This is a genomic window from Microbacterium sp. JB110 (genome assembly GCF_003335195.1).
Classification (GTDB): domain Bacteria; phylum Actinomycetota; class Actinomycetes; order Actinomycetales; family Microbacteriaceae; genus Microbacterium.
Genome location: NZ_QPGM01000002.1, coordinates 114214 through 167891, shown reverse-complemented (window position 1 = coordinate 167891; position 53678 = coordinate 114214). Strand labels below are relative to the sequence as shown.

61 protein-coding genes and 1 pseudogene (1 of these 62 running past the window's edge) are annotated in these 53678 nt (G+C 66.2%); 31 read left to right on the top strand and 31 right to left on the bottom strand.

Annotation, left to right across the window (positions count from 1 at the left end):
* Positions 1-18 precede the first annotated feature (18 nt).
* Entirely contained in the window at positions 19-576 is a 558-nt protein-coding gene (locus tag CIK77_RS04285; RefSeq protein WP_087056227.1) for a dihydrofolate reductase family protein, read from the top strand.
* A 130-nt stretch (positions 577-706) separates the two neighbouring features.
* Here CIK77_RS04285 and CIK77_RS04280 read toward each other — a convergent pair whose 3' ends face one another.
* The 6 genes from CIK77_RS04280 to CIK77_RS04255 all read right to left on the bottom strand — a co-directional run bounded on the left by CIK77_RS04280 (position 707) and on the right by CIK77_RS04255 (position 6791).
* The gene (locus CIK77_RS04280; RefSeq protein WP_087056342.1) at positions 707-1492 is read right to left on the bottom strand and encodes a GNAT family N-acetyltransferase; all 786 of its coding nucleotides are present in this window, start codon (positions 1490-1492) and stop codon (positions 707-709) included.
* A gap of 102 nt (positions 1493-1594) precedes the next feature.
* The gene (locus CIK77_RS04275) at positions 1595-2389 is read right to left on the bottom strand and encodes an ABC transporter permease (RefSeq protein ID WP_087056226.1); all 795 of its coding nucleotides are present in this window, start codon (positions 2387-2389) and stop codon (positions 1595-1597) included.
* Positions 2386-3171, bottom strand: a complete 786-nt coding sequence (locus CIK77_RS04270) for an ABC transporter permease (protein ID WP_087056225.1) — start codon at positions 3169-3171, stop codon at positions 2386-2388. Before CIK77_RS04270 ends, CIK77_RS04275 begins: the two co-directional genes overlap by 4 nt.
* A complete protein-coding gene (locus tag CIK77_RS04265) occupies positions 3168-3962 on the bottom strand; it encodes an ABC transporter ATP-binding protein (protein ID WP_087056224.1) in 795 nt (264 codons plus the stop codon). Before CIK77_RS04265 ends, CIK77_RS04270 begins: the two co-directional genes overlap by 4 nt.
* A gap of 16 nt (positions 3963-3978) precedes the next feature.
* Complete coding sequence (locus CIK77_RS04260; protein ID WP_087056223.1) at positions 3979-5049, bottom strand: ABC transporter substrate-binding protein; 1071 nt, start codon at positions 5047-5049, stop codon at positions 3979-3981.
* Between the two features lie 50 nt (positions 5050-5099).
* Positions 5100-6791: a thiamine pyrophosphate-binding protein gene (locus CIK77_RS04255; RefSeq protein ID WP_249268704.1), complete on the bottom strand. Its 1692-nt coding sequence runs from the start codon at positions 6789-6791 to the stop codon at positions 5100-5102.
* 90 nt (positions 6792-6881) lie between these two features.
* Here CIK77_RS04255 and CIK77_RS04250 point away from each other — a divergent pair, with 90 nt between their 5' ends.
* Positions 6882-7790 (top strand): LysR family transcriptional regulator, encoded by a 909-nt coding sequence (locus CIK77_RS04250; protein WP_087056222.1) that lies wholly within the window; start codon positions 6882-6884, stop codon positions 7788-7790.
* Positions 7791-7885: 95 nt separating this feature from the next.
* On the opposite strand, the gene CIK77_RS04245 is transcribed toward CIK77_RS04250, so the two are convergent.
* Complete coding sequence (locus CIK77_RS04245; RefSeq protein WP_087056221.1) at positions 7886-8641, bottom strand: AraC family transcriptional regulator; 756 nt, start codon at positions 8639-8641, stop codon at positions 7886-7888.
* A gap of 84 nt (positions 8642-8725) precedes the next feature.
* Here CIK77_RS04245 and CIK77_RS04240 point away from each other — a divergent pair, with 84 nt between their 5' ends.
* Positions 8726-9523: a sulfite exporter TauE/SafE family protein gene (locus CIK77_RS04240; protein WP_087056220.1), complete on the top strand. Its 798-nt coding sequence runs from the start codon at positions 8726-8728 to the stop codon at positions 9521-9523.
* A 334-nt stretch (positions 9524-9857) separates the two neighbouring features.
* Here the strand turns inward: CIK77_RS04240 and CIK77_RS04235 are convergent, their stop codons facing one another.
* Positions 9858-10829 carry an SDR family NAD(P)-dependent oxidoreductase gene (locus CIK77_RS04235; RefSeq protein WP_087056219.1) on the bottom strand — a complete coding sequence of 324 codons (972 nt, stop codon included), beginning with the start codon at positions 10827-10829 and terminating at the stop codon, positions 9858-9860.
* 43 nt (positions 10830-10872) lie between these two features.
* On the opposite strand from CIK77_RS04235, the gene CIK77_RS04230 reads away from it, so the two are divergent.
* Positions 10873-11448, top strand: coding sequence for a TetR family transcriptional regulator (locus tag CIK77_RS04230; RefSeq protein ID WP_087056218.1), 576 nt, complete (start codon positions 10873-10875; stop codon positions 11446-11448).
* A gap of 79 nt (positions 11449-11527) precedes the next feature.
* Entirely contained in the window at positions 11528-12616 is a 1089-nt protein-coding gene (locus CIK77_RS04225) for a hypothetical protein (protein WP_087056217.1), read from the top strand.
* A 148-nt stretch (positions 12617-12764) separates the two neighbouring features.
* On the opposite strand, the gene CIK77_RS04220 is transcribed toward CIK77_RS04225, so the two are convergent.
* Positions 12765-14021, bottom strand: a complete 1257-nt coding sequence (locus CIK77_RS04220; protein ID WP_087056216.1) for a PoNe immunity protein domain-containing protein — start codon at positions 14019-14021, stop codon at positions 12765-12767.
* Positions 14022-14298: 277 nt separating this feature from the next.
* A complete protein-coding gene (locus tag CIK77_RS04215; RefSeq protein ID WP_087056215.1) occupies positions 14299-14910 on the bottom strand; it encodes a TetR/AcrR family transcriptional regulator in 612 nt (203 codons plus the stop codon).
* Positions 14911-15075: 165 nt separating this feature from the next.
* On the opposite strand from CIK77_RS04215, the gene CIK77_RS04210 reads away from it, so the two are divergent.
* Positions 15076-15933: an NAD(P)H-binding protein gene (locus CIK77_RS04210; RefSeq protein WP_087056214.1), complete on the top strand. Its 858-nt coding sequence runs from the start codon at positions 15076-15078 to the stop codon at positions 15931-15933.
* A 359-nt stretch (positions 15934-16292) separates the two neighbouring features.
* A complete protein-coding gene (locus tag CIK77_RS04200; protein ID WP_140403569.1) occupies positions 16293-16661 on the top strand; it encodes a hypothetical protein in 369 nt (122 codons plus the stop codon).
* Positions 16662-16867: 206 nt separating this feature from the next.
* Here the strand turns inward: CIK77_RS04200 and CIK77_RS04195 are convergent, their stop codons facing one another.
* The 4 genes from CIK77_RS04195 to CIK77_RS04175 form a co-directional block, all read right to left on the bottom strand.
* On the bottom strand, positions 16868-18067 hold the full coding sequence (locus tag CIK77_RS04195; protein WP_140403568.1) for a hypothetical protein: 1200 nt from the start codon (positions 18065-18067) through the stop codon (positions 16868-16870).
* A 161-nt stretch (positions 18068-18228) separates the two neighbouring features.
* Positions 18229-18630 (bottom strand): ester cyclase, encoded by a 402-nt coding sequence (locus tag CIK77_RS04185; protein ID WP_087056210.1) that lies wholly within the window; start codon positions 18628-18630, stop codon positions 18229-18231.
* 304 nt (positions 18631-18934) lie between these two features.
* Entirely contained in the window at positions 18935-19378 is a 444-nt protein-coding gene (locus CIK77_RS04180; protein WP_249268703.1) for a hemerythrin domain-containing protein, read from the bottom strand.
* A 232-nt stretch (positions 19379-19610) separates the two neighbouring features.
* Entirely contained in the window at positions 19611-20135 is a 525-nt protein-coding gene (locus CIK77_RS04175; RefSeq protein WP_249268702.1) for a winged helix-turn-helix transcriptional regulator, read from the bottom strand.
* A gap of 58 nt (positions 20136-20193) precedes the next feature.
* Between CIK77_RS04175 and CIK77_RS04170 the strand changes: the two genes are divergently transcribed.
* Together CIK77_RS04170 and CIK77_RS04165 are read left to right on the top strand one after the other, a co-directional pair.
* Entirely contained in the window at positions 20194-20772 is a 579-nt protein-coding gene (locus CIK77_RS04170) for a dihydrofolate reductase family protein (RefSeq protein ID WP_087056208.1), read from the top strand.
* Positions 20773-20870: 98 nt separating this feature from the next.
* Positions 20871-21218: a VOC family protein gene (locus CIK77_RS04165; protein WP_087056207.1), complete on the top strand. Its 348-nt coding sequence runs from the start codon at positions 20871-20873 to the stop codon at positions 21216-21218.
* A gap of 209 nt (positions 21219-21427) precedes the next feature.
* On the opposite strand, the gene CIK77_RS04160 is transcribed toward CIK77_RS04165, so the two are convergent.
* Positions 21428-22378 (bottom strand): NADP-dependent oxidoreductase, encoded by a 951-nt coding sequence (locus tag CIK77_RS04160; protein ID WP_087056206.1) that lies wholly within the window; start codon positions 22376-22378, stop codon positions 21428-21430.
* A gap of 69 nt (positions 22379-22447) precedes the next feature.
* Here CIK77_RS04160 and CIK77_RS04155 point away from each other — a divergent pair, with 69 nt between their 5' ends.
* The 3 genes from CIK77_RS04155 (at position 22448) to CIK77_RS04145 (ending at position 24777) form a co-directional block, all read left to right on the top strand.
* Positions 22448-23410, top strand: coding sequence for a GlxA family transcriptional regulator (locus tag CIK77_RS04155; protein WP_087056205.1), 963 nt, complete (start codon positions 22448-22450; stop codon positions 23408-23410).
* A gap of 289 nt (positions 23411-23699) precedes the next feature.
* Positions 23700-23840, top strand: coding sequence for a PhzF family phenazine biosynthesis protein (locus CIK77_RS18290; RefSeq protein WP_114347218.1), 141 nt, complete (start codon positions 23700-23702; stop codon positions 23838-23840).
* A gap of 412 nt (positions 23841-24252) precedes the next feature.
* Complete coding sequence (locus CIK77_RS04145; RefSeq protein WP_087056204.1) at positions 24253-24777, top strand: GNAT family N-acetyltransferase; 525 nt, start codon at positions 24253-24255, stop codon at positions 24775-24777.
* Between the two features lie 127 nt (positions 24778-24904).
* On the opposite strand, the gene CIK77_RS04140 is transcribed toward CIK77_RS04145, so the two are convergent.
* Positions 24905-25879 carry a helix-turn-helix transcriptional regulator gene (locus tag CIK77_RS04140; RefSeq protein ID WP_087056203.1) on the bottom strand — a complete coding sequence of 325 codons (975 nt, stop codon included), beginning with the start codon at positions 25877-25879 and terminating at the stop codon, positions 24905-24907.
* 103 nt (positions 25880-25982) lie between these two features.
* On the opposite strand from CIK77_RS04140, the gene CIK77_RS04135 reads away from it, so the two are divergent.
* Positions 25983-26435, top strand: coding sequence for a VOC family protein (locus CIK77_RS04135; RefSeq protein WP_087056202.1), 453 nt, complete (start codon positions 25983-25985; stop codon positions 26433-26435).
* 112 nt (positions 26436-26547) lie between these two features.
* Here CIK77_RS04135 and CIK77_RS04130 read toward each other — a convergent pair whose 3' ends face one another.
* Together CIK77_RS04130 and CIK77_RS04125 are read right to left on the bottom strand one after the other, a co-directional pair.
* Entirely contained in the window at positions 26548-26973 is a 426-nt protein-coding gene (locus CIK77_RS04130) for an SMI1/KNR4 family protein (protein ID WP_087056201.1), read from the bottom strand.
* Positions 26974-27245: 272 nt separating this feature from the next.
* The gene (locus tag CIK77_RS04125; RefSeq protein ID WP_140403567.1) at positions 27246-27764 is read right to left on the bottom strand and encodes a hypothetical protein; all 519 of its coding nucleotides are present in this window, start codon (positions 27762-27764) and stop codon (positions 27246-27248) included.
* A gap of 73 nt (positions 27765-27837) precedes the next feature.
* Here CIK77_RS04125 and CIK77_RS17595 point away from each other — a divergent pair, with 73 nt between their 5' ends.
* The 4 genes from CIK77_RS17595 to CIK77_RS04100 all read left to right on the top strand — a co-directional run bounded on the left by CIK77_RS17595 (position 27838) and on the right by CIK77_RS04100 (position 30178).
* Complete coding sequence (locus tag CIK77_RS17595) at positions 27838-28014, top strand: hypothetical protein (RefSeq protein ID WP_170934233.1); 177 nt, start codon at positions 27838-27840, stop codon at positions 28012-28014.
* A gap of 147 nt (positions 28015-28161) precedes the next feature.
* Positions 28162-28569 carry an NTF2 fold immunity protein gene (locus CIK77_RS04120; RefSeq protein WP_170934232.1) on the top strand — a complete coding sequence of 136 codons (408 nt, stop codon included), beginning with the start codon at positions 28162-28164 and terminating at the stop codon, positions 28567-28569.
* On the top strand, positions 28559-29071 hold the full coding sequence (locus CIK77_RS04115; protein WP_087056198.1) for a DUF4303 domain-containing protein: 513 nt from the start codon (positions 28559-28561) through the stop codon (positions 29069-29071). Before CIK77_RS04120 ends, CIK77_RS04115 begins: the two co-directional genes overlap by 11 nt.
* 648 nt (positions 29072-29719) lie before the next feature.
* A complete protein-coding gene (locus CIK77_RS04100) occupies positions 29720-30178 on the top strand; it encodes a DUF4274 domain-containing protein (RefSeq protein ID WP_087056195.1) in 459 nt (152 codons plus the stop codon).
* A 63-nt stretch (positions 30179-30241) separates the two neighbouring features.
* Here CIK77_RS04100 and CIK77_RS04095 read toward each other — a convergent pair whose 3' ends face one another.
* Together CIK77_RS04095 and CIK77_RS04090 are read right to left on the bottom strand one after the other, a co-directional pair.
* Entirely contained in the window at positions 30242-30646 is a 405-nt protein-coding gene (locus tag CIK77_RS04095; protein WP_087056194.1) for an SMI1/KNR4 family protein, read from the bottom strand.
* A gap of 316 nt (positions 30647-30962) precedes the next feature.
* The gene (locus tag CIK77_RS04090; RefSeq protein ID WP_258861448.1) at positions 30963-31517 is read right to left on the bottom strand and encodes an Lrp/AsnC family transcriptional regulator; all 555 of its coding nucleotides are present in this window, start codon (positions 31515-31517) and stop codon (positions 30963-30965) included.
* A gap of 39 nt (positions 31518-31556) precedes the next feature.
* Between CIK77_RS04090 and CIK77_RS04085 the strand changes: the two genes are divergently transcribed.
* The 3 genes from CIK77_RS04085 (at position 31557) to CIK77_RS04075 (ending at position 34044) form a co-directional block, all read left to right on the top strand.
* The gene (locus CIK77_RS04085) at positions 31557-32195 is read left to right on the top strand and encodes a LysE family translocator (RefSeq protein WP_087056193.1); all 639 of its coding nucleotides are present in this window, start codon (positions 31557-31559) and stop codon (positions 32193-32195) included.
* 65 nt (positions 32196-32260) lie between these two features.
* The gene (locus CIK77_RS04080) at positions 32261-33190 is read left to right on the top strand and encodes a ketopantoate reductase family protein (protein WP_087056192.1); all 930 of its coding nucleotides are present in this window, start codon (positions 32261-32263) and stop codon (positions 33188-33190) included.
* On the top strand, positions 33187-34044 hold the full coding sequence (locus CIK77_RS04075) for a pyridoxal-phosphate dependent enzyme (RefSeq protein ID WP_087056191.1): 858 nt from the start codon (positions 33187-33189) through the stop codon (positions 34042-34044). The genes CIK77_RS04080 and CIK77_RS04075 overlap by 4 nt, the downstream gene beginning before the upstream one ends.
* Before the next feature lie 342 nt (positions 34045-34386).
* On the opposite strand, the pseudogene CIK77_RS18040 reads toward CIK77_RS04075, so the two are convergent.
* The 3 genes and pseudogenes from CIK77_RS18040 to CIK77_RS04060 all read right to left on the bottom strand — a co-directional run bounded on the left by CIK77_RS18040 (position 34387) and on the right by CIK77_RS04060 (position 36733).
* Positions 34387-35061: pseudogene (locus CIK77_RS18040) on the bottom strand (NAD(P)H-dependent oxidoreductase).
* 2 nt (positions 35062-35063) lie between these two features.
* Positions 35064-35615 carry a TetR/AcrR family transcriptional regulator gene (locus CIK77_RS04065; RefSeq protein ID WP_087056190.1) on the bottom strand — a complete coding sequence of 184 codons (552 nt, stop codon included), beginning with the start codon at positions 35613-35615 and terminating at the stop codon, positions 35064-35066.
* A 194-nt stretch (positions 35616-35809) separates the two neighbouring features.
* On the bottom strand, positions 35810-36733 hold the full coding sequence (locus CIK77_RS04060; protein ID WP_087056189.1) for an SDR family NAD(P)-dependent oxidoreductase: 924 nt from the start codon (positions 36731-36733) through the stop codon (positions 35810-35812).
* 154 nt (positions 36734-36887) lie between these two features.
* Between CIK77_RS04060 and CIK77_RS04055 the strand changes: the two genes are divergently transcribed.
* Positions 36888-37724 (top strand): helix-turn-helix transcriptional regulator, encoded by an 837-nt coding sequence (locus tag CIK77_RS04055; protein ID WP_212647519.1) that lies wholly within the window; start codon positions 36888-36890, stop codon positions 37722-37724.
* A 206-nt stretch (positions 37725-37930) separates the two neighbouring features.
* On the opposite strand, the gene ychF is transcribed toward CIK77_RS04055, so the two are convergent.
* Entirely contained in the window at positions 37931-39004 is a 1074-nt protein-coding gene (gene ychF / locus CIK77_RS04050; protein WP_087056187.1) for a redox-regulated ATPase YchF, read from the bottom strand.
* Positions 39005-39105: 101 nt separating this feature from the next.
* On the opposite strand from ychF, the gene CIK77_RS04045 reads away from it, so the two are divergent.
* Both CIK77_RS04045 and rmuC read left to right on the top strand, forming a co-directional pair.
* Positions 39106-39699: a 3'-5' exonuclease gene (locus CIK77_RS04045; RefSeq protein WP_087056186.1), complete on the top strand. Its 594-nt coding sequence runs from the start codon at positions 39106-39108 to the stop codon at positions 39697-39699.
* Positions 39700-39759: 60 nt separating this feature from the next.
* A complete protein-coding gene (gene rmuC / locus CIK77_RS04040) occupies positions 39760-41109 on the top strand; it encodes a DNA recombination protein RmuC (protein WP_087056185.1) in 1350 nt (449 codons plus the stop codon).
* Here the strand turns inward: rmuC and CIK77_RS04035 are convergent.
* Together CIK77_RS04035 and glpX are read right to left on the bottom strand one after the other, a co-directional pair.
* Entirely contained in the window at positions 41093-41290 is a 198-nt protein-coding gene (locus CIK77_RS04035) for a hypothetical protein (RefSeq protein ID WP_087056184.1), read from the bottom strand. The two genes, rmuC and CIK77_RS04035, sit on opposite strands and share 17 nt — an antisense overlap.
* A gap of 114 nt (positions 41291-41404) precedes the next feature.
* Positions 41405-42388 carry a class II fructose-bisphosphatase gene (gene glpX / locus CIK77_RS04030; RefSeq protein ID WP_087056183.1) on the bottom strand — a complete coding sequence of 328 codons (984 nt, stop codon included), beginning with the start codon at positions 42386-42388 and terminating at the stop codon, positions 41405-41407.
* A 179-nt stretch (positions 42389-42567) separates the two neighbouring features.
* Between glpX and fbaA the strand changes: the two genes are divergently transcribed.
* The gene (fbaA, locus tag CIK77_RS04025) at positions 42568-43596 is read left to right on the top strand and encodes a class II fructose-bisphosphate aldolase (protein ID WP_087056182.1); all 1029 of its coding nucleotides are present in this window, start codon (positions 42568-42570) and stop codon (positions 43594-43596) included.
* 69 nt (positions 43597-43665) lie between these two features.
* On the opposite strand, the gene CIK77_RS04020 is transcribed toward fbaA, so the two are convergent.
* Entirely contained in the window at positions 43666-44244 is a 579-nt protein-coding gene (locus tag CIK77_RS04020; RefSeq protein ID WP_087056181.1) for a DUF6264 family protein, read from the bottom strand.
* Positions 44241-45290: a 4-hydroxy-3-methylbut-2-enyl diphosphate reductase gene (locus CIK77_RS04015; RefSeq protein WP_087056180.1), complete on the bottom strand. Its 1050-nt coding sequence runs from the start codon at positions 45288-45290 to the stop codon at positions 44241-44243. Before CIK77_RS04015 ends, CIK77_RS04020 begins: the two co-directional genes overlap by 4 nt.
* Before the next feature lie 62 nt (positions 45291-45352).
* Here CIK77_RS04015 and xseA point away from each other — a divergent pair, with 62 nt between their 5' ends.
* From xseA to CIK77_RS03990, 5 genes are read left to right on the top strand one after another with little or no spacing between them, the layout of a single operon-like run.
* The gene (gene xseA, locus CIK77_RS04010) at positions 45353-46657 is read left to right on the top strand and encodes an exodeoxyribonuclease VII large subunit (RefSeq protein WP_087056179.1); all 1305 of its coding nucleotides are present in this window, start codon (positions 45353-45355) and stop codon (positions 46655-46657) included.
* A gap of 10 nt (positions 46658-46667) precedes the next feature.
* Positions 46668-46898 (top strand): exodeoxyribonuclease VII small subunit, encoded by a 231-nt coding sequence (locus tag CIK77_RS04005; protein ID WP_087056338.1) that lies wholly within the window; start codon positions 46668-46670, stop codon positions 46896-46898.
* Positions 46898-47539 carry a DUF4245 family protein gene (locus CIK77_RS04000; RefSeq protein WP_087056178.1) on the top strand — a complete coding sequence of 214 codons (642 nt, stop codon included), beginning with the start codon at positions 46898-46900 and terminating at the stop codon, positions 47537-47539. The genes CIK77_RS04005 and CIK77_RS04000 overlap by 1 nt, the downstream gene beginning before the upstream one ends.
* On the top strand, positions 47536-48168 hold the full coding sequence (locus CIK77_RS03995) for a carbonic anhydrase (protein WP_087056177.1): 633 nt from the start codon (positions 47536-47538) through the stop codon (positions 48166-48168). The genes CIK77_RS04000 and CIK77_RS03995 overlap by 4 nt, the downstream gene beginning before the upstream one ends.
* A 36-nt stretch (positions 48169-48204) precedes the next feature.
* Positions 48205-49599 (top strand): class II fumarate hydratase, encoded by a 1395-nt coding sequence (locus tag CIK77_RS03990; protein ID WP_087056176.1) that lies wholly within the window; start codon positions 48205-48207, stop codon positions 49597-49599.
* Between the two features lie 163 nt (positions 49600-49762).
* Here the strand turns inward: CIK77_RS03990 and CIK77_RS03985 are convergent, their stop codons facing one another.
* Positions 49763-51109, bottom strand: coding sequence for a PhoH family protein (locus CIK77_RS03985; RefSeq protein WP_249268716.1), 1347 nt, complete (start codon positions 51107-51109; stop codon positions 49763-49765).
* A gap of 318 nt (positions 51110-51427) precedes the next feature.
* Entirely contained in the window at positions 51428-52243 is an 816-nt protein-coding gene (locus tag CIK77_RS03980; protein ID WP_170934230.1) for an isoprenyl transferase, read from the bottom strand.
* A gap of 70 nt (positions 52244-52313) precedes the next feature.
* Here CIK77_RS03980 and trhA point away from each other — a divergent pair, with 70 nt between their 5' ends.
* Entirely contained in the window at positions 52314-53039 is a 726-nt protein-coding gene (gene trhA / locus CIK77_RS03975; RefSeq protein WP_087056173.1) for a PAQR family membrane homeostasis protein TrhA, read from the top strand.
* Positions 53040-53070: 31 nt separating this feature from the next.
* Here trhA and CIK77_RS03970 read toward each other — a convergent pair whose 3' ends face one another.
* A complete protein-coding gene (locus CIK77_RS03970) occupies positions 53071-53385 on the bottom strand; it encodes a hypothetical protein (RefSeq protein WP_087056172.1) in 315 nt (104 codons plus the stop codon).
* Between the two features lie 66 nt (positions 53386-53451).
* Here CIK77_RS03970 and CIK77_RS03965 point away from each other — a divergent pair, with 66 nt between their 5' ends.
* On the top strand, positions 53452-53678 hold the 5' portion of the coding sequence (locus CIK77_RS03965; protein ID WP_087056171.1) for a DUF4307 domain-containing protein. Its footprint extends 172 nt past the window's final position; only the first 227 of its 399 coding nucleotides appear in the window; the start codon lies at positions 53452-53454; its stop codon lies off the right edge, out of view.

Sequence of the window (53678 nt, the reverse complement as noted above, 5' to 3'; positions counted from 1 at the left end):
GAACACTACGATCGCCGCATGGGACTCCTGACCTTCAGCATCAATCTCACCCTGGACGGCTGCGTCGACCACACGGAGGGAATCGCCGACGACGAGACGCACGCCTACTTCACGCATCTCATGGACGACGGTGGGGCGATGCTGTGGGGGCGCGTCACCTACGAACTGATGGAGAGCTACTGGCCCGCCGTCGCCAGCGGCGAGCAGGCCGCACCACCGGCGCTGCGCGAATGGGCGACCAAGTTGGAGGCGAAGCCGAAATACGTCGTGTCGTCCACGCGCACGGAGTTCCCGTGGACCAACAGCCACCACGTCACAGGCGACCTTCGCACCAGTGTGCAGCAACTGAAGGATGCGACACCGGATGGCGTGCTCCTCGGCAGCGGCAGCCTCGCCGTCGAGCTGGACCGCCTGGATCTGATCGACGAGTACAGACTCATGGTCCATCCGAGGATCGCCGGACACGGACCGACGCTGTATCAGAAGGGGCTGCCCAGCACGCGACGACTCGAGTTGGTCTCAGCAGAGCCGCTGAGCAACGGCGCAGTCGCCATGCACTACCGACGCGCGCACTGATCGACTCGCTCAGGTCACCGGGTCGACGGTGTCCCGCCCCAGAGGCTCGGCCGCCGACATCGTGTTCGCATCGTGGCTCATGGCAGTGACTCCCCTCCCCGATCAGCTGCGCAGTCCCCGCCGCACGTTCTCAGCGTCGCCAGAGATACGGCGTGGTCGTCGACACCTTGACGAGACCGGATCGCTCGAGTATCGGACGCGAGTACTCCGTCGAATCGCTGTGCATGAGCGTCCTCCCGAGCGCAAGGGCTGAGCGGGCTCGGGCCGAGATCAAGGCCCGATAGATTCCCCTGCCCCGCCATGCCTCCAGGGTCGCACCGCCCCAGAGTCCCGCAAAGTCCGTCCCGGAGACAGGTTCAAGACGACCTGCGCTGACGATCTCTCCCCCGGCTTCCGCGATCCACAGCTCCATGCCGTCGTCCCGCGCGATCCGGCGCAGGATCGCGTTCGCGTGATACTCGGAGACCTCCTCGCCGAACGCACGATCCTGCATCGCGCACATCGCTCTGATCTCGCCTTCTTCGCGCACCTTGCGGAGTGTGACGCCGTCAGGCAGCGGCACGTCGGCGACGAGCGAGGCAGTCTCGCCGAGCATGATCGACTCGGGCTCTTCTGGCACGAACCCGCCGGCCACGAGCGCGTCGTGCAGCCCCGGCGCATCATCGTGTCCACGCGTCTTCCACTCGACACCGGCGACGGATGAGCCTGTCTCGAAGAACGTTCGAGCAGCCGCCACGAGGCGCTCGATCTGACCGGCGTCAGAGCCGCCGAGATCCCGATAGGTCACGAAGCCGCGCCCGCCCGCGAACTCCACGAGCCGCAGCGGGCCGAGCATCGTCACCGCAACGGCACTCGGCGTCTCGGCATCAGTGCGGAGCTGTTCGTCGTAGGCGCGCAGCAGTGCAGTTGCATCCATCGGCGTCACGCTACCGGACCTCGCCGCGTCGCCGAAGCCGCGCGCATCCGCGATCGCCCACGACGGCACATGCAACACGCAGCCGGAGATCGCCGATGGTCGTCACGCCGCCGTCGCGGCAGGACGACGCACCTTCGTCACACCGCGTCGCCAGGGCATCAGGACAGGCTCGAGCACACGGAAGACGAGGTTGATCAGCAGCCCGAGCACGCCCGCAAGTGCGAGACCCGCGTACATCTGATCAACCGCGAACTGCTGGCCGGCACGACGGATCATGGCTCCGATCCCCGTCTCGGCCCCGACGAACTCGGTCGCGATCAGCGTGATCAGGCAGGTCGCCATCCCCAGCCGCAGGCCGTTGAAGAGCGAGCCCGCGATCGCAGGGAACAGCAGTCGCGTCACATAGCGCCATCCCGTCGCCCCGAAGTTGCGCCCGGCCTCGACGACCTCACTGTCGATGTTGCGCACACTCGCCCGCGTGCTGATGATGATCTGGAAGAAGGCCGTCGCGAACGCCGTCAGGATGTACGCCACCTCGCCGCGCCCGACGATGATGATGAACAGCGGCAGGACCGCGATCTTCGGCAGCGGATAGAGCGTGTCGGTGACGGGGCGGATCAGCAGTTCGAACGTCTTCCACACGCCGGAGGCGATGCCGATCGCGACGCCCAGGACGGCGGCGACGGCGAACGAGATGACGAGCCGCTGGATCGTGATCGCGATGTCGTTGCCGAGTCTTCCGTCGGCGAGCTGTTCGACGGTCGTCCCGATCACGTCGCTCAGCGGCACGAAGAAGCGCTGATCGAGTACGCCGGCGCGCGTCGTGATCTCCCACAGCACGATGACGATGACGGGGATCGTCCAGGCCTGCAGGCCTCTGAGCACGGCAGGGCTCATGCGGTGCTCCTCTCCTCGGCGCGCCACGGCAGGAGTCGATCAGCGACGCTGTCGAACCCGACGGTCGACAGCAGACCCAGTACGGCGATGCACAGCAGCGCGACGTACATGTCGGTGACACGGAGAATCTGCCAGTTCTCCCACAGGAAGTTGCCGAGTCCGGAAGATGCCCCGACCATCTCGATCGCGATCACCGCGATCAGCGCGAAGCCGAGTGAGATGCGGATGCCCGTGACGATCGACGGCAGCGCGCCAGGTACGAGCACGCGGAAGAACCGTCGCGCGCCGCGGCAGTCGTAGTTGTCGGCGACCTCGAGGAGCATGCCGCTGATGCTGTGCACGCCGGCAACCGTGTAGAGGATCATCACGATCAGGGGCGTGACGAGCGCTGTCAGCAGGACCGCCGTCTCGCCGCGCCCCAGGATGAAGGTGAGGAACGGAAAGAACAGCACCCCGGGAATCGGGTACACGAAGGCGAGAACGGTGTTCACGCCGCGCTCCATCCACTGCGACGCGGTGATCGCGATGCCCACGCCGACGCCGATCGCCACCGCGAGCACGACCGTCGCTATCAGACGTCCGACAGTGATGAGAACATCTCCGCCGATGCCGTCTTCGACGTCGAAGATGATTCCCGCGCTCGCGAGGATCCGAATCGGCGGCGGGAAGAACGTCTCGGGCAGGACGCCCGTCCGTGAGAGCAGCTCCCAGAGCACCAGGAGCACGACTGGCCCCACGACGAGGGCCCATCGTTCGCGGACGAAACGGGTGACGGCATTCATTTCTCTCCCGTCATCGCCGCCTGGACCTCGTCGCGCAGATGGTTCCAGATGTCCTGGGAGAGCTTCGCGAACTTCTCGGTCCCGCGCAGCTCAGGGCCGCGATCGATCGGGAAGTCGAGCTCGATGATGTCACTGATCCGCCCCGGCCGCGCCGACATGAGCATCACGCGATCGGCGAGGAACACCGCCTCGTCGATCGCGTGGGTGATGTACATGACCGTCGGACGCGACTCCTGCCGCAGCTCCAGGATCTGCTCCTGCAGCAGCGTGCGCGTCTGCGCGTCGAGTGCGCCGAGCGGCTCATCCATGAGCAGGATCTCGGCGTCCTGCGCGAGCGCTCGCGCTATGCCGACACGCTGCTTCATCCCGCCCGACAGCTGGTGCGGGTAGAAGTCGCCGAATCGGCCGAGCCCCAACCTGTCGAGCTGCGCGTCGGCGATGTCTGCAGCTTCCTTCTTCGGCACGTCGCGGTTGCGCGGCCCGAAGGCGACGTTGTCGCGCACAGACAGCCAGGGAAACAGCGCGTGCTCCTGGAACACCATCGCCGTCTTCGGACGTCCGGGCTTCGACTGCTGGATCTCCACCTCACCGGCGGTTGCGTCCTGCAGCCCGGCGACGAGCCGCAGCAGCGTCGATTTGCCGCATCCGGATGGGCCGACGATCGCGACGAACTCCGATTCTCCGATCTCCAGTGAGATGTCGTCGAGCGCCGTCACCTCCTCGGCACCGGCGAACGTCTTCGTGACCCCGGTCAGTCGAACTTTGACGTCGGTCGCCTTCGGGTCGCTCATCCGCACTGTCCTTTCGTCAGTCGCCGAGAACGGCGTCACGCCATGAGAAGTCCCAGATCTCTTCCTCCGGGATGATCTCGTCGTAGTTGAGCGAACCCTGCTCCATGTAGAACTCCTGCAGTTCCAGAACGCGATCGAGGTCGACATGGAGCTCTCCGTCGATGTGGTGCTGGCGCGACTGCGCGACGATCTCGGGGTCGGCCCCGGTGTACTGCTCGATCAGGTCGAGCATCTCCGGGGTATCCCATCCGCCTGTGTCGAGCTCCTCGGCCGCCATCTGGTACGCCGCCATGTATCCCTCGGCCTGCTCGGGGTTCGCCTCCGCCCAGTCCGTGTTGTACAGGATGCCCGTGAACGGCATCGGCGGCTCGTCGGGTGTCTCCCATGGGCGGTATCCTGATCCGTTGTTCTCCGCCTGCGTCGGGAACGGTTCGGAGAGCACGCCGCCGACGATTCCCCCGTTCGCGAGCGCGGGCACCTGATCCGGGAACGGGATGTACTCGACTTCGACCTCGTTCACCGAGAGATTCACGCGCTCGAGTGCGAACCCGAGCACGGCCTCGGTCACGACGCCGGGGGCGTTGACCGCGAAGGTCTCCCCCGCGTAGTCCGACATGTCCTCAGCGAGATCGGCGGCCTCGTCGGACGACCCGCCGTATTCCGAGGAGAGGATGAAGTAGTCCTCCACGTAGCCGGCGTGCATAGGAGCGACATAGCGGACGGGAAGGCCCTCGGCGACGGCGTTGTACGCGGCAGAGCCGATCCCCGCGAAGCCTGCGTCGTACTGCCCCGTCGCGACGCCTGTGATCGCATCGTTGCCGCTCGTGACTTCGATCATCTCGACGTCCACGCCCGCCTCTTCGGCATATTTCTCCGCCGTCAGGAACATCGGCAGCGACGAGCCCGTCGAGAGGTAGGCGATCTGGATGGCCTCGCCGTCTCCCCCTGTGCCTTCGTCCTCGCCGCCGTTTCCCATACCGTCGCCCTCGGCGCATCCGGCGAGGACGAGTGCCGCGGCTGCGCCGGCCGCGGCGATTGCGGTCCGACGGCGGGTGGATCGTGATGCGTATTCTGCTGTGGTGTTCATGCGAAACTCCCTTGTTTCTCAGGATTCCTCATCGGTGAGGTCTGCAGTGCCTAAGCCTGATCGGGACTGTGGCCGGAAGCCATCATCCAGGACGGACGGCCGGAGATCTTCGCGTCGACGACCATCGGTCGGGCGCGATCCGACGCGATCCACGCGCGTACAGGCTCGAGGTCGTCCATCGACCGCACGACGACGCCCTCGCAGCCGTAGCCGCGTGCGATGGCCGCGATGTCGACGTCGGGGAAGCGCACGATCTCCTGCTCTCGCGGCGTCGCGTCGGGGAACAGGTGCACCTCCGCGCCGTAGGCCGCGTCGTCGTAGACGACGATCAGCATCCCGAGCCCGAGTCGCGCAGCCGTCTCGAGCTCGGCGGCCGCCATCAGGAGCGAGCCGTCGCCGACGCCGAGGACGGTCATCCGGTCGGGACGCGCGACGGCCGCCCCGATCGCGCTCGCCAGCCCCATGCCGATCGCTTGGAACGACAGAGGCAGGACGAAGCCGTCATCATCCGGAACGCGAAGATGCGCACCCGGGTAGCAGTTGACGTTCCCTCCGTCGACGACGACGGTGCGCTCCATCGGCGCAAGCGCGTCGATCTCGTTCGTCAGCTCCGCAGGGTCGACGAAACCGGGTTCGTCGACCTCCTCGAGCGGCTGGTCCTTCCAATAGCGCGATGCCGTGACCCGCTCTGCGGTCTGGGGCGTGCGGTATCCCGTTCTGGCCTGCCCGCGCGCAGCGAGCGCCTCGCGCGTCGCGCGTGCGACGGCGCCGGCGTCCCCGACGATGCCGAGGTCGACGAGCCGGTGCTTGCCGATCGCCTCCGCCCGGTCGTCGATCTGCACGAGTCGCGTCCCGTCGGTGAGGGCCCCGTCGCGCGTCGTCCAGGTGTTCAGCGCCGCGCCGAACGCCACCACGAGATCGGCCTCGCGCACGAGCGCCGCCGCTCCTTCGGTCGCGAACCCGCCCATGATGTCCAGCGCCCACTCGTCGCCTTCGAAGACACCGCGGCCGCCGCCTGACGCGATCAGGAGGGCCCCGGCCTGCGCCGCGAGCGCCCGGATCTCGTGCGAGGCGCTGCGCGAGCCGCGTCCTCCGACGATGAGGGGGCGCGCCGCCTCGCTCAGCAGCCCCGCGAGAGAATCGACATCGCCGGGCAGCACACGCGGTCGCGGCACGGAGAGCTCGGTGGCGGGCCGCGCCGCCGGGTACGCGATCCGCTCCTCCTGCACGTCCAGCGGCATCGAGAGCACGACCGTCTTCCGCTCGACCTGCGCGACCCGATATGCGCGGGCGGCGTCGGCCACCGCGGAGTCGGCGCTGTGGATGCGCATCGCCGTCGCGCCGATCGCCGTGACGGCCGCGTCCTGGTCGATGTGGAAGTTCGATGTCACGTCGCCCCGCGCCGTGTCGGCAGCAAGCACCAGAACGGGAGTGTGGCATTTCGCCGCCTCGGCAATGCCCGTCATCGCGTTCGTGAGCCCGCACCCCTGGTGCAGCGAGACGGCGGCCACGTCACCGGTGACCCGTGCATACGCATCCGCCATCGCTGCGGCGCCCATCTCGTGTCGCGCTGCCGTGAACTCCGCCCCGCCGCGCAGGAGTGCATTGGTCACTCGGAAGTTCCCGCTGCCCACGACCCCGAAGATCTGCGTCAGCCCGATCTCACTCAGTACGCCGCCGATCGCATCGGCCACTCTCATCGTCTGCGTCATCGCACCCGTGAACCCTTCGCCCGTCCTCATCGACCGTGTGCCTCTCACGCTAGAGCGGCCCTGAACGTGCGTCCAATAGATAGTTGGCATCCTCAACATGCATGGAACTAATATTCGTGGATGGAGCTCACCATCGATCTCAATCTGCTGCGCGCATTCGTCATCGTCTACCGGGCACGCAGCATCACCCGCGCAGCCGAGACCCTGCGGCTGTCGCAGCCTGCCGTCAGCCACGCGCTCAAGCGCCTGCGCGACCATTTCGACGACCCGCTGTTCGTCCGGACGCGCTCAGGCGTCGCACCGACACGCCTCGCCACCACGGTGTACGCCGAGATCAACGGCCCGCTCTCCCAGGTCGTCTCCGCGACGGAGGACCGCACGAGCTTCGATCCTGCGACATCGACAAGACGTTTCCGCATCGCACTGACCGACCTCGGCGAGGCCGGCCTCCTCCCTCGCATCCTGCTCGCGACAGGGAGCGCCGGGTCGGGCATCGAGATCGAGACTGTGCCGCTCGACATCGAGACGGTCGCGCAGGAGGTGCTCGCACGCGATATCGACGCCGCAATCAGCAGCTCGCCCGTCCGCGGCCCCGTGGCTCAAGAGGTTCTCTTCCACGACAGGTACGGCTGCCTCGTCCCGGAAGATCTCCCGGCGACGAAGGCCACCGTGAGCGTCGACGACCTGCGCTCGCTGCCCGAGGTCCGCGTCGGCCCGTCGGCCGGACACAGAACGATCACGGAGGCGGTGACGACCCTCGGCGCGGGTTTCCTCTCGGACGTGCCCCACGTCGAAGTCAACCGCTTCACGTCGCTCGCGCGCATCGTCGCGCAGTGCGGATTCTTCGCGATCGTCCCCGTCGACGCCTTCTCACGCCTCATGACCGGGCTCGACGGCACCAAACTGCTGGAGCTCCCCTTCGAATCGCCTCGCACGGGCGTGCACCTCATCGCGCATCGCGACGCCGGTGCCTCCGCCGCGCACGCGTGGTTCCTTGACACGGTGCGATCGGCCTTGGCCGGTCCGTGAGACTCGCGTTCAGAACGGCCTTTTCGTTCTCAGCAGATCGGCGTGCTGATCGCATCGGGACACACGTCGCAAGGCTGCTGGGGAGACCCAGCTGTTCAGAGGTAGCGCGACGGTGGTGCACCGAATGCGCGCGTGAAGGCGGCGGTGAACGCTGCAGGGGAGGCGTACCCGAGTCGCGCAGAGACGTCGGTGACAGTCATGGCGGGGAGCAGACGGAGGCTCGCGAGCAACCGGGCTCGGGATCGCCATGCGGCGGGACTGGTCCCGGTCCGGGCGCTGAACTGACGGTCGAATGTCCGCACGCTCCGGTTCACAGCGCGTGCCCACGCCTCGTTCGAAACGGCCGAATCAGGGCCTGCCAAGTACTCGCGGCAAAGCGAACGAAAGGGTTCATCGCGCGGGAGCGAGACCGACAGCGCAGTCGGGGTCAGCTCGCGCAGCTCATGGAGGATGAGGTCGACGACCGTGCCGTCGCGCCCAGCCATGTCGTAATCTGACGCAAAGCAGTTTGCTGTGCGCAGAAGCTCCCGCAGCAGGGGACTGATCTCTGCGACGATGCACCGGGACGGCCACCACGGCACGGCGTCCGGTTCGATGTAGAGGCTCCATGTCGTCACCGAGTCCATCGACACCTCATGCATGGTGCCGGGCGGAATGAGCACGGCCCGGTGGGCAGGAACGGTCCACGACCCGTCATCCGTGGCGACCTGCATCACTCCCCGTGCACCGTACAGCAGCTGGGCGCGGCGGTGAGCGTGGCGGGCCAGCATATGGCCCGGCGGATAGTCGGTGCCGATCGGCAGCACGTCTACTGGGAGGTGGTCGACCTCGGGCAGGCGGACGTTGTGCACCCGTCCAGCGTAGTGGCCGAAATGCGAAAGAAGCTGTTTCAAATTCGATTGCTCGCCATCGCTGACTCGCGATCGGATGGACGGATGACGCTCCTGGTTCTGTTTCTCGTGGGTCTTGCCGTGGGTGCGACGACCGTGCTGTTCGGCTTCGGTGGTGGCTTCGTCACGGTCCCCATCATTCTGATCGTCGATGCGTCCCGGGGAGGTGACGCTGTGCGAATCGCGGTAGCGACCTCGGCTCTGGTCATGGTCGTCAATGCCGTGATCGCGACCGCGTCGACAAGGCGCAGCACCTTGAAGCACCTCCGCGGTCGACGAGTGCTGTTCGTGCTTCTTGCCCTCGGTGGCGCGGCAGGCGCGACTGCGGCACTGTTCGTCCCGGATACCGTGCCGCGCTGGGGCTTCGTCGCCTATATCGCTGTCACCGTTGTCGACCTTCTTCTGCGACCGGGATTTCTTCCGCGGCGAGTGACCCTGGAACCCGCCCGCGAGGTGGCCGGTCGCGGGCTCCCGAATGCATGGGGAGCCCCGATCGGAACGATCTCCTCGTTTCTCGGAGTCGGAGGGAGCGTGATGACCGTGCCCATGATGCGCCGGTCAGGGATGGAGCTGAGCCTGGCCGCGTCGTTGGCCAATCCATTGACTATCGCCATCGCCACACCGGCCATGATGGTGGCGTTCGCCTTCGGCGGAGAAGTCGCCTCGGGGCCCGGTCTCGTCGGCACTGTCGATGTCGCTTCGGCTCTCGCACTGTTGGCAGGGGCAGCCCCCGTCATCGTCCTGCTGCGTCGGCGGCCCCCACGGATCCCGGAGGCCGTGCACGGCTGGGCCTACGTGGCACTGCTCGTCGTCGCAGCGACCACCGTCGCACTCACCGGGTGAGGCCGCCACGGGTCGAGACGGCGAATGACCTTCTACCGCGATGCGTTCGGTTTCGACGTGGTGGGGATACACGGCGCTCTGCAGCGACCCCGACGGTCACCTCTGGCAGATCATCGCGCCGTAGGCCCCTCCCAGAAGAGGCCGTGGCGGCGTGAGCATCAGACGTCGAATGTGAGTCCACCGATTCCCAGCACGGTGCAACCTCACGTCGCGGATGTGGAACGGAGCCCTTCGTCCACCACACCATCGCTGGTCGACTCCACCGACTCTGAGCGAAGCCCTGGCGCTGGCCATCGGGGTGCCCAAATCACTCAAACGGAATGACGCTGGCAGCCTAAGAGGCCATGTCCGTCCGCGCAGCGGCGAGCAGCTGCGCGGAGGCGTCCCAGAGCTGCCGAGCGGCGTCGCGGTCCAGCGCATGCGGCAGGACGCCGGCCAAGCCTCGGAGCTGATCGACGACCTCGGCCTCGTGACAGTCCTCGAAGTAGCGCCCTCCGATGCCGTGGAGCTGGGGTGAGGCGGCAAGGAACACCGATGTCGCGGCCCCCTGCTCTGGGGTCTTCATGCGGAACAGCCCGGCCGCCTCTGCCTGGCGGGCATTCTCCTCATTGGCAGCGCGCCGCTCGGCACTCCAGTGCCGCTGCAGAGGCGTCCACACGCCACCGGGCGTCAGTGCGTTCGCCGTGATCCCGTCCATGGCCCAGCGGCGGGTCGCTTCGACCGCGAACAGCACATTGGCGGTCTTGGACTGCCCGTATGCCAGCCCGGGCTCGTAATCGCGTCGCTCGAAGAACAGATCATCGAACACCACCGGCGAGGCCGCGTGGCCGCTCGAGGAGACCGACACCACGCGGGCATCACCTGCGGCAGCCAGCCCGTCATGAAGGCCCGTCGCCAGCGCGAAGTGACCCAGATGGTTGACGCCGAACTGGGTCTCCCACCCCTGTGCGGTTGTTCCCCGCGGCGTGTCCATCACGCCTGCGTTGTTGACGAGGATGTGCAGCGGCCCCTGCCAACCGTGCGTGAAAGCGTCCACGCTGCGGAGGTCGGCGAGGTCCAGCCAAGCCACGCGGACGTCGTCCCGACCGCTGGTGAAGGCGATGTCGACTTTCGCCCTCTCCCCCGCCTCGATATCGCGCACGGCGAGGGTGACCTGGGCTCCGCCGTGGGCGAGAGCGCGCGCGGTCTCCACACCGATGCCGGAGGCTGCGCCCGTGACGATTGCGCTCCGCCCGGCCAGATCCAGTCCGTCCATCACCTGCATCGCGGTTGTCGTGTCGTCGAAGTCGTTCGTGATTCGGTTCATGGTGACAACGTAGCAACTAAATAGTTAGTTATACACTGTTGGCATGAGAGACGGAGAGCGCAGCAGGGATCGTCTGCTGGATGCGGCAACCACCGAGTTCGCGAACTACGGGATCGCTGGAGCCCGAGTCGACCGGGTGGCATCGGCGTCGCAGGTCAACAAGGCGCAGATGTACGGGTGGTACGGCTCGAAGGACGGACTCTTCGACGCCGTCTTCGCCAGACACCTGGTGCGCATCATCGACAGGGTCCCTTTCACGGCCGAGGATCTGCCCGGCTACGCAGTCGCCCTGTACGACTCGTACCTGACAGAGCCGGAGCTCGTGCGACTCGCCAGCTGGTACCGCCTGGAGCGAGTCCCGACGGGCACTCTCCTCTCCGCCCACCCGGGCCACTCCGATGCGAAGTTCGACGCCATCGCAACGGCGCAGGCCGACGGACGAATCGTCGACGACATCCGACCCGACGAGGTCTATGCCCTGGTGATCTCCCTTGCCGGCACCTGGTCACCCATCAGCGCAACCTTCGCCGCCTCGACCGAAGACCCAGAACCGGAGCACGCACGACGCCGCGCCGCGCTTCGTGAGGTCGTCGATCGGGCGCTGGTGCGCCACGAGTAGGCCTGGCGCGGGCGACGAACGGCACCTCGCGCTACCTGTCCGTCACCTGCCGTATGCCTTCGCCGGTCACCATGCAACCATGCACACTTCGAATGCCCGCATCAGCCACCGCTGGCCCACGTGGAAAGCAGCCGGCGGAGCACTGCTCCTCACGGCCAGCCTCACGCTCGCCTCGTGCGCATCCGCGTCAGACGGCGACAACACCGCTGGGGCGGATCCCGAGCTGGCGACCGAGTCCCTTGACGTCGCTGTGGCGACCAACGAACCGTGGGGCGCTTATCACGTCGAAGACGTCGTCGCGGAAGTGGAGGCCACGGGCGGCAGTGTCGACCTGATCGTCCCTGACATGTCGGAGGCGGATGAGGAAGCCGCCGCGCAGGCAGTGCCGCTGGAGGAAGCAGACCCGTCCGACTACGACGTACTGGTGGTCAACGGCGCCACGGAATGGCCTGCAGAGGTGGTCAAGGAGTTCGCCGACGTGCCGGTGGTCGCCAGCAGCACCGCCTATCTGCAACCCGAAGAGGCCGAGCACGCCGCCTCGATCCGGCCGAGACTGGTCCACGTCACGGCGGGTTCGCCAGCCGAGCAGGAAACCTTCGCCGTGCACCTGGGGGTCGATGAGGAAGACATCGACGTCGTCGGGATTCCGGAGCTGGACCAGAACCCCCGCTGGGAGCCCGAAGGCGAGACCGTCCTGATCCTGACCAGCGTGACCTACCCGGACGAGACCGGCGGAGCAGCCCCAGGAACAGAACTGCTGCTGGACGCCGCCCACGCGCTGGCAGACGAAGGATACGAGATTCTCGTTGGCCTGCACCCGCGCGAGGACGCCTCGCTCTGGGAGGACTTCGAGATCGCTGAGGAAGGCTCCGTAGAAGCCTCAGCCCGCGCCGATGTGGCAGTGGGCATTCCAGGCAGCGTCTTCCCGCGCATCGCAGCCATCGGTGTACCCCTGGTGGGGACCCTTGACTCTGACCACGAGGTGCCTCAGTACCTGCTGGACACCGCAGTCACGGCAAGCACCGTCGAGCAGACTCTCGAGGCCGTCGACGCCGCCGAACCGCTCTCCAGCGACGAGCTCGAGTACGTCGTCGGACCCCTCGGCGACGCCAGTCAGAGCACAGTGCAAGCTTGGACGGAGGGGGCAGCGCAACAGGACGCAGGATAGCCACCGACCATACGGGGTCCGCAAAGCGGAACGAGGTCCGGCCGGAGAATCTGACCATATGTTGAACCGGGACTCCACGCGAGACGGCACGTGATTCGCCAGGGCATCGTTCCTATCGGCTTCCATGCCGCATACGCCCAGCGGAACGCTACGCCTGGTCGGCGGCGAGCTGCTCCATCGAACGAACCCGATACCCGTCGATCACGCGCCCAGCGAAAGTCTCATGATTCGCGGCGAGCACCGGGGCGACCAGGACCTGATCGGCGCCGACGTCAACGTCGACCAGACGCACACCGACTGGCTCCAACCACGAATCGAACCGCACCAGTGCCATTTCGAACGACGTCGGGACCGTCCCCGGGGTCTGGCTGGGAACCGGAATCCCCAGCCTTTTGCACGCAATCTGCAACAGGGCACCTGTTTCCGCGGGCTCCGCGCCTGTCCAATCGACCACGACGACAGTTCCCGCCTCGACCGCGACATCGAGCAGCTCCTCGATCGTCGATGCCTCCGAGACCTCATCGCCGACCGGTGTCAACAGAGCGGCGAGATCGGATCTCGTCGGCTCGCCCGATACTGCGACCGCCGCGGCAGTCGCCTTCTGCTGGATGGCCTTCGGCGGCTTTTTCCACGGTCCGGGAAGTTGCACATCGGTGCTCAGCCGCGGGAGCCGTGCCTTACGGGCATAGTCGGCGAGGGCGACAGGGTACTCAGGCACGTCACGTTCGGGCCCATCGTCAAGCCCGAACACCTGCGCCAACACGACCGCCTCGAACGACCACGCCCCCGTGAAGGTCTCATCGACGGGGTGCAGCGCCCTCGGTTTCTCTGCGTGTTTCCGCCATCCGCTCACGTAGCGTTCGAATGCTTCCTGTCGACGGTCGGCGGCGGCATTCCCGACTTTCAACCATGGGCCGAAGATCGACGACAGCCTGTCGCGCTCGCTCACCGGACGGGAGACACCGTGAATGACCGCGAGGGCGTCGAAAATACGTGCCGGCGACGCCGCGACCGCGGGATGCTCCAGAATCGATGTTGCGATATCAGCGCGACCGAGACTTGTCGCCGCGAGCGCGAGATCCGCCGTCGCACATAACAGCAGTCGGTCCTCGATCTCGGCGATCGAGCCGGGGGTGCCATCGGGTGAGTCCTCCCGTGACTGCACAGCGGCGGCGAAGACCTCCGCCCACCCGTCGAGCGTGTCAGCGAGTTCACGGACGGGCACCCCGGACGTGTAGCGGCGCGTCAGGTACGTGCTTTCGTCACGACAGACGGTACGCGCGTCCCATATCCGCAACTGCTCTCGACCTCGAGAGCGCCGATTCTCAATTGCCCTTCCCGTGACGAAGAGCAGGTTGTCGAGGTACTCAGGGTCAACGCGGTCATCGCGGATCGCATTCGTCATGCGTCCTCCCTGATCGACACCGAATCCGTGAGCTCAGGCTCCCGAACTCACCGCTGAACACTCTAGCCACCACACCACGGGCCGAGCATCTCTCAGTTCGTGCTGCTGCGACGAAGGGGTCGAATCTCGAGAAGAGCGGACGAGAGACGGAGCCGCCGACGTTCCATCGGAACGAATTCGCCCGTAGATGACTGCCTGTCATCGATACCGAACTCGGAACCGGAGCACCTCTGCACGTTGAACCGGAACTCCACCACGTCTCCGTACGTTGGGCCGTCTAACTGTGCCCGCGAGGGAGGGCCGGTGCACTCACCGATGAGCAGATCCCGCCGAGGACGAACGCGGTTCTGCGATCGTAGTCAGCGCGAGGCGGGCGACCACCGTACTTGAGCGCCAGTGCGTTGTCTCGGGCGAGTGCCTGGAAGTCTGCGGACGTGAAGTCGTGAACCAAAACGCCTGCAGAATGCCCTTGCGCGACAAGGCTGTCGTGGAAGGTCGTTCCGGCATCGCACAGGGCGAGCAGAGGCTCGGAGTCGCGGTACTCCTGCAACAGGACATCGTTGACTGCTGGAAGTCGATACTGCAGATCCCGGAGCGCACCGATGTAGATGCGGATCCGCTCTCGGACCTCGACGACGGACCGCGCATCATCGATGACAGCCCGCAGCTCCGCCGCGACGACGTCGTCGATGACGGCATCGATCAGCCCGACTCTCCCGCCGAGACGATTGAAGATGGTCGCCTTGCTCACGTTCGCTGCCGCGGCGATCTCTTCGAGCGGCGCGGAGAATCCCCGCTCCCGGAACACCTGCACCGCCGCATGCCGGATCCGATCGACGTTTCGGCGGGCATCCGCACGGAGAACGGGCGCACCTCGGAAGTCGGACACGACGCAAGCTCCTTCCGGATCGACGACTAACTTGATCTTACCAGTCAAGTTAGTGCAGGATGGATCACCAGGAAATTGACCACGACAGTCAATTTCAGGTTCGCCGCTCGCCCGACGCTCGAGCAAGCAGCGCGCCGGATCACTGCCCCATGAAAGGACCTTCAGATGATCGTTGTCACCGGAGCCACAGGCACCCTCAATGGGGCCACGGTCGACCACCTCCTCAAGCGAATACCGCCACACCAGATCGGCGTCAGCGTCCGCGACCCCGCGCGTGCGGCGCACCTGGCCGATCGAGGAGTCCGCGTGCGGCAAGGAAGCTACGACGACCCCGCGGCCCTGCGCCACTCCTTCGCTGACGCCGAGCAGGTTCTCCTGGTCTCCTCGAGCGACCTCTCTTCTGACGTCGTCGCGCAGCACCACAGGGCCATCGATGCTGCCGTCAACGCAGGAGCACAGCGGATCTTGTACACGAGCGCCCATGGGACAGCTTTCGACACGCCCTACCCACCGCTCGCGATCCATGCCGCCACCGAGCAGCATCTCCAGGCTTCCGGAGTCGCCTGGACCTCGTTGCGCAACGGCTTCTACGGCGACCCCTCCCAGCTGCTCGGTGCGTGGCAGGAATCAGGCGTGATCGCCATGCCCGCCGACGGTCCCTTCTCCTGGATCGATCGCAGAGACGCCGCAGAGGCCGCCGCCACGATCCTCACTGCCGACGACCCGTTCGACGGCCCGATCGATCTGACGCTGCCCAAGCCAGTCACTCTCGCGGATTTCGCAGCGTCCGCATCCGAGATCACCGGTCGCCAGATCGATCGCGTCGTCGTCGACGACGAGACATGGGTGTCCGATGCGACGACCAGCGGTGTGCCGGAGGCGGTCGCCCGCTTCACTCTGTCGATGTTCCAGGCCACGAGGAGCGGACACTTCTCGGGTTCGGACCCCATGCTCTCGCGCCTCCTGGGGCGCGAACCCCGCAGCATCACCGATCAGCTGAAGGGCCTGAATGAACCGTCATGAATGGCGTCGTTCTTAACCGCCCCGATCGTGGACTCGACGAGAGCGCTATCGCAGGTCTCACCGATGGTTCCGCTCGATTTCGTCGGCGGGCGACGGCCTCCAGGGACATGTTCCCATAGCCGGCCCCGGGGAAATCATCGTCACTGCTCGAGCACGCTGCTCGCCCTTCCAGCAACGGAGGGAACCGGTGAGCATTGCAGCTACGGCGGCTGTTCCACCCTCCACCAGCACATGTACGACCGGCTCGACGAAGCGGCAGAGCGTCAGCGACGAATCCCGTGGTGAGCCATGTGCAGGTAGGCGCATCGAACGCTCCACCTCTCCCCGCCACGCCAGGTCGACTGCAATAGAGTCTCCCCATGCCGGTATCCAAAGGCGCCTCTCTCGCCTTCGCCGCTGATGGTGTTGGGGCGGTCTCCGTGGCCCTCGGCGGCTTCCTGAGCGTCGCACCGCTCACAAGCGGGCGATGGCTCGGCTTGACGGACACCGACATCGTAGGTCGCCGCGCGCTCGGGACCGCCGACTTGGGCCTCGGCATCACGATCATCGCTGGCCGGTCATCACGCTGGCGATGGCGTGCCGTGGCGGCGCGCGCCCTGCTCCACCTTCTGTTCGCGCGCGAGTACGTGCGCAACAGTCGCCGGCGCAGCGCCGTCGCGATGTGTGCACTGTTCATCATCGACGCAGGAATTGCCATTGGGCTTCGCAAAGATCGCCGCTCCGCCTGAGCGGATTCCCGGCACTGGTCTACGCGAACAAGCGACGTTGATACGGAACACGACCACACATTGAAGCGGAACTCCGCCACGTTCCGATACAGACCAACGTCTGCCACGGGATCAGCACTGTCTTCCTCCCGACGCGTCATCGACGCGGGGGCCGACGTCTCCGCCACCGACACCGCCTACGGCTCGACGCTGGGCAACGTCGCCGACTACGTGCGGCGGGCGCGTTGCTCGGCCCGCCAAGTGTGGTTCTTGATCGCGGCTGTGAACTCGCCACGGTAGTCGCGGCCGGATTCACCTCCGCGCCGGGACAGGTCGCGTGAGTAGTACGGCGATCCCCTTCGGCCAGCAGGTTTCGCCTGCATCCTCTTCGCGAGCTCCGCGAGGTACGAGCGCCCACCGGTGCGGTACCCCTCGCGCTCCTCCCCGTTCAGCGCTATCAACGCAGAATCGTCAGCGACGCCGAGAGAGTAGCGCGCGTCGAAGTAGAGGGTATCGCCCTGTCTGGCCAGGAACCAGCTTCCTGGCTCGTGGTCGACATACTGCATCGCTGCCTGAGCCATTGCGATGCGTTCGGCCGATCCCCACTGCTCCACCGGCGGGATCGACTCCATCGGTCTCCGCATCGCATCGTCGAGAACGTGGTAGCCGAACGTCGCCGGCCCGTCGCGGTACAGCGTGAGACAGATGATGCGCCTGCACGTTCGGCACCTCAACTGGCTCTCGGCACGCTCCATCAAGCCGGATGCGTGGATCGCCGTCAGGTCGCCGAGCGACGCCCAGTGAGCATCTTCCTCGATCGCACGGGACGACACGGCGACCTCGAGCCGGCCGATGGTGGCGTCGACGTCGACCCCGCCCTCACCGCGCACCAGCAGGTCGCTGCATCTCGGGCACTCATCCCCGTCGATCATGGTGAGACCAGGCGTCTTCCCAGTGACGACGATTCCCGTCAGGTTCCCCGGATCCTTCCACCCACCGCTGCCGTCTCGCCGGGCGAAGCGGAACCGGGCATACCCGTGACCCACGGCGACGTACGGGGAGGAGAATCCGGCGAAGCGGACGGGCAGCTCGAGCGCGGCCTTGAGGTCATCCAGAGTCGCAGCATTCGTGACCCCTGCGATCCACTGCCCGAGGTCGACCACGCCGGGACATCCGGGGGCGGGCTTCACGTGAAGGATCGCGCCGACCACCGCTCCGTCGTACAGCACGATCTCCCCGCCCGAGGAGAACCGCAGCTTCCGCACCCGGGTCACAGGCTCCCCCAGGTCGTGCTCGGCGACCGAGGCAGGTTCGCCGCCGAAGGCCTCGACCAACCGCTGCACTTCCTCGTCAGCCTCGGTCAGAGAGAGGGCGTCGACGAGAACGGGCAAGAGGCTGTGGGTCTCCCATCGCTGCGGGACTGTCACGGCTGGTCCGACCGCCACAGCAAGGCTCTCATCTCGTTCATGCGACGCGGCGGAACTCCGATCGAGACAGATAGCTTGTCGGCGTGACGGATGCCAGCAATCAGATCAGCGGCTCCGTCGTTCTCGAACGGCCCCACGCCCCGTGCACCCATGCGTCCTTCTTAGCAGGGCTCCTTGGACAACTGCTCGCCAATGGCCGCCTTGTCGATCACCGACCAGACCTCGACGATCTGCCGATTGTCGAACCTGTAGAAGACGTGCTCCGGAAAAGAAACTCGCCCGCCTGTCGGTTCGAAACCCAGAAACGCTTGCTGTGGAGTGCACTGAAAGAAGAGCCTGCAGGACACAACATGGCCGTCCGCGAGCAGAATCTCCGGAATGAACTCGAGGTCGGGTATCGCCGCGGTATCCGCCTCCAGCATTGCCCGATAGCCGGTGAGACCGATCCGTTTGCCGTTGTGAATGACCTCATCGGCGACGAATCGTCCGAGTTCGTCCCATCGCCGTTCGTTCAAGCAGGCCAAGTAGTCGCGATAGACCACAAGCAGATCGCTACTTCTCATCGGTCCTCCGATTCCATCACTTCTTCTTCTGCTGCCTGGACGTTGAAGCGGAACTCCACCACGTTTCGTAGCCGAATAACGTGTGCCGTCAGGCGACCTGCATGCGCTGGTCACTCATCACGTACTGTAGGGCAACTCTGCCGCCGACGGCCTCGAGGTAGTTGCGGATGAGCCGTCCTCGGATCTCTGCTGCCCTTATGCGGGTGCCAGCACCGGGTGGGATGACCACCACTACCACGCCGCCGCAGTCCCATCCGCAGCGCTTGTGGTCATCAGCGGGGTCGTCGTCGCGGTCGGCAACCTTTCAGAGCGGCCCCAGCACGCACTGAGGATCGGCATCGAGCGCGAGCGTCTCATGCACGACGAGCAGCTGCCGCTCTTCGTATCGGAAGTGGCTCTCCATGATCGCCGCGATGCCTTCAAGGTGCTTCAGCAGCTCCTCGGGCGACGATCTCGCTTCGACGACGGCCTGCAACCCGCTCACTAGGTGCGAGATCATCGAGTGATCCTGTTTCAACTTGCGCAACGTCTCGCGCAGCTCGGGATGCTCAGCTGCGATAGCTGGGAACAAGTCCCGGTCCTCACCCACGTGATGCCCCGTGAGCGCACTGCAGAAACCGTGGCAGAACAACAGCAGATCACGGCTCGCCGCAGCCTCGGGATCGCCACGAGCAACCGCCTCTTGTGTCATCACCAGCGCCTCGCGCAAGCGCGCGTGCACGTGACGCAGTTCATCGCTCCAGGCCACCAGCCTGGTCTTCTCACCCTCAGTCACGTGAGGGCGGAGGGAGGGGCGTCATCATCGCCCACCTCTTCCGGGTCCCACGCCTCCATGCCTGACACGGACTGCCACCGACACGCGACGCTGAGTTCAGCGTAGCGCGCTCATCGGGCACCGCGGAAGTGCTCGTTTCACAGGTTGAGCGGAACTCCACCGAGTTCCGGCATGCAGAGACACCTGCGGCCGCCACCTGCGCCGACTACCCGTGCGCTGATGCGACGCGCTCGTACGCGGCAGTCAGCTCAGCCAGGACGCCATCCTCGGGAAAGACGCCGCCACGCAGATGCACCTCCCGAAGCTCGCTCATGAAACGCGACCAGAGTTGAGGTCCGCCGTCTGCCAGCAATTCCGCGCGGACGGCCAGCTCCGCAGCGGTGGGCAGCCAGCGGGCGCCCCAGTCACCGAGTTGCGCCATCACCGGCACCAGCTGAATTGCGGGTTCAGTGAGGCGGTACTCGACCTTCTGGCGATGAGTCGGATCGCCATGTCGCGCGAGCAGGCCGACGTCCGACATACGCTTGAGCCTGCTCGCCAGCACATTGGAGGCAATCCGCTCCTCGGAATGATGCAGCAACTCTCGAAAACGCCGGCGGTCGCCGAACATGATGTCGCGCAGCACAACGAGACTCCAGCGGTCGCCGAGCACTTCGACCGTCATGTTGATCGGGCATCCGGATCGGCCTTGTCCGACCTGCAGCATCTCCACGCCATCTGGTTGCAACACGCGATCAGTCTACGTAGCCTTTAACTGATCCTGTTTCGCAATCAGTTTGAGGAGAGTTATGGGCACGTTGGTGTACTCCATGCAGGTGTCGCTTGATGGCTTTGTCGCAGACGCCGCGGGCGAGTTCGCCTCGTGGGCCAGGCCTGACGAGCAGGTTCTTGCCGCAATCAACGACGAGCACTCGAGGGTCTCCACCTATCTGCTCGGTCGTCGGATGTACCAGACGATGGCTGTCTGGGAGACGAACCCCGAAGTGATCGAGCAGTCGCCGCAGTCCACAGAGTTCGCACAGATCTGGCAAAGAGCGGACAAGGTGGTCTTCTCCCGCACTCTCGAAGCAGTCGACACATCGCATACGCAGCTGCGCACACGGTTCGACCCGGAAGAGGTCACGCAGATGAAGGCTGACGCGCAAGGAAACGTGACGATCGACGGACCAACTGTGGCAACACACGCGATTCGACACGGTCTTGTCGACCGGATCGACGTGCTCTTGTGCCCCGTCGTCGTCGGCGACGGACTACGGTTCCTGCCGGATCACCGACTCGATCTGGACCTGCAGCATGAACAGAGATTCGACAATGGCATGGTCCAGCTGCGATATGACGTGCTCGCGTCTCACGAGATCAGCGCATAGCCAGCGCATCTGGCACTACACATTGAACCGGAACTCGACCGAGTTCCGGCATGGACCAACCTCTTGGTCGAGGCCCCGTGCCCAAGGAAGATGCTGTCATGATCATCGAACGGATCGTCCCCGACCTGAGTGCCTCAGACCTCCGCCGAACGGTAGAAGAGCACGTCACGACCCTAGGACTCGAGGTGGTGATGGACCACGGCTGGATCGTCACTCTGGCCGATTCCGAAGGCCATCAGTTGAGCATCGTCGCGGCAGATGCCACGGCTCCTGAGAACCCCGATGTCTCCGTCTTCGTCGACGACGTCAACGACGCTTACGACCGCGCTGTCACATCAGGCGTCGAGATCGTACACCCGCTTACAGCGGAGCAATGGGGAGTCACGCGATTCTTCTATCGCGATGGATCAGGAAACGTGATCAATGTCGGCATGCATTCGAACTGAAGCCCCGACGCTGACTGCATATTGAACCCGAACTCCACGGCATCGCGATGGAGAGACCGCTGGGCTCAGGCAACCCGCTCTTTGTGCGCCTCTACGTGCTCACAGTCCACGTGGGGTTTAGCGACGAGGTTCTTCAGTGACGAGGATGCACGGTCTGCTCGAGCACCCTGCGCCGACCTCTCACTGAGGCCTGGCCGGCGGCCGCCTCCTCACACCATGGTGACGACGATCTTGCCCGTGGTGCGGCCGGTGTCGCCGAGACGATGCCCGTCGGCGATTCTCTCGAGCGGGACCGTCTCGGCGATCATCGGCCGCATCAGCCCGTCGTCGACGAGCTTCGCGATTGACTGCAGGTCGGCGCGCGAGGAGTCGACGAGCATCCTCGCCGCGCGGACGCCGAGCCGCTCCGCTTCGTGGAAGAAGTCCTCGGAGCCGATGGGGAGGATCGAGACGACGATCCCTCCCGGCCGGAGGGTGCGCAGGGAGCGGGTCGAGGTCTCGCCGCCGATCGTGTCCAGCACGACGTCGACCCCCTCTACGACCTCGGAGACGTCCTGGCTCGTGTAGTCGATCGCCTCGTCGACGCCCAGCTCGCGCAGGACGTCGTGCTTCGCGCCGCTCGCGGTGCCGATCACATGCGCGCCGCGGGCCTTCGCCAACTGCACGGCCACGTGCCCCACCCCGCCGGCGGCGGCGTGGATCAGCACGCGCTGCCCGGGTCCGAGGTCGGCATTCTCGACCAGTGCCTGCCACGCCGTCAGCGACACCAGCGGCAGGGCCGCCGCCTGGACGTGGTCGAGCGTTTCGGGCTTCCTCGCGAAGACCCGTGCGGGAGCCGCGACATACTCGGCGTGGGCGGCGTGCCCGAACGGGTACGGGAGCATGCCGAACACCTCGTCCCCCGGCCGGAAGCGGGTGACCCCGACGCCCACGGCCTCCACGACGCCGGAGAGATCCCAGCCCAGAACGAAGGGCGGTGCACCGAGGAATCCGCCGTTCGCACGATGCTTCCAATCGGTGGGGTTCAGGCTCGCCGCGTGCACCCGCACGAGGACCTCGTTCGGACGGGGCTCGGGACGTGGCACCTCGACGATCTCGAGGACCTCCGGGCCTCCCAGGGAATGCTGCGTGACGGCTCGCATGGTCTGTGACGTGGTCATACTCCCAGCCTGCCGGGTCCGGCGCGCGTCCAACATGGCAAGAAGGTCATCGTTCGATACGATCGCGCCATGATCTCTTCGGGGAAGATCCAGCAGGTGGCGGTGCTCGCGCTCGAGGGCGTCTACCCGTTCGAGCTCGGCATCCCCAGCCGCATCCTCGAGGCGACTGACGGACTGTACGAAGTCTCGACCTGCAGCGCCGACGGCCGCCCTGTCCGCACCGCCTCGGACTTCACCATCGACGTCCCGCACGGTCCCGAGCTCCTGGAGACGGCCGACATCGTGGTGATCACCTCGATCGCACCGCCGAACATCCCCGAGGAGCTCCCGGACGTCGTCGCCGGAGCCCTGGACCGCATCCCCGCCCAGGCACGCGTCGTCTCGATCTGCACGGGTGCGTTCATCCTGGCTGCGACGGGGATGCTGGACGGCCGTCGGGCGACCACCCACTGGAACCTCGCCGACCGCTTCCGACGACGGTTCCCGCGGGTCGAGCTCGACCCCGGCGTTCTCTTCGTCGACGAAGGACGGATCCTCACCTCGGCAGGCGCCGCCTCCGGCGTGGACGCATGCCTCCACCTGGTCCGCACGGACCACGGCAGCGAGATCGCCGCCGCGGTGGCGCGCCGATGCATCGTCCCGCCGTTCCGCGACGGCGGGCAGGCGCAGTACGTCGAGCAGCCTGTCCCGGACACCGGCAACGCCGGCACCGCGCCCGCGCGCAGCTGGGCCCTCGAGCACCTCCGAGACACCCTCGACCTCGCGACCCTCGCTCGCCGGGCGGGGATGAGCCCTCGGACCTTCTCGCGCCGGTTCACCGCGGAGGTCGGTGTGAGCCCCGGTGCGTGGGTCATCGGGCAGCGAGTGGCCCGGGCCCGACATCTGCTGGAGAGCACCGACCTCCCCATCGACCGGATCGCCGAGGAGGTCGGCTTCGCCACGGGCGCGTCGCTGCGCCGACACTTCCACGCGGCCATGGACGTCGCGCCGACCGTCTACCGACGGACGTTCCAGCATTCGCCGAAGCAGTGACGCCGCGAAGTCGGCGGTCGTCGCACGCGAGTCGGGGCGATCCACGCCTCCGCCAGGCACGAGGAAGAACGCACGCTCGGTGCGTTCCAGAGCGCGGAGGTATTCAGCTCACCGATCGGTGCAGGGCTGCTCGCCCCCTCCTGCAGCACCTGGGCTGGTCCCGCGAAGACCTGCGCCCCGATTACCCACCAGCGGTCGCGTTCGGTGGCAACCACCACCCGGTCCTCGTCACCCGAGTCGTGGAGCGGCTCGCCGACCTCGACTATGACTTCGACGGACTGCGCACCCTCTGCCGCGCGCAGAACTGGTTCACATCCAGCTCATCGCCCCCGACGGAGCGAACCAATGGCGCTCTCGCAACCCCTTCCCGTGGGGCGGAGTGGTGGAAGACCCTGCCATGGGCTCGGCCGCCGCGGCCTTCGCCGACTAACTGAGAGCACTCGGGCGAGCCGCCGCCGGAGACCGCTTCACCGTCCTGCAGGGCGCTGAGATGGGCCGCACCAGCCGCATCGAAGTCGAACCCCTCGACCACGCCGCGCTCATCGCAGGACCCGCGACCATCTTCCCCTGACCGCCATCCGTGGCGAGCGTGAAGTGTCGCGGGAAGGCCAGCCGGAACTGGACGTTGAACCGGAACTCCACCGCGTTCCGGCACGGAGAGCCATGTGTGATCCACGCTGGGCTCGCTCACGCCAGCACCGGCGAGAACGACGGACAAGTTTGTGCACCCGAGAACATCACGACCTGAGGGGCACTGTTCCGCGAAGGGGTCCTCGACCAACGACGCCAGCCACTGTGCCTCCCGATTCGGCCCGCCGACTCATCTGCTTAGACTCTTCAATATGAAGGTGAGGACGTACGACAGCACCGACCGTGAAGCAGTCATCGACCTTGATACAGCAACGCCGCTCACGACGTACGCAGACGTTGAATTCCACAACGGTTCGTTCACCTGGCAAGAGATGACGCTGGCCGTCCCCACCGTCAAGCGACACGATCTGGCTCAGCACTTGGCGGAAGATCCTCCGGGGTGGGACTGTGCATATCTGGCGACGCACAACGATCGGGTCTGCGGATTCGCTGCGTATACCCTCAGTTCCTGGAACCGACGGCTCTGCCTCCTTCACATGTACGTGGACTCACAGATGCGTGGGCAGGGCATCGGACGAGCACTTCTCAACACGTTGTTCAACGCGCCCGAATCTGCAGACGCGCAACATGTCTGGCTTGAGACACAGGTGGACAACGTACCGGCGATCCGCGCCTACGAAAGCATGGGGTTCCGCATTGTAGGCCTTGATCAAACGCTGTATGGAGATCGCCCCGGCAACGACACTGCGCTCTACATGAGCCGCAGGCTGCGATAGCGCCCGGCAGGCGCGTCATGACGGACGTATGAATAACGAGAAACAAGCTTCGCTCTATACGTTGAACCGGAACTCCACCAAGTTCCAGCACAGACCAACCTCTGCGGTGAGGTCCGCGCGCATGTCATCATGCGCCCACTCTACGAGCCCGCGCCGCGCGTCGAGCGAGATCGCCGAATGCCTCGGCGAGAGAAGGAGGATCAACGCCGTCGATGTCGGCATCGAACCGCAGGAATGCGGCGGCGAGCGCGCTCCACGACCAGGATCCGGCTCGCAGGCGACACCGGTCGTCGCCGAGATCCTCGACGGACCCATCCCCCGCGAAGGGGCGAACGTCGCGCGCGGGCAGATCGATGATCACCGATCCTTCGCAGGGCCAACGATCTTCGCGGTCGGATCCCTTGAATCGCGCGGAGACGAAGGCGGCGACGGATCCGCCGGGCACGGTGCGCGGAGTGAAGCGTGCCCCGTGCGGAGGGCGCGGCGTGAGGCGATCCACGCGCAAAATGCGCCAGTCGTCGCGTTCGAGATCCCACGCGAGCAGGTACCAGCGCCCACCCGTGGTGACGAGGCCGTGGGGTTCGACGCGATGTCGCGAGACTTCACCGCCAGGCCGTTGGTAGTCCAAGCGGAGGACCCGTCGGTCGCGAATCGCCGCCGACAGCTCGACGAGCGCCTCGGAGGACACAGCGGGCGGGCGGGCATCGCCGGGGCCTGCCGGGAGCGTGGTGACCGGCATACCGTCGAGTCTGTGCCGCAGGCGGTTCGGCAGCACCTGGCGCAGCGTGGTGAGCGCCCGCACCGCGCCCTCTTCGATGCCGCTGCCCGGGAAGATGCTGGTCTCAAGGGCGATCGCCAGGGCAACCGCCTGATCGTCATCGAAGAGCAGCGGCGGTAGGTCGGCTCCTGCTTCGAGACGGTAGCCGCCGTCGGGCCCGGTGAGCGCGCCGATCCGGTATCCCAGTTCGCGCAGCCGTTCGATGTCGCGACGCACGGTGCGACTGCTTATCTCGAGCCGCTCGGCGAGTTCGAGCCCTGGCCAGTCGCGGCGTACCTGCAGCAGCGAAAGCAATTGCAGCAGTCGGGATGCCGGTTCGGTCATGCCGTCACGATAACTCGAATTACGGCCAAGATCTGGCCTTAATGGTCGGCAGTGTGATCTCACGTCGGGAGGTACCCGACAGAACCCTTTCAAGGAGCTGACCATGAGCATCACGACCACGACGCACCTCAACTTCCGCGGCGACGCCCGTACGGCGCTCGAGTTCTACCAGGCGGTATTCGGGGGCGACATCATCGCCTCGTCGTACGCCGACGTCGGCATGCCATCCGATGCACCCGGCGCAAACGGGCTCGTCTTCGGCGTGCTCGCCTCGTCTTCCGGCTTCCGCGTGATGGCATACGACATCCCGGGCCAGACGGGCGGATCTGCAGATCATGCAGGCACGACGACCCGCGAGAATGGCAGGACAGCCACCGATCGGCCGTTCTTCGTGTCAGTGCGCGGCGATACGCTCGATGAGATCCAGCGCTATTGGAGCGCCCTCGCCGTCGGCGCGACGGTGATCGAGTCGCTCGCCGCCTCGCCCTGGAGCCCCGGCTTCGGCATGCTCACCGATCGCTTCGGCGTGACCTGGATCCTCGACGTCACCGCTTGACGCCGCATATTCGTCGTCGGGGCATTCGACAAAACGCCCCGACGACGAATCGCCCTGCATCAGCAATCTCCTCATCGTCACCGGGCACGAATCCGCGCACCTCCACCGGGCACTACCGTGACCATCGTTGGCATGTGCGGACCTCACCCGTAGCCTCGCTCGCCCAAACAGGTGCCCCATGCGAGGAACTCGTCGAGGGATCCGGCCTGAGCGCCATGCTCTCCTCATCCATGATCCCCATGCCCACCTCGTAGATGCGCCGGTCATGGAGATTCAGCAGGATCGCGTTCCCGCAGCCGCCGTCGCCGTCGCCGATCATGAAATAACCGGGCAAGTAGGCCTGCACCTCGTAGTCGGCGTTGCGCTCGACGACGCCCTCAGCACCGAGGATGCTCAGGTTTCCGTTGTTGTGCATCCCGTCCGAAATCTGAAGCAGCTCAACGTATTCCCGGGGCAGCGATCCGCCGTACTCGTTCTCTTCTCGCTCGATGACGGAGCGCGAGGCAAGACGATGCAGCGTGAGCTTCTCGCTCAGCACGCATCTCGACAGCGTCAGCCAATGATTCCACACACGTCGTGCTCGCGAGCAGGCAGGGGTCGAACCGCACCGATCGGGGCCAGACGTTGAACCGGAACTCCACCACGTCGCCGCAGATACCAACCTTTCGGCCTCGGTAGACGACCACTACGCGATGACAGCCGCGACGAACAGTTGCAGGGTGGTATCCTCGCGGCGGGTCACACCAGTACCGGCTCGCGCTGGCAACACCTTGCTCTGGCGCACCCGACTCTCACCTTGCATGTCGCTCTTCACTGAGTGCTTTCACGCACGTAACGCATGCGCTCTTCCGTACTACCGCGCGACTCCGCAAGCAGACTCAAGCACTCCGACCAGTACGCGTTTCCGTGAAGGCCCCTACGTTCGAAGGCGGATACGATCGCGTCGTACGGGTAGACACCTGCAAACATCTGCGCCTCCAGCGGCGACAGCTCGGTCGCAAGGTCCAAGTACTCTGACATAGTGAGGCCCAGTGGTGCCGCGTCTTCGGGGAAGCCGATCTGCGAGACCGCGAGAGGGAAGCCACTTTTGCGATCATTCAGATCGAAGGACAGCATGTCGCCATCGGGAAGATCGATCAACACACGAATCGAGAGCGAGGCAGGGTCAGCCGACAGCAGCTCCTCCTGGCGGCGCTGCCATTCCTCCGCGCCGAGTCGCTCTTCGGGAAACATGCTGAACTCCAGCATGCGAAACACGGGGACTACCTCATGAAAGTGAACCACCTCCGGTGGTGTTTCCTGACTTGATCCGCCGATGGCATCACTCATTTCGCCTCTCCCTGACGTTTGTTCGTTCCGGAAGTTCACCACAACTCGTCACTTCGGAAACATCCGAATCAGGATGCTCCAAGTGGCCCGCTTCGCCGCTCAGCGACGGTCGGCGAAACACATCGAGCGCAGTACACCGCCAAGCGCTGCGCAGTCGTCGGCGTTCTTCGCCGAGGTGATCGAGCACGGCGAAGTCTTCGCCGTGCGAGTTGAGGGCGGCTCCCCTGCGCCGAAGAACGGACCGGGCTGACCCGCGATGCAATTCTGGTCGCGAGAGAGCGGATCAACGAGCAAGAACGACGACCATGCACGTCGGCCCGTCCGCAGAACGACACGATGGGAGCCGCTGTGGTGGCGGGAGATACCATCATTGGGTCGGCGTCGAAGGAGAAGTGCCATGGGCGAAGTGGACGAGGCGTACGCGGTGTTGCGTCACTTCATCGGAAGTATGCATCACTGGGAAGTCACGTACTGGCAGGCGATCGCAGAGAAGGGCAGGGGTACCGTGAGCACCGACATGAAGCGCGACCTCGATGTGATCTTCGAGACCTATTGCACGCATAAGAAACGCGAGACCGGCCGTCAGGTCGCACTCCACTGTGGGCACCCGCCCGAGTACCGCGTCGATGAAGAGTTCGTCGCGGGCACTCGGGCGAAGAACGCGGTCGTCATCGAAACACTGCAGCACCACATCCTTGCGAGTCGTTTTCGCTCCACAATGCGGCTCCACGGCAGTGAGTGGAAGGTAGACCGGAAGGAACAGTACGACTCCTTCGACGAGAAATGGGTCAATCATGAGCTCTAGCGACAAGGCTCAGGGCGCCCCCGCACTGGTGAAAGTTGTGAGCGATGCGACCAGGCACGCGGTGACGCGGTTCCACGCCGAGCGTGATGATTATGGGGAAACGTTCTGCGTGTATGCCCTGGTGACGTCAGGGGAAGGAATGCGCCCATACCTCACTGTCACTGTCGACGGGCCGGACCGATGGAACCTCGCCGACAGTCCGTACGCGATCGTCGGAGACGATTGGTTGGCGCAGACAGAATCTGCGTTCTCCGCTCGCGGCGACTTATTCGAGGCAGCTGATATAGACGCTGAGTGGGATCTGCGGTTGGCCTCAATGGAGGAATCGTTACGTCGACTCGATCGCGAAGGATTGTTCGGAACCGGTACTCAGCGAGAGGCAATTCTGTTGCTCGTGGCGACGATGCCACCCGACGAGAGCGATTCAGGGTTTGCCCGTCGGCTGAATCCACCCGGACCTTTACTCGAAGCCTGGCTGCGCGAAGCAGCCGAAGGGCCCTGAGTCCGGTGATCGCCGTCCTGCCAGGTTTCCGCAGGGGCCGTGCGATCATCTCCAGTCGAAGGTGAGCGCGGCCGTGCGCGCCTCCGGTTCGAAGAACAGCCGGTCTTCCCCGCAGAGTAGGTGTTCACACCTCGCCAGTCCGCCGCCGACGTCTTCGAGGTAGTCGCGGATCGCGCTGTCGAGGTCGCGATCTCGCGTCGTTGCATATGACTTCGGCGGGCTCACTGCCTTCCGAGGGCACTCCATCAAGGCAGAGCTAGTCGATATACGACAGCGGCGCAGCAGATGGACTACAGCATCACAACCGATGGCGTCGGGGCGTTTGGCGTGATCACTCCCCGGTCAGAGATCACTGCGATGACGCGTCTCCGTGAGCCGGATGTGATCCATGAGGGAGGACCGCACGGGCCCACTGGAGGCTCGTCCTGGACCTCGTACAGGCGACTTCCTCGAGAGCGCCGAGGGAATCCCGAGCTGGGAAACGGTGCTTGATGGACTTCACCTGCACTGCGAGCTGCTGGTCGATGATCTCCCTGTGCTGGTCGCCGAAGCGGCTGCGACCGAGACCGAGACTGTGCTCTGGCGTGGCTGACGTTGGGGGCTGACACACACCCACCGCTTTGGCCTCCCGCAGCTACGCTGACATTCATGGGTACGCCCGGCACTGTACTTCCTGACGCGGATGAAGTCGCCCTCTGGAACCTCATGAGCGAGCACAACTGGGATGACGGCTTCGCTGTCCCCCTCGCGGTCGCGCAGCATGCCCACTGCGACCGCGCACTCGCGCTGCGTCTGTTCTGGGAACTCGACGACGCGGCGCGCATTCACCTCAGCGACGAAGAGAACGCGCTCCGAGAGCAATACTCCGCAGAGGCTGCGTATGAACCGAAGAAGTTCGAGCACATCGTCGCTTACGCCACCATTCTGACAACCCGCCTGCGGCGCGGTGACTATCCAGATGGGGCGAACGAGTACGACACCGGGTACATGGCGATCGACCTGCCGGATCAGACCGAGCGGCAGCGGAAACTGCGCGAACTGCGCACCGCACGCGCGCGACAGAAGTACGACGACGCCTTCCTCCGTCCGGCATTGAACGCCGACTGAAGGTGTACACAACGCGAGACATAAGAGCCTGAACCCGCCTAAGCTCCGGCTCCGAAATGCATCTCACCCGCCGCGACGCTCAGTCAGGCAGGTGCCAAGCGTGAGAAGCTCATCGAGGGAACGCGCGCTGAGCTTCATGCTCTCCTCGTCCATGGCACCCATGTCCACCTCATAGATGCGGCGGTCACCGAGGTTCAACAGGATCGCGTGCCCGCCGCTGTCGTCGCCGATCATGAAGTAGCCGGGCAAGTACACCTGTACCTCGTATTCGTTGTTTCGCTGCACGACCCCCTCAGCGCCGAGGATGCTCACGTTACCGCTGGTGTGCATCCCATTCGAAACCTGAAGCAGCTCCACGTACTCCCGAGGCAGCGGGCCGCCGTACTCGTTCTCTTCACGCTCGATGACGGCGCGCGATGCGGGACGCCCCAGAATGAACGTGTCGCTCAGCGCGCCTCTCGACAGCATCTTTCAACGATCTCATATCAAGAGCGTCCTTCAGCGGCATCCACCAACAGATCCGACGAACCGACTTGCCTCCGCCCAGTTGGCTCGGCGCTCTATGCTCTGCGTCTGATCGGCGCGACATGCGTGCACGGGCCACGTCGCAGCCCGGTCGTCATCGGCTTCGGTGCGACCAAATGTTGAGCACCCACGGACGTCGCCATCCCTAGGATCGGTGCCGGCTCGGGTGAGCATACCCTCACGCGAACACGCGACGGCCTGGGCTGAGTCAGACGTTGAATCTAAACTCAACCACGTCGCCGCGGATACCAACCTCTGGCTACGCGATGGCATCTCGACTGTTCGCACCACGTGCCGAGCGTCGGCGCAGTGGAGCGACCCAGGGTTCACCGAAGATGAGCTGGGTCCGGCAGTGCGCAACCTGGGGCAGAGCGAGGAGCTTGTCGATGATCAACGTCTGCAGCTCGGTGCTGTTCGCCACGGCGACATGGACGAGGTAGTCCTCGCTGCCGCTGACGTTGTACAACGCGAGGGTCTCAGGCAGCGCGAGGGCCTTCTGCACGAAGTCGTTGGCCGTGTCGCGGGCATGCGGTCGGATCTGAATGCCGAGGAACGCCTGCTCTCCCCTGCCGAGCAGGCTTGGGAGCACGTGCGCGCGCGTGGCGACGATGGTCCCGTTGCGGCGCATCCGCCGGATCCGCTCCAGGCACGTGCTTGGAGCCACACCAACCTTGGCGGCGATGTCCTTGTTGGGCAAAGTCGCATCCACTTGTAACAGTTCGAGGATCGCCCAGTCCACCGAATCCAATTCGGGTAGTCGAGCAGATCTCACCTGAGATTCACGCATGGATACAGAGTAACGAATCCTGTCCATAGCCTGGCTTCCGAGAGAGTCTACGGATCGGAGGCAGAAGTGGGAGCAGAATCATGGGCGGCGTTCGCCCTCGCTCTGCTGGTAGCGCTCGCAGTGCCCGGCCCAGACCTCGTGCTCGTCGTGCACTCGGCGACCCGCGGCGTCCGGGAAGGCGCATCCACTGCAGTGGGGATCGTCGCCGGACTGATGCTGCACGCGCTACTCGCCGCCGCCGGTGCGACAGCCCTGCTGGTGTCTGCGCCTGGGGCGCTGACCATCGTGCAGCTGCTCGGGGCGGGAGTGCTGCTGTGGATGGGCGCGAGCATGCTTCGTTCCACCCGCAGCACCGAGCCTGAGGCCGCAAAGGACTTCGAGCACCAATCACGGGGCGGTTACGCGCGCGGATTCGTCACGAATGCGACCAACCCGAAGGCGCTGCTCTTCTTCGCGGCGATCCTGCCCCAGTTCATCGGACATGGCGACGGAGCGGAGATGCGGACCGTCGCACTGTGCGCAGCGGTCGTGCTCGGCGCAGGGTCGTGGTGGGCTGTGACGATCGCGCTGATCCGCCTGTTCGGCTTCCACAGGTCCCCGGCCGCGGACCGGATCGTCACCCTCCTGGGCGGCGTCGCGCTGCTGATCATCGGGGTTGGGCTGCTGGCCAGTACCGTCTACGGCCTCATCAGTCCCGACACGTAAGTGCGATAAGGAACACCTTCATCGCCTGGCTCCGGACCGGAAACTCATCAAAGGAAGCTCGACATATGACACGAACCCTCATCATCGGAGCAGGAGCCACCGGCGGAGCCCTCGGGGCGCGACTCATCTCCGCCGGGCAGGACGTGACGTTCCTTGTCCGAGAGCGCCGCGCCGCGCAGCTCGCGGCCGACGGCCTGCACTTCCGCGCACCCGATGTGGACGTCGTGTACACGGCGCGCGCCGTCACTTCGCTGGACGACTCAGATCCGTTCGACCTCGTGATCGTCGCAGTCAAGGCACCGGCACTGGAATCGATCATCCCGACATTCACACCCGCGGTCGGGCCGGATTCCCGCATCGTGCCGCTGCTCAACGGCATGGCCCACATCGAACTACTGGAGCGCGCCTTCCCTGGGCAGGTCCTCGGGGGCATCGTGAAAATCGTGGCAACCCTGGACGAGGACGCGACCGTCGTGCAGATGACCCCGCTGTGCAGCCTGACCGTCGGCGGGCTGCACGGCAAGGACGTGCCCAACGAGATCCGCCGGACGCTCGACGTCGACGGCATCACTCTGGACATCGTGGACGACGTCGCCTCACAGCTGTGGGAGAAGTGGGCTTTCATCGCCGCCGCCGGTGTCATCACCTGCTTGTTCCGCGGCACCATCGGCGACATCCTCGCTGCCGGAGGCGAAGCGCAGATCCTCCAGGCAATCGCCGAGTGCGAGCAGATCGCGGAAGTTGTCGGCCACCGGGTGAGCGAGGCTGGGCACGCGCAGTCCCTGGGGCTGCTCACCGAGCCAGGGTCCGCGTTCACATCCTCGCTCTACCGCGATCTCCAGCACGGCGACCCCGTCGAAGTCGAGCACATCATCGGCGACCTCGCCGCACGCGCAGCAGCTCTCGAAGCCCCTGCACCGCTGCTGAATGCAGCGCTGCTTCAGTTGCGCACCCACCATCAGGCCCTCATCGGGGCGACCGGAGCCTCGTCATGAACAACGGCATAGTCGATTCTTCGCTCGCCACCATCGGAGACACTCCCCTGGTGCGCTTGCAGCGCATCGTCCCGGACGGTGCCGCGCAGGTGATCGTGAAGCTCGAAACGGGAAATCCCACGGGGAGCTACAAGGACCGAATGGCGCTGGCGATCATCGAAGAGGCGGAACATCGCGGTGACCTCGAACCCGGTCAGTGCGTCGTGGAGTACTCCGGTGGCAGCACCGGCTCCTCGCTTGCCTACGTCTGTGCCGTCAAGGGATACCCGTGCACCATCATCAGCTCTGACACGTTCGACCAGGTGGGCTGGCTCGCTGCTCCTCGCAAGACCGATGAGCGAGACCATGAGGCATGGCTACGCGGGATGCTCCGACGCCTCGGGGCGGGCGCGGCGCATCCAGAGCGCGGCATATCCGAGGAAGATGATCGTTCCCGCGACGAAAGTCGTCACGATCAAGGTGTTTGTGTGCGTATCACGGGCCTGTCCGCACGCGAGGCCAACATGAAGCGACTCGATGTCGTTCTTCAGGATCAGCAGATCGAATGCCTGACTCGTCGCGTCACCAGAGAGTTCCTGGCCCGGGCGCACGGTGGGTGGCTCCCACCTCGATGGACCGGCGTTGGCGCATCGGAGCGTGATGTACCCATCCTCTCCGTTGTCCGACGCCACCTCTACCTCGGGGGTGTGGAACCAGACGAACATCACCAGCGCGAGCGCGGCCAAAACAACGAGGAGGTAGGCGGGGCGCTTCCACCGCCCAGGTTCGGGGGAAATTGGTTGTGGCTCACTCATCCCTTTGGTCTCCCTCGATATACCTCGGTGCATCTCGACACTACCGCGCCGCGACCATAACCGACTGTCGCGGACACCACCCCACGTACACCGACCGATTCCGCAGCCACCCCATATCCTGGTGGATCGCAGGCGACTAGGTCTAGCAGGTAGACACGCCGGCCGGCTCGACAGCGCAAATCAGAACGCGACTACACGTTAAACCGGAACTCCACCGAGTTCCGGTACGTAAACACATCACGCGCCGGCGGCGCTTTCGTCTCGGCCGTCATGAGCTCGGGTCAGAGATCAGACGCTGTTGCGCGGGACGAAGCACCACTACCTGCCGCCGCCCGACGACCCACGCCTGCGCCAGAGGACCGACGTCGTGAAGGGTGACGCCGCGGGCCGGGTCGATCCGCGTCAGGCGGCCTTGGCGGCCCGGCGCGCCCGAAGGTGCTCGGCCTTCGCATCGCGGGGCACGCGATCCGGCGAGAGGAAGTCCGCGCCAATCCGGCGCGCATCCCGCACACCGGCAGCGCGGGTGGCGGCGTTGTGGTCACCCTCGACGTCATAGATCAGATGGCTCTCGACGTCGCGAATCCCGCAGTAGGCGAAGACACCCACGTCGAGCTGGGTGCGCATGGCCTCGTCATAGCCGTACTTGTCGTACGTGGAGCGTTTGGATCCGCCGATGGCGACGAGCGCGGTCGGCACGCTCGGCAGAAGACCATTGAGGGGCTTCTTTCCGCGATCATCGACGCCCTGACCATATTGGTAGGCCCACCCGCCGGTGAAGACACGCTCGACTCACCCCTTCATGAGCGCCGGCATCGACCACCAGTACACCGGAAAAACGAACGCGAGACGGTCGGCCGCCTCGACGCGCCGGTGCATGGCGGCGACATCTGCCGGGACCGGGGCGCCCCAGAAGTATGAATGGTCCTCCACGGTGAACCGCGGGTCGAAGCCCTCGCGATGCAGGTCGAGCACGTCGATCGTGTGCCCAGCCTCGTGGAACGGCTCGTGGAAAGCGGACATCACCGCGGCGGGATACGAGGCGGCGACCGGGTGGGAGAAGACGGTCAGAAGGTGCAACGTCAGGCCTTTCGTTCGGAATCGTGGTCGTGGGGAGGTGCTGACATCAACACAGCCACGGCCTCCTGGGCGCGTTCGATGGAGTCGGGGCCGAGGTAGGCGGCGGCCGAGGTCGCGCCTTCGAACAGCAGCAGCACCTGCGTCGCGGTTCGTTCATCGTCGTGGCCGAGGTCGCGGGCGACGACGCGGCGGATCAGCGCGCGGAGCCGGTCCCGGTACGACGCGACGGCCGCGGACACACCCTCGTCCTCGCCGGCAGTCTCGCCCTGCGCCCGGAGGAAGAGACAGCCACGGGAACCCTCCTCGGCGATCCACTGTCCGAGACCGGTGAACAGCGCGTCCACGCTCTCGACCAACAGAGCGGCGAAGAAGCGGTCCGCACGCTCTTCCAACACGGCGACCATCAGGCGCGACTTGCTTCCCACATGCTTGTACAGTGTGCGCGTTGACACGCCAGCGGCCTCCGTCAGGCGGTCCATGCCCGTGGCCGCGAAGCCATGGTGATCGAAGGTGCGCTCGGCGGAGGAGACGATGGCGGCTCGCGTCGAAGTCATGCACCCAAGGTACAACGATCGTTGTACCTACGCAAGAACGCTGGCCGCGTCGGAATCGCGCGACGCGCTCCCCCGTGGGCGCACCACGGTCAGGGCGCGCGGAATCGGGGCGTGTACGTTGCCGACCCCGACTGCCGCAACGCCTGAGGACGACGAGGCAGAGAGACCACCACCGGATCGCCCATCGCCGCCGCTCAGTGGAGCGATCGCGTGAGTTCCTCGGCGGTGTCCCAGAGCTGACGTTCGCGAGCAGGATCGTAGGACTCCTCGGACGAACGCTCCTCGGCACCGCGGTTGATATAGGCCACGGTCGTCGCCCTCGTGCGGCCGAGCGCCGCGTCTGCGAGATAGCGCCCGGCTGCGCCCTTGCTGGTCGCCAACGGCGTCAAGGTCATCAGCGGCATGACCCTGCGCATCGCGAAACGTGAGAACGCGTCGGCGGCCCTCGCGAGGTCGGTACCGGGAACGAACCCTGGATTAAATCCGACGATGTCAACGCCGCCCGACAGACGGCGCGCGTGCTCGTGGATGAGATGGATGGCGGCCAACTTGCTCGTCGAGTACGCGGTGCGACCCGCCACGACGCTCTCCGGATCAGGGAAGGCGCGGATCCGCGCCAGACGTTCCGGCTCTTGCCAGGACGGGCCGGGAACCATACCGAGATTGTGACGGAAATCGCCGAAGTGAGTATCGCTGACCGTGAGCGTGATCCTCGACCCTGACACGAAGCGATCGTTCAGGCGACGGAGGAGCACATGGTTGGCGAGCACGTTGACGGCGAACGTCGCCTCCAGGCCTTCGGAGTTCTCGGTGAGGTCGTTCGTGATTTGCAGCCCCGCATTGCCGACCAAACCGCGCAGCGGCGGCAGTTCGCCAGCATCCAGTCTCCGCACAACCTCGTCGGCAGCCTGGCGCGTGCCCGTGAGGGACAGCAGGTCGACGGCGATACCCGATGCCGCGTGCCCTGCCGCGGTGAGTTCGGCTGCCAATCGGGAGCTGGCCTCGTCACGGGCGAGCAGGACCAGGTGGGCGTCTGGGTCGAGCGCGGCGATGCGGTCGAGGGCGACTCGGCCGATCCCTCGTGTCGCTCCGGTCATGACGATGGTGTGCTGAGCCATGGGCTCCTCCTTGCAGTTGGCATCGATGCTGACGGACGTAGAGCGATCCGGAGACGAGTCTTCGTCGACCGCCGCATGACGGCCAGGGCCCCATTGAGACGGAGGACTGTCAGTGCCTAGTCTCCGGGCGCGCGGTCGCGCAAGAATGAAGGGCATGGAAGCGTCGGAGTTCGGGCATCTGGTGCATCGGTGGCGTGACAGGCTCGCCCCGGATGATGTCGGCCTGACAGCAGGACTGCGCCGTCGCGCCCCCGGCCTGCGGCGAGAAGAACTCGCACAGCTCGCGGGACTGTCGGTCGATTACATCGTGCGTCTCGAGCGCGGCCGGGCGACCCGCCCGTCGGCTCAGGTCGTCGCCTCGCTTGCCCGAGCATTGCAGCTATCGAGCGCGGAGCGCGACGCCCTGTTCATCTCCGCCGGACTGCTGCCGCCAAGGGATGGCATGGTGTCCGACTTCATCCCGGCCGGCGTACAGCGACTCGTCTCCCGACTCGGAGACGCAGCGGTCGGCGTCTTCGCCGCCGACTGGTCGTTGCTGATATGGAACCCGACCTGGGCGACGCTCCACGGACCCCCTGAGCGACTTCCGGCGGCCGAACGCAATCTTGCTCGGGCGATCTTCGGCAACGGGGCCGCGCATAGGTCCCTGCACCCCTCGCCGCCGGCGCCAACCGATGATTTCGAGCGCAGCATCGTCGCCGATTTGAAGCATGCACGGGCCCGATATCCCAGCGACCGGCGGCTCGCCTCGCTCGTGCGTGAACTCCGCGCAGTCTCTGCCGATTTCACCCGGCACTGGAACGACGCCGCACCGGCCGAGCACACGAGCAGTCGGAAGACGATCAAGCACCCCGAGGTCGGCGCGATCACGCTCGACTGCGACGTCCTCTCCGTGCCGGGCGCTGATCTGCGCATAGTCGCCTATACCGCTGCCGCAGACACCACAGACGAGAACAAGCTCGACCTTCTCCTCGTCACCGGAGCGGTCTGAATCGCCTGTAACCGTGAGCCTTGGCCGGCCCGGGGCCCGCGCTCTCGAACGGTCGTGACTCGTGGTTCGTCCGGCCCTCGCGTCAGCGAGTTGCCACGTCCGGCATCTGGCCGGAGCAAGTAAATCAGCCGGACATCGCAGCAAGCACACCGCGGTCACCTGCAGTGAGAACTCGTGCAGGCGTCATAAGTGCACCCCGAACGTGCTTATACGTTAAACCGGAACTCCACCACGTCGCCGTCCTTCATGACGTAATCCTTGCCCTCCATGCGCACGCGCCCGGCGGCCTTCGCCTCGCTCATCGATCCGTGCTGGTCGAGCTCGGAGAACGAGACGATCTCGGCCTTGATGAAGCCGCGCTCGAAATCGGTGTGGATCACACCCGCGGCCTGCGGGGCGGTCGCACCCTTCCGCACGGTCCAGGCGCGCGCTTCCTTCGGGCCTGCCGTCAGGTACGTCTGCAGTCCGAGCGTCTCGAAGCCGACGCGGGCGAGCTGGTCGAGGCCTGATTCCTCCTGACCCAGCGACTGCAGCAGTTCCGTCGCCTCATCCGGGTCGAGATCGATCAGCTCCGACTCGACCTTCGCGTCGAGGAACACAGCTTTCGCCGGAGCGACGAGCGCCGCAAGCTCCGCCATCCGGTCGTCGTCGGTGAGCACGCCCTCATCGACGTTGAACACGAACAGCGTGGGCTTCGCCGTGAGCAGGCCGAGCTCCTTGACCGGAGTCGTGTCGAAGCCTGCCTGGAACAGCGTCGTGCCGTCCTCGAGGATCGTTGCGGCTTCCTTCGCCGCGGCGAGCACGGCCGGGTCCGTCTTCTTGCCCTTGACCTCTTTCTCGAGGCGGGGCACAGCCTTCTCGAGCGTCTGCATGTCGGCGAGGATCAGCTCGGTGTTGATCGTCTCCATGTCGCTGGACGGGTCGACCTTGCCGTCGACGTGCACGACGTCGCTGTCGGTGAACCCGCGCACGACTTGGGCGATCGCGTCGGCCTCACGGATGTTCGCGAGGAACTGATTGCCGAGCCCCTCCCCCTCGCTCGCGCCGCGCACGATGCCGGCGATATCGACGAACGACACCGGCGCGGGCAGGATCTTCTGCGACGAGAAGATCTCAGCAAGCCGGTTCAGCCGCTGGTCCGGCAGCTCGACCACGCCGACGTTCGGCTCGATCGTCGCGAACGGATAGTTCGCCGCGAGCACGGTGTTCTTGGTCAGTGCGTTGAAGAGAGTCGACTTGCCCACATTGGGAAGTCCGACGATTCCGATAGTCAGAGCCACGGAACGACAGTCTACGTGCGGCGGCCGCCGAACCCTCCGGATCGACCGGGAACGGCCGCGTCGGTTTTGCCCTCCACTCCTCGGGGAGCAGACTTCAGGGCATGCCTCTCGACTTCACTGCCATCGATTTCGAGACGGCGAACGGCTCTCCCGCCTCCGCATGTCAGGTCGGCCTGGCGCGCGTTCGAGACGGTCGGGTCGTCGAAACGGCCGGATGGCTGATCCGGCCTCCAGCCGGTCACGACACCTTCCATCCGGGGAACATGGGCGTCCACGGCATCGCTCCGGATGATGTGCTTTCGGCTCCCGGATGGACGCAGCAACTGGCTGCGCTGGTCGGCTTCATCGGAGGCGATGTGCTCGTCGCGCACAGCGCGGCCTTCGACACGCGCGTGCTCCGATCAGCCTGCGAGGCGACCGGAGCTGAACTCGACTCGTATCGCTACCTGTGCTCGCTGCAGGTCGCCCGGAAGGTGTACGACCTGCCGTCGTATCGCCTGCCGATCGCCGCCGAGGCGGCTGGGCACCACGAGTTCGCCCACCATGAGGCGACCGCAGACGCCCTCGCCTGCGCACAGATCGTGATCGACGCCGGACGGCGCCACGAAGCGGCGGACGTGACCGCTCTTGCGCGCACTATCGGCGCGAAGGTGAAGCAGACGGAACCCGTCGCACCGCGCGCCGCAGCGGCGTAGCCGCCCAGCGTCCGACTCGCCGAGGCGAGAATGTCGGAGGCCCCCGGCAGGATGGTGCACATGGACCCCATCACCGTCGTTCTCGTGCTCCTCGCCCTGGCCGCCGGCACCGCGATCGGGTGGTTCGCGCGCTCCGGCCGGGCAGCCCGCGCCGAGGCCGCGAACTCGCACGCCGTCGAGGCCGCGCGGGCGCAGGCCGAGCACCGCGTCGTGGAGGCCACCTCGACCCTGCGCGCCGAGCTCTCGCGCGCCGAGGGCGAAACAGCGTCCCTTCGCGACACGGTCGCTCGACAGGACGCGCAGCGCCGCGAGATCGCCGAACGCGAACGCCTCGAACAGGCGGAGTCCGCCGCGCAGGCTCAGCGTGAGAGCGCCGTGCTGCAGGCACTCACCCCGGTGCAGGAGACACTGACCCGGATGCAGCAGCGCGTGGGCGCGATGGAGAAGGAGCGGCAGGAGCAGTTCGGCCAGGTCGCCGAGCAGCTCAGGGCCGCGCATCGCTCCGACGAGCAGCTGCGCGATACGACGCAATCGCTGGCCAGTGCGCTGCGCTCGACGACGGCGCGCGGAGCGTGGGGCGAGGCGCAGCTGCGGCGCATCGTCGAGGAAGCCGGCCTGCTGCAGCGGGTGGACTTCGATCTGCAGGCCCAGATCTCCTCGGACGCCGGGGTCGGTCGTCCCGACATGGTGGTGCGCCTACCAGGGGGCAAGGCGATCGCCGTCGATGCGAAGGCGCCTCTGGAGTCCTTCCTCGACGCCAGCGCCATTCCCGACACCGCGACCGGCGACGAGGGCTCGCGCCGGGCCGGCCTGATGGCGAAGCACGTCAAGGCGGTGCGGGCGCACATCGATGCTCTCGCGAAGAAGGCGTACTGGACGGGCCTCGAGCAGAGCCCAGAATTCGTGGTGTGCTTCATCCCCAGCGAGTCGGTGCTGGCAGCCGCGCTGAGCGAAGACCCGGCGCTGCTCGAGTACGCCTTCTCCCGTCGCGTGGCGCTGGCGTCGCCGGTCAATCTCTGGGCGGTGCTGAAGACTGTCGCGTACTCGTGGACGCAGCAGGAGGTGTCAGACGAAGCCCGCACCCTGTTCGAGCTCGGCAACGAGCTCTACGAACGCCTCGGTACGCTGTCCGGTCACGCCGACGGGATGCGGCGTGCGATCGAGCGCACAGTCGACTCCTACAACAAGCTCGTCGGTTCGCTCGAAAGCCGCGTGCTGTCGACGGCGCGCAAGTTCCCCGGCATCGAGGCGTCGAAGCTCGCGCAGTCACCGGAGCTGGAGACGATCGACGAGCCGGTGCGCCGCCTCACGGCGCCGGAGCTGCTGGAGCAGGCGGACGGCGAACCCCTTGACGCGACCGCAGATCGCCAGGCCGACGAAACGGAGTCTGTGATTACGGAAGGAGGCTGAGCACCCCGAGCACGCCGCCGCAGAAGATCACGAAGGCGCAGATGTTCCACCACGGGTTCGCCTCCTGCCCAGGCGCGCGTCGCACGCGGAACAGCACGTCCGGTCGGCGCGAAGGGTCCTGAGCGTCCTTCACGACAGCCTTGGCACCGGTGACCCGCCCGGTCGAATTCTCACTCGTCATAGATCAGCCTCGGCGGCGAGCCGCACGGCGCGGCCCCTCTCCCGCCGTAGCTCATTCTTGCATCCCTTCCTGCACGGATGTGGGATTGAACGTCACGATCCGAGTGCGATCGACTCAGAACCACTTCGAGACGAGGTGATCCGAGGTGACGCGCCGCAGTGTTCCGGAGTGGCTGCGCAGCACGATCGATTCCGTGTACACGTGTTCTCCGGTGCGGTTGACGCCGGCCACCAGCTGCCCGTCGGTCACACCGGTTGCGACGAAGATCGTATTGTTTCCGCGCACGAGCTCCTCCGCGTCATACGCATAGTCCATCTTGAGTCCCGCGTCGATGCCCGCCTGTCGCTCTTCGTCGTCGCGCGGCCAGATCCGACCCTGGATGTGTCCACCGAGGGCCTTGATCGCGCACGCCGTGACGATTCCCTCGGGGCTGCCGCCGACGCCGATGCACATGTCGACGCGCGCGTCGTGGCGTGCGGCGTTGATACCGCCCGCAACATCGCCGTCCGACATCAGCCGGGTACCCGCTCCGGCCTCTCGGATCTCCTCGATCAGCTTCTCGTGGCGGGGGCGGTTCAGCACAGAGACCACCATCTCCTCCACGGGCTTTCCTGACGCTTTCGCCAACCGTCGGATGTTCTCGCCGACGGGCAGACGGATGTCGACGATGCCGACGCCGGCCGGCCCCGTGACGAGCTTGTCCATGTAGAACACGCTCGAGGCATCGAGCATGGTGCCCCGATCGGACAGAGCGATCACGCTGAGTGCGTTCTGACGCCCCGCGGCAGTCAGCGAGGTGCCGTCGATCGGGTCGACCGCGATGTCGTACTTGCGGCCTTTGCCCGTCCCCACCTGTTCCCCGTTGAACAGCATCGGGGCTTCGTCCTTCTCCCCCTCGCCGATCACGACGGTGCCGTCGAAATCGACCGTCGACAGAAAGGCGCGCATCGCGTCGACGGCGGCTCCGTCCGCCTTCTCCTTCTGTCCGCGGCCGATGAACGGCACGGAGCGAATGGCGGCTGCTTCCGTGGCGCGCACCAGTTCGAGGGCGATGTTGCGGTCAGGGCGAAGGGGGATCATGTCCTCAGCGGTCGTCATGTTCTGACCCTATTCCTCCCTCGTCGCCGGACGAGGCGACTTCACGCCCCCGGAGCACATAAGAATCACGATTCTTTCCTATTGGTCACGCCGGATGGTTCTCCGCCACGACTACTGACTTCCCGCGCCACTCGGTAGACTGCGGGAAGCTCCCCTCACCCGATTGCGAAGGAAACCACATGGCCGTCGCCACCGCTGACCAGTACGCCGAGATGATCGATCGCGCGAAGGCAGGCAGCTTTGCCTACCCCGCGATCAACGTCTCAAGCTCGCAGACCATCAACTCCGTGCTGCAGGGCCTGACGGAGGCCGGTTCCGACGGCATCCTCCAGGTCACCACAGGTGGAGCCGATTACTTCGCCGGCCAGACCGTCAAGGCGCGCGCCACCGGCGCGATCGCCATGGCCCGCTACGTGCGCGAGGTCGCCAAGAACTACCCCGTCACGGTCGCTGTTCACACCGACCACTGCCCGAAGGACGCACTCGACTCTTTCCTCCTGCCCGTACTCGAGGCCAGCGAAGAAGAGGTCAAGGCCGGCCGCGAGCCGATCTTCCAGTCGCACATGTGGGACGGCTCCGCCGTGCCGCTCGACGAGAACATCCAGATCGCGAGCGAGCTCCTCCCCCGTCTGAAGAACATCGGCGGCCTGCTTGAGATCGAGATCGGCGTGGTCGGCGGCGAAGAGGACGGCGTGCAGCACGAGGGTTCGAACGATGCCCTCTACACGACCGTCGGCGACGTGACGAAAGCAGTCGAGGCCCTCGGGCTCGGCGAGAAGGGCCGGTACCTGTCGGCCCTCACCTTCGGCAACGTGCACGGCGTCTACAAGCCGGGCAACGTCAAGCTCCGCCCGGAGCTCCTCGGCGAGATCCAGACGGGCATCGCCGAGAAGTTCGGGACCGGTGAGAAGCCGCTCGACCTCGTCTTCCACGGCGGCAGCGGTTCGACCAACGAAGAGATCGCGCTCGCTGTGCGCAACGGCGTCATCAAGATGAACATCGACACCGACACGCAGTACGCCTACACGCGCGCAATCGCCGACTACATGTTCAGCAACTACGGCGAGGTGCTCAAGGTCGACGGCGAGGTCGGCAACAAGAAGAAGTACGACCCGCGGGCCTGGGGCAAGGTCGCGGAGACGGCGATGGCCGCCCGCGTCATCGAAGCCACCAAACAGCTCGGGTCCTTCGGACAGTCCAAGGGCTGACCAGACGACGACGATGTCCCCGGTGCCCTGCGGCGCCGGGGACATCGTCGTCTCTGCTTGTCTGAAGCGCTACGGCTGCGGCAGCTCGCCCATCTGCGAGACCAGCGCGTCCAGCAGAGCGGGGTCGTTCGCGAGGGGCACGGCGATCAGGAGCATCACGATCACGAAGACGACCACGGCGCTGACCAGCGGCACCCAGAACACGATCTTGCGCTGCCTGGCGCGCCGCCAGGTCAGCGCGGCGGCGATCAGCCAGCCGAAGCCGTAGACGACCGCAGCCCCCACACCCCACCAGCGCGCACCGGCCGGGTCGGAGAACTCCGCGTCGATGCCCATCGCCTCGAACGCGTCGTAGAACGTCGACGGGAGCTGCGTGAGCTCCGGGACCATCCGGATGACCGAGAACAGTCCCCAGGCGAGAAGGAACACTGCGGCGAACACGTCGATGCGGCGTGCCCGCGTCAGGGGTTTCGGGCTTTCGTCCGTCCCCGTGGTGGGCGCTGCCGCTGTGGCTTGCGAGACCTCAGGTTCCTGCCGAGGCTTCGGTTCCTGCCGCGGCGGTTCGTCCGGCAGCGGATTCGAGTCGATACGACGGCGCTGCTCCTCGGGCGTCGCATACTCGCCGTATGAGGGGCGCGTCTCGCTCATGCCGCGGCTCCGGCCCGGCCGCCCCGTGGCTCGCCTTCACCGCGCAGCTCCTTGGGGAGCGAGAAGATCAGATCCTCCTCGGCGGTGCGCACTTCCTCGACATCGGCGTAGCCCGCATCGGCGAGCTCGTCGAGCAGCTGCTGCACCAGCACATCCGGCACCGACGCGCCACTGGTGATGCCCACCGTCTCGACCCCGTCGAGCCATTCCTGGCGCACCTCGTCCGCGTAGTCGACGCGGTACGCGGCCTTAGCGCCGTACTCCAGCGCGACCTCGACCAGACGCACGCTGTTCGACGAGTTCGCCGAACCGACGACGATCACGAGATCGGAGCCGTGCGCGACCTTCTTGATCGCGACCTGCCGGTTCTGCGTTGCATAGCAGATGTCGTCGCTCGGGGGATCCTGCAGGTTCGGGAACCGCTCCCGCAGTCGGCGCACCGTCTCCATCGTCTCGTCGACTGACAGTGTCGTCTGCGACAGCCACACCAGCTTCGACGGGTCGTCGACCTCGACCGTCGCCGCCTCATCCGGGTTGTTCACGATCGTGACGTTGTCCGGTGCCTCACCGGCCGTGCCCTCGACCTCCTCGTGGCCTTCATGGCCGACGAGCAGAATCTGGTAGTCGTCTCTGGCGAAGCGCTTGGCCTCGCGGTGCACCTTCGTCACGAGCGGGCACGAGGCATCGATCGCCTGCAGGCCGCGATCCGACGCCGCTTCGACGACAGCGGGAGACACTCCGTGCGCGCTGAAGACGACGTGCGCACCCTCCGGAACCTCATCGACCTCTTCGACGAAGATCACCCCGCGCGCTTCGAGTTCGCGCACCACGTGGATGTTGTGCACGATCTGCTTGCGCACATACACCGGGGCGCCATACCGGTCCAGCGCCTTCTCCACCGTGATCACCGCCCGGTCGACACCCGCGCAATAGCCGCGGGGCGCGGCCAGCCGGACGCGCTTGTGTCCGAGGACCTCGTTATCCTGGAGGCGCTCACGACGGACCGGTACACGCGGTACGGGCAACGAAACTGCGGTGGAGTTCACCCGCCCAGTCTACGGGCGGCACTTGAGCATCGGCCGATATCCGAAGCGACGAGAGGCAGACGATGACCACCTTCAGCACCGAGCCGGTGCCGGGTCAGGCTCCCCCGCCCGACAGCGTCGCACCATCGGAGTCCTCCTCCGACGCTCCGACGTCCGTCGAACGGCTCGGCAGAACCATCCGTGGCTTCATCGAACGCTGGGGCTCGCTCTGGGTCGAGGGCGAGATCACGTCATGGAACGTGCGCGCCGGCGCCACGTTCGGCCGTCTGAAGGATCTCCAGACCGACGCCCACATCTCGGTGCGGGTGTGGTCGAGCGTGCGCAGTCGCCTGCCGGCCGATCTGAAGGTCGGCGACCACGTGATCGCGAACGTCAAAACGGACTACTGGGTCAAGGGCGGGGAGCTGGCCTTCCAGGTCAGCTCCATGCGCCACGTCGGGCTCGGCGACCAGCTCGAGCGGCTCGAGCGGCTGCGAGCACAGTTGAAGTCCGAGGGACTGTTCGACCCTGCGCGAAAGAAGCCCGTCCCCTTCCTGCCCCATCGCATCGGCCTCATCACCGGCGAGCGCAGCGACGCCGAGCGCGACGTGCTCCGCAACGCCGAGCTGCGTTGGCCCGAGGTGAACTTCCGCACCGAGCACGCGGCGGTGCAGGGCGACCGCTGCGTGCCCGACGTGCTCGCAGCCCTCGAGAAGCTCGAGGCCGACGACTCGGTCGATGTGATCGTGATCGCGCGCGGCGGGGGTGACCCGCAGACGCTGCTCGGCTTCAGCGATGAGCGCCTGCTGCGCGCTGTTGCGGCCGCGACCACGCCCGTCGTCAGCGCCATCGGCCACGAGAACGATCACCCGCTGCTCGACGACGTCGCCGACCTGCGCGCGTCCACGCCCACAGATGCCGCCAAGAGAGTGGTCCCGGATGTCGGGGAGCAGCGCGCCCTCATCGCCGAGCTGCGCGCGAGGGCGAAGATGCGTCTGACGCAGCGCATCACGAACGACCTCGCCCAGCTCGAACAGATGCGCTCGCGCCCCGCACTGCGCGAGCCCGACCGGATCATCCGCGACCGCGCACAGGACGTGTTCCTACAGGTATCGCGCGGCCGCGAAGCCGTCGATCGCGCATTGCGACAGGCGGAGGCGCGCACAGGAGAGCTCCGCGCATCGCTGCGCGCTCTCTCCCCCGCGTCGACCCTCAGCCGCGGCTACGCCATCGCCCAGGACGAGGCCGGCCGGATCGTGCGCGAACCGGCCCAGGCCCCGGCCGACACACGACTCATCCTCACAGTCGAGCATGGCTCGATCGCCGCCGTCTCGCACGGCAGCGTCGATGCCTCGCCCGTGGCGGCGCCGACCGGATCGGAAGAATAGAATGGCTACGATGACGGATCATCCTGCCCCCGCCGACGTCGCCTCGCTCTCCTTCGAGCAGGCGCGCGATGAACTCGTCCGCGTCGTGTCCGAACTCGAGCAGGGCGCGGCCACGCTCGAGCAGTCGCTGTCGCTCTGGGAGCGCGGAGAGGCTCTCGCCGCGCGCTGCGAGGAGTGGCTGCGCGGCGCGAAGAGCAGGTTGGAAGCCGCAAGGCCAGAGGCCGCCGCAGAGGCCGAGTGATGGCGAACGGGGCATCCGACCAGCAGGCCGCAGAGGACATCGCAGCGCAGAAGGCCGCTCGCTCGGCCGCGTACCGGAACAGTCAGAACGTCCGGAACCTGATCATCGCACTGGGCGTCACCCTGCTGATCGTGGTCGTGGTGATGCTCGGCGTTCCCCGCGGAACGTCCCCCGAGCGCCCCGAAATCGATGTGGCGGCCATCGCCGACAACGCTGAAGAGGCGTACGGCCATACTCCGTTGGTCGCCGACCTTTCGACCGGATGGGGCGTCAACGCCGCCGAGGTCTCCCCCTCGACGGTCGTGTCGTGGAAGGTCGTGCATCTCACCCCCGATGAGAAGGACTACGTCACGCTTGTGCAGGGCTTCGACGGCGACGAGACCTGGGCGGCGCAGGAGCTCTCGGGCGCTCGCGCCGACGACACCACGACCATCGACGGCGTGGAGTGGAGCGTGTACGACATCGGCGGCGCACAGAGCGACTCCCCCGTCTCGTACGCCATCGGCACAGCGCTCGGCGACGGCTATGTGCTGCTGTACGGCTCGGCGCCCGCCGACACCACAGCCGAGATGGCGAGCCTGCTCTCCGATCAGATCCATGACAGCCTCGCCGCAGGCGACCAGGAGGAGGACGCGACATGATCCCCGCAGACGTCTGGAACCAGATGCTCGACGGCAACCGACGGTTCGTCGAGAACGCCCCTGAGCACCCGCACCAGGACGCCGGTCGCCGCAACGAGCTCGCCGCATCCCAGGCACCGCGAGCTGCCCTGTTCGGCTGTTCCGACTCCCGGCTGGCAGCAGAGATCATCTTCGACATGGGGCTCGGCGACCTGTTCGTCGTCCGCAACGCCGGACAGGTGACGGGCGAGTCGATCATGGGGTCGCTCGAGTACGCGGTCGAGGTCCTCAAGGTGCCGCTGATCGTGGTGCTCAGCCACGACGCGTGCGGGGCCGTCCGCGCGGCGATCGACAGCTTCGACATCGACAAGGAGCCGCTGCCTCCGTACATCTGGCGCCTGATTGCGCCGATCGTGCCCGCTGTGCAGTCCGAGCTGCGCGCAGGCAGCGACGAGGGCGTCACACACGAGACGGTGAGCGCCGAGAACGTCGGACGACGCCACCTCGAGCAGACGGTCGCGTCGATCCTGCGCCACTCCGAGCTGATCAGCGAAGCCGTGGCCGAGGGCCGCCTCGGCATCGTCGGCGCCAACTACCGCCTCGCAGAGGGCAAGGTCGAGCCGCGCGTCGTCGTCGGCGCGGAACAGTGAACTGCCGCAGGGATGCGGCCTGAGGTAAGGAGAGACATGTCCGAGACCGAGTACCGGATCGAGCACGACACCATGGGCGAGGTGCACGTCCCCAAGGACGCTCTGTACCGCGCCCAGACGCAGCGCGCCGTCGACAACTTCCCCATCTCGGGCAAGGGCCTCGAGACCCGCCACATCCACGCCCTTGCACGCATCAAGAAGGCGGCCGCGCTGGCGAACAAGGACCTCGGCACGCTCGACGGCGGAATCGCCGACGCCATCGCGTGGGCGGCCGACCAGATCGTCGCCGGCGGCTATGAGGCGGAGTTCCCCGTCGACACGTACCAGACCGGCTCCGGCACCTCCTCGAACATGAACATGAACGAGGTGCTCTCGACGCTCGCCACCGAGAAGCTCGGCAGCGAGGTGCACCCGAACGACCACGTCAACGCATCGCAGTCGTCCAACGACGTGTTCCCGACGTCGGTGCACGTCGCCGTGACGGAGGCGCTGCTGCGCGACCTCGTTCCCGCGCTCGATCACCTCGCGAAGGCGTTCGAAGCGAAGGCCGAGGAGTGGAAGCCGGTCGTGAAGTCCGGCCGCACCCACCTCATGGACGCCACTCCCGTCACTCTGGGTCAGGAGTTCGGCGGCTACGCCCGCCAGATGCGCCTCGGCATCGAGCGCGTCGAGGCGACGATCGGCCATGTCGCCGAGGTCCCTCAGGGCGGCACGGCCACCGGCACCGGAATCAACACGCCCCAGGGCTTCCCGCAGAAGGTCATCGCGAACCTCGTCGCTGAGACGGGTCTGCCGCTGACCGAGGCGGTCGACCACTTCGAGGCGCAGGCGAACCGCGACGGCCTCGTCGAGGCATCCGGGGCCCTTCGCACGATCGCCGTGTCGCTGACGAAGATCAACAACGACCTGCGCTGGATGGGTTCCGGTCCGAACACGGGGCTCGGCGAGCTGCACCTCCCCGACCTGCAGCCGGGGTCGTCGATCATGCCTGGCAAGGTCAACCCGGTCATCCCCGAGGCCACGCTGATGGTCGCCGCCCGCGTCATCGGCAACGACGCGACGGTCGCGTGGGCCGGCGCATCCGGTGCATTCGAGCTGAATGTCGCCATTCCCGTGATGGGCACGGCGCTGCTGGAGTCGATCCGGCTGCTCTCGAACGCCTCCCGCACGCTGGCCGACAAGACTGTCGACGGGTTGCAGGCGAACATCGAGCGCGTCACCGCGCTGGCGGGCATGAGCCCCTCGATCGTCACACCGCTGAACGGTCTGATCGGCTACGAGGCCGCAGCGAAGATCGCCAAGCACTCGGTCGCCAAGGGCATCACCGTCCGCGAGGCCGTCATCGACCTCGGCTACGTCGAGCGCGGCGAGATCACCGAGGCGCAGCTGGATGAGAAGCTCGACCTCCTCTCCATGACCCACCCGGGCTGATTCGCGCCCTGGCACGCCTCTGGCTACGTTGTCGTCGGTCAGGGCACTCTCGGTGCCCTTCCCTCCTCCGCCTTCCCAGAGACGCACCAGTGCACGAATTCGCTGAAGCGGGGCGGTGAGGATCCTTCCTCACCGCCCCGCTTCGTGCGTCCTGGGTTCCGAACTACGCCAGCTCCCCCGTCTCCAGCAGGTTGGTCACCAGCGCCGCGATCGCCGAACGCTCGCTGCGGGTGAGGGTGACGTGGGCGAACAGCCCGTGGCCCTTCAGCGTCTCGATGACGCTGGCAACACCGTCATGGCGGCCGACCCTCAGATTGTCGCGCTGCTGCATGTCGTGCGTGAGCACCACCTTCGAGTTCTGCCCGATGCGGCTGAGCACCGTCAGCAGCACGTTCCGCTCCAGCGACTGCGCCTCGTCGACGATCACGAACGCATCGTGCAGCGAGCGTCCCCTGATGTGAGTGAGCGGCATCACCTCGATCAGCCCGCGCGCCATCACCTCGTCGAGCACGTTCTCCGAGACGACGGAGCCGAGAGTGTCGTACACCGCCTGACCCCACGGGTTCATCTTCTCGCCCTGGTCGCCCGGCAGGTAGCCGAGCTCCTGCCCGCCGACGGCGAACAGCGGCCGGAAGACGATGATCTTCTTCTGCTGCTGGCGCTCCAGCACCTGCTCGAGCCCGGCGCACAGTGCCAGCGCCGACTTGCCGGTACCGGCCTTGCCGCCGAGCGAGACGATGCCGACTTCCGGGTCCTGCAGCAGATCGATGGCGATGCGCTGCTCGGCGGAGCGGCCGTGCAGACCGAACACGTCGCCGTCGCCGCGCACGAGCTTGAACTCTCCGTCGCCCACGATGCGCCCGAGTGCCGATCCGCGCTCCGACTGGATGACCAGCCCGGTGTTGATCGGCAGGCCGGCCGCGTCCTCATGCACGCCGACCTCGGCGTCGTAGAGGTCGGCCATGTCGTCGCCAGAGAGCGCGAGCGAGGCGACCCCCGTCCATCCGGAGTCGACGGCCTGCTCGGCCAGATACTCCTCTGCCTGCAGCCCGATCGATGCGGCCTTCACGCGCATCGGCAGATCCTTCGAAACGACCGTGACGTCCTGCCCGTCCTGCTGCAGGTGCGAGGCGACCGCGAGAATGCGACTGTCGTTGTCGGCCAGCCGGATGCCGCGGGGCAGCACCTGCTGATCGATGTTGTTCAGTTCGACGCGGAGGGTTCCCTCCCCCACGGAGACGGGGAAGTCGAGCCGCCCATGTTCGATGCGCAGGCCGTCGAGGTAGCGCAGCGCTTGTCGCGCAAAATAACCGAGCTCCGGATCGTGCCGCTTGCCCTCGAGCTCGCTGACGACGACGACCGGGATGACGAGCGAATGCTCCGCGAAGCGGAACAGAGCGCGTGGATCACTCAGCAGAACGGAGGTGTCGAGCACATACGTCCGCAACCGCTGATCGGCCGCGTCATGCGCTCCCTGCTCGTTCGTGCGCGAGGACTGCTGCGTGTTGATCGTGGTCACAACCCACTCCCGCCCCGGGAACCTGCCCGGCTTCTACGAGTCGACCGTGGGTTCGCGAGTCGCTTCCGTGAGGCCGACTCGAACGGGCGCTCTGCCCGATACCTGTGAAGCTACGCCCCACCGGCGACCTTCATCGGCGCGATGCTGGCGTGTCGCGTGACGTATCCGTGAACGTCGTGTGGCTGGCATGTGCACGGCGCAGGCGATCCGGACGACCGGCCGGCTCGACGCCGCGGGACCACGCGGTCGAAGCGATGCCGGAGCACCCGTTCGGCCGCGCTGTGTCAGAGCGATCGGAGCCGCGGCGGCCTACTTGCCGAAGCGTCGCTCGCGCGTGGTGTAGTCACGGATGGCGCGCAGGAAATCGATCTCACGCAGATCCGGGCCGAGCGCCTCCATGAAGTAGAACTCGCTGTGCGCGCTCTGCCACACGAGGAAGTCGCTGAGGCGCTGCTCGCCGCTGGTCCGGATGACCAGATCCGGATCAGGCTGACCGCGCGTGTAGAGATGCTCGCCGATCGTCTCCGGCGTGAGACTCGCTCCGAGCTCGTCGAGGCTGCCGCCGTTCGACGAGTGCTTCTGGATGATCTGCCGCACGGCGTCGACGATCTCGTACCTGCCTCCGTAGCCGGCCGCGAGGTTGACGTGCAGGCCGACGTTCGCCGCCGTCAGCGTCTCGGCATCGCGCAGCGCATCCACGAGGTGCTCCGGCAGGTTGTCGGATCGCCCCACGTGCTGCACGCGCCAATCGCCTCGGCGCGAAAGCCGACCAGCGAGGCCCGCGATGATCTCGATGAGGTCGGTGATCTCCGTCGCGTCGCGCTTGACGACGTTGTCGTTCGAGAGCAGGTACAGCGTCACGACCTCGACGCCGATGTCGTCGCACCAGGCGACGAACTCCTCCATCTTCGACGCGCCGGCGCGGTGCCCGTGAGCGGCCGTGTCGAAGCCGAGCTGCCTGGCCCAACGTCGGTTGCCATCGATGATCATCGCCACGTGGTGCGGCACCGTTGCGCGATCGATCTGGCGCTTCAGCCGCGCGTTGTAGAGCCGATAAAGGAGGCCACGCCCCTCAGTCGACCGCTTGCTCGTCACCCTCCTACGGTACCCGGCCGCGCTGTGCATCCGTTAGCCATCGCGATGAGCAGCCCGCCATGTGCGTGATTCGGCATGTGCGAATGCGTAGGCTTCGAAGATGGCACGCTCCCGACGCGCACCCGATGTTCCCCAGCTTCCGCTGATCGATGCCGAGGCCAACGCACCCCTGAGCGAGGAGAAGCCGTCGTGGCGCGGCTGGATCCACGCTGGCACGTTTCCGGTCGCCATCGCAGCAGGTATCGTGCTGATCAGCCTTGCGCAGGGTGCCCCGGCGAAATGGGCATCAGCCGTGTTCATGGCATCGTCGCTGATGCTGTTCGGCAACTCAGCCGTGTATCACCGGTTCAACTGGGGGCCGCGCACCAAGGCCGTGCTCAAGCGCATCGACCACGCGAACATCCTGCTCCTCATCGCGGGAACCTACACCCCGGTCGGCGTGCTCGCGCTGCCGTTCGGGAACGGCGTGCTGCTGCTCAGCATCGTGTGGGCGGGAGCGATCCTCGGCATCCTGTTCCGCGTGCTGTGGATCGGCGCGCCGCGCTGGCTCTACGTCGCGCTCTATCTCGCACTCGGGTGGGCTGCCGTGATGTACCTGCCGCAGCTGTTCGAAGCGAATCCTGCCATGATGATCCTGGTGATCGTCGGCGGCCTGCTCTACTCACTCGGTGCCGTCGTGTATGCGCTCAAGCGCCCGAACCCGTCACCGAACCACTTCGGGTTCCACGAGATCTTCCATGTCTGCACTGTGCTGGCGTTCCTGTGCCACTGGACGGCCGCCCTGCTGCTCGTGCTCGACCCGCCGTTCCACGGCCCTGCGGCCTGATCTGCTCAGGGCCCGGATGCTGGAGACGCGCTCAGGAAGCCGGTTTGTCCGGCGCGGCGTCTCCTGGCTCGGCGTCGTCGGCATCGCCACCGGCTTCCGGATCGCCGTCGTCGTCGGTCGCTTCGTGCGCAGCCGCTTCCTCCGCATCCAGCGCCAGGCGCGCCTCTTCGCGGTACCGGGCGCGCCGCACGCGCCGCAGCATGTCGAATGCCAGCAGCCCGACGGCGATCGCCAGCAGCGCGATCGTGATGAACCCCGCGGGGCCGGGCGTGACCAGGTCGGGGTCGACGGTCATCGTCGGCGTCGGCGTCGGCTCGGGCGTCGACACCGCCTGGAGTACGTGCATGGATTGCCTCTCTGAGCGGCGTAACCTAGTGGTATCAGCCTATGCCGCCCCGGCCTGGAGAACCTTGTGACGACGACCCAGCAGTTGCTCGACGAACGCTACGGCCGCGTGCGTCGGCGCGGCCGCGTCCGCGCGTTCTGGGTGGTCGTCATCGCGGGCGCTCTGGCGCTGACCGGGTACCTCGCCTGGCACACGATCTCGAGCGCGGTCAGCACAGTGAATGCAGACGACCTCGGATTCGAGGTCGTCGACGAGACGACGACATCGCTGTCGTTCCAGTTCACGGCCCCGGT

What these genes read in the sequence shown, in the direction of transcription:
- xseA (WP_087056179.1), top strand. Translation starts at nt 45,353, where the DNA reads ATGACCACCTTCAGCACCGAGCCGGTGCCGGGTCAGGCTCCCCCGCCC.
- CIK77_RS04250 (WP_087056222.1), top strand. Translation starts at nt 6,882, where the DNA reads ATGGAGCTCACCATCGATCTCAATCTGCTGCGCGCATTCGTCATCGTC.
- CIK77_RS04280 (WP_087056342.1), bottom strand. Translation starts at nt 1,492, where the DNA reads ATGGATGCAACTGCACTGCTGCGCGCCTACGACGAACAGCTCCGCACT.
- CIK77_RS04080 (WP_087056192.1), top strand. Translation starts at nt 32,261, where the DNA reads ATGACACGAACCCTCATCATCGGAGCAGGAGCCACCGGCGGAGCCCTC.
- CIK77_RS04170 (WP_087056208.1), top strand. Translation starts at nt 20,194, where the DNA reads ATGGGCACGTTGGTGTACTCCATGCAGGTGTCGCTTGATGGCTTTGTC.
- CIK77_RS04140 (WP_087056203.1), bottom strand. Translation starts at nt 25,879, where the DNA reads ATGACCGAACCGGCATCCCGACTGCTGCAATTGCTTTCGCTGCTGCAG.
- CIK77_RS04225 (WP_087056217.1), top strand. Translation starts at nt 11,528, where the DNA reads ATGCACACTTCGAATGCCCGCATCAGCCACCGCTGGCCCACGTGGAAA.
- CIK77_RS04270 (WP_087056225.1), bottom strand. Translation starts at nt 3,171, where the DNA reads ATGAATGCCGTCACCCGTTTCGTCCGCGAACGATGGGCCCTCGTCGTG.
- CIK77_RS04075 (WP_087056191.1), top strand. Translation starts at nt 33,187, where the DNA reads ATGAACAACGGCATAGTCGATTCTTCGCTCGCCACCATCGGAGACACT.
- CIK77_RS04240 (WP_087056220.1), top strand. Translation starts at nt 8,726, where the DNA reads ATGACGCTCCTGGTTCTGTTTCTCGTGGGTCTTGCCGTGGGTGCGACG.
- CIK77_RS04265 (WP_087056224.1), bottom strand. Translation starts at nt 3,962, where the DNA reads ATGAGCGACCCGAAGGCGACCGACGTCAAAGTTCGACTGACCGGGGTC.
- trhA (WP_087056173.1), top strand. Translation starts at nt 52,314, where the DNA reads ATGGCACGCTCCCGACGCGCACCCGATGTTCCCCAGCTTCCGCTGATC.
- CIK77_RS04020 (WP_087056181.1), bottom strand. Translation starts at nt 44,244, where the DNA reads ATGAGCGAGACGCGCCCCTCATACGGCGAGTATGCGACGCCCGAGGAG.
- CIK77_RS04115 (WP_087056198.1), top strand. Translation starts at nt 28,559, where the DNA reads ATGAGCTCTAGCGACAAGGCTCAGGGCGCCCCCGCACTGGTGAAAGTT.
- CIK77_RS04065 (WP_087056190.1), bottom strand. Translation starts at nt 35,615, where the DNA reads ATGACTTCGACGCGAGCCGCCATCGTCTCCTCCGCCGAGCGCACCTTC.
- CIK77_RS04255 (WP_249268704.1), bottom strand. Translation starts at nt 6,791, where the DNA reads ATGAGGACGGGCGAAGGGTTCACGGGTGCGATGACGCAGACGATGAGA.
- CIK77_RS04210 (WP_087056214.1), top strand. Translation starts at nt 15,076, where the DNA reads ATGATCGTTGTCACCGGAGCCACAGGCACCCTCAATGGGGCCACGGTC.
- CIK77_RS04090 (WP_258861448.1), bottom strand. Translation starts at nt 31,517, where the DNA reads ATGGACAGGATTCGTTACTCTGTATCCATGCGTGAATCTCAGGTGAGA.
- CIK77_RS04120 (WP_170934232.1), top strand. Translation starts at nt 28,162, where the DNA reads ATGGGCGAAGTGGACGAGGCGTACGCGGTGTTGCGTCACTTCATCGGA.
- CIK77_RS04220 (WP_087056216.1), bottom strand. Translation starts at nt 14,021, where the DNA reads ATGACGAATGCGATCCGCGATGACCGCGTTGACCCTGAGTACCTCGAC.
- CIK77_RS04200 (WP_140403569.1), top strand. Translation starts at nt 16,293, where the DNA reads ATGCCGGTATCCAAAGGCGCCTCTCTCGCCTTCGCCGCTGATGGTGTT.
- CIK77_RS03970 (WP_087056172.1), bottom strand. Translation starts at nt 53,385, where the DNA reads ATGCACGTACTCCAGGCGGTGTCGACGCCCGAGCCGACGCCGACGCCG.
- CIK77_RS04045 (WP_087056186.1), top strand. Translation starts at nt 39,106, where the DNA reads ATGCCTCTCGACTTCACTGCCATCGATTTCGAGACGGCGAACGGCTCT.
- rmuC (WP_087056185.1), top strand. Translation starts at nt 39,760, where the DNA reads ATGGACCCCATCACCGTCGTTCTCGTGCTCCTCGCCCTGGCCGCCGGC.
- CIK77_RS04285 (WP_087056227.1), top strand. Translation starts at nt 19, where the DNA reads ATGGGACTCCTGACCTTCAGCATCAATCTCACCCTGGACGGCTGCGTC.
- CIK77_RS04100 (WP_087056195.1), top strand. Translation starts at nt 29,720, where the DNA reads ATGGGTACGCCCGGCACTGTACTTCCTGACGCGGATGAAGTCGCCCTC.
- CIK77_RS04055 (WP_212647519.1), top strand. Translation starts at nt 36,888, where the DNA reads ATGGAAGCGTCGGAGTTCGGGCATCTGGTGCATCGGTGGCGTGACAGG.
- CIK77_RS04145 (WP_087056204.1), top strand. Translation starts at nt 24,253, where the DNA reads ATGAAGGTGAGGACGTACGACAGCACCGACCGTGAAGCAGTCATCGAC.
- CIK77_RS03995 (WP_087056177.1), top strand. Translation starts at nt 47,536, where the DNA reads ATGATCCCCGCAGACGTCTGGAACCAGATGCTCGACGGCAACCGACGG.
- CIK77_RS04035 (WP_087056184.1), bottom strand. Translation starts at nt 41,290, where the DNA reads ATGACGAGTGAGAATTCGACCGGGCGGGTCACCGGTGCCAAGGCTGTC.
- CIK77_RS04095 (WP_087056194.1), bottom strand. Translation starts at nt 30,646, where the DNA reads ATGCTGTCGAGAGGCGCGCTGAGCGACACGTTCATTCTGGGGCGTCCC.
- CIK77_RS04275 (WP_087056226.1), bottom strand. Translation starts at nt 2,389, where the DNA reads ATGAGCCCTGCCGTGCTCAGAGGCCTGCAGGCCTGGACGATCCCCGTC.
- CIK77_RS04060 (WP_087056189.1), bottom strand. Translation starts at nt 36,733, where the DNA reads ATGGCTCAGCACACCATCGTCATGACCGGAGCGACACGAGGGATCGGC.
- CIK77_RS04000 (WP_087056178.1), top strand. Translation starts at nt 46,898, where the DNA reads ATGGCGAACGGGGCATCCGACCAGCAGGCCGCAGAGGACATCGCAGCG.
- fbaA (WP_087056182.1), top strand. Translation starts at nt 42,568, where the DNA reads ATGGCCGTCGCCACCGCTGACCAGTACGCCGAGATGATCGATCGCGCG.
- CIK77_RS04230 (WP_087056218.1), top strand. Translation starts at nt 10,873, where the DNA reads ATGAGAGACGGAGAGCGCAGCAGGGATCGTCTGCTGGATGCGGCAACC.
- CIK77_RS03980 (WP_170934230.1), bottom strand. Translation starts at nt 52,243, where the DNA reads ATGCACAGCGCGGCCGGGTACCGTAGGAGGGTGACGAGCAAGCGGTCG.
- CIK77_RS04125 (WP_140403567.1), bottom strand. Translation starts at nt 27,764, where the DNA reads ATGAGTGATGCCATCGGCGGATCAAGTCAGGAAACACCACCGGAGGTG.
- CIK77_RS03990 (WP_087056176.1), top strand. Translation starts at nt 48,205, where the DNA reads ATGTCCGAGACCGAGTACCGGATCGAGCACGACACCATGGGCGAGGTG.
- CIK77_RS04155 (WP_087056205.1), top strand. Translation starts at nt 22,448, where the DNA reads ATGATCTCTTCGGGGAAGATCCAGCAGGTGGCGGTGCTCGCGCTCGAG.
- CIK77_RS04005 (WP_087056338.1), top strand. Translation starts at nt 46,668, where the DNA reads ATGACGGATCATCCTGCCCCCGCCGACGTCGCCTCGCTCTCCTTCGAG.
- glpX (WP_087056183.1), bottom strand. Translation starts at nt 42,388, where the DNA reads ATGACGACCGCTGAGGACATGATCCCCCTTCGCCCTGACCGCAACATC.
- CIK77_RS04160 (WP_087056206.1), bottom strand. Translation starts at nt 22,378, where the DNA reads ATGACCACGTCACAGACCATGCGAGCCGTCACGCAGCATTCCCTGGGA.
- CIK77_RS04165 (WP_087056207.1), top strand. Translation starts at nt 20,871, where the DNA reads ATGATCATCGAACGGATCGTCCCCGACCTGAGTGCCTCAGACCTCCGC.
- CIK77_RS04135 (WP_087056202.1), top strand. Translation starts at nt 25,983, where the DNA reads ATGAGCATCACGACCACGACGCACCTCAACTTCCGCGGCGACGCCCGT.
- CIK77_RS17595 (WP_170934233.1), top strand. Translation starts at nt 27,838, where the DNA reads ATGCTCCAAGTGGCCCGCTTCGCCGCTCAGCGACGGTCGGCGAAACAC.
- CIK77_RS04260 (WP_087056223.1), bottom strand. Translation starts at nt 5,049, where the DNA reads ATGAACACCACAGCAGAATACGCATCACGATCCACCCGCCGTCGGACC.
- CIK77_RS04185 (WP_087056210.1), bottom strand. Translation starts at nt 18,630, where the DNA reads ATGAGAAGTAGCGATCTGCTTGTGGTCTATCGCGACTACTTGGCCTGC.
- CIK77_RS04235 (WP_087056219.1), bottom strand. Translation starts at nt 10,829, where the DNA reads ATGAACCGAATCACGAACGACTTCGACGACACGACAACCGCGATGCAG.